50 protein-coding genes, 2 tRNA genes and 1 riboswitch (1 of these 53 running past the window's edge) are annotated in these 57,671 nt (G+C 68.3%); of the genes, 23 read left to right on the forward strand and 29 right to left on the reverse strand.

From position 1 onward, the window contains the following. Positions 1-342: 342 nt before the first annotated feature. The 6 genes from ACIN94_RS27700 to ACIN94_RS27725 all read right to left on the reverse strand — a co-directional run bounded on the left by ACIN94_RS27700 (position 343) and on the right by ACIN94_RS27725 (position 8,739). A complete protein-coding gene (locus ACIN94_RS27700) occupies positions 343-2,919 on the reverse strand; it encodes a valine--tRNA ligase (RefSeq protein WP_400712009.1) in 2,577 nt (858 codons plus the stop codon). A gap of 150 nt (positions 2,920-3,069) precedes the next feature. Further along, positions 3,070-4,350 carry an ATP-dependent Clp protease ATP-binding subunit ClpX gene (clpX, locus tag ACIN94_RS27705; protein WP_400712012.1) on the reverse strand — a complete coding sequence of 427 codons (1,281 nt, stop codon included), beginning with the start codon at positions 4,348-4,350 and terminating at the stop codon, positions 3,070-3,072. A gap of 193 nt (positions 4,351-4,543) precedes the next feature. After that, positions 4,544-5,188 carry an ATP-dependent Clp protease proteolytic subunit gene (locus tag ACIN94_RS27710; protein WP_400712015.1) on the reverse strand — a complete coding sequence of 215 codons (645 nt, stop codon included), beginning with the start codon at positions 5,186-5,188 and terminating at the stop codon, positions 4,544-4,546. A gap of 11 nt (positions 5,189-5,199) precedes the next feature. After that, complete coding sequence (locus ACIN94_RS27715) at positions 5,200-5,844, reverse strand: ClpP family protease (RefSeq protein ID WP_400712018.1); 645 nt, start codon at positions 5,842-5,844, stop codon at positions 5,200-5,202. A gap of 431 nt (positions 5,845-6,275) precedes the next feature. Next, complete coding sequence (tig, locus tag ACIN94_RS27720; RefSeq protein WP_400712021.1) at positions 6,276-7,664, reverse strand: trigger factor; 1,389 nt, start codon at positions 7,662-7,664, stop codon at positions 6,276-6,278. 208 nt (positions 7,665-7,872) lie between these two features. Continuing rightward, the gene (locus ACIN94_RS27725; protein ID WP_400712024.1) at positions 7,873-8,739 is read right to left on the reverse strand and encodes a helix-turn-helix domain-containing protein; all 867 of its coding nucleotides are present in this window, start codon (positions 8,737-8,739) and stop codon (positions 7,873-7,875) included. 242 nt (positions 8,740-8,981) lie between these two features. On the opposite strand from ACIN94_RS27725, the gene ACIN94_RS27730 reads away from it, so the two are divergent. Then, the gene (locus tag ACIN94_RS27730; RefSeq protein WP_400712027.1) at positions 8,982-9,491 is read left to right on the forward strand and encodes an ATP-binding protein; all 510 of its coding nucleotides are present in this window, start codon (positions 8,982-8,984) and stop codon (positions 9,489-9,491) included. A gap of 134 nt (positions 9,492-9,625) precedes the next feature. On the opposite strand, the gene ACIN94_RS27735 is transcribed toward ACIN94_RS27730, so the two are convergent. Next, positions 9,626-9,699 (reverse strand) — tRNA-Pro (locus tag ACIN94_RS27735). Between the two features lie 229 nt (positions 9,700-9,928). Here ACIN94_RS27735 and ACIN94_RS27740 point away from each other — a divergent pair. The 8 genes from ACIN94_RS27740 to ACIN94_RS27775 all read left to right on the forward strand — a co-directional run bounded on the left by ACIN94_RS27740 (position 9,929) and on the right by ACIN94_RS27775 (position 18,106). Further along, positions 9,929-9,999, forward strand: a tRNA-Gly gene (locus ACIN94_RS27740). Positions 10,000-10,277: 278 nt separating this feature from the next. After that, positions 10,278-11,864, forward strand: coding sequence for a phytoene desaturase family protein (locus ACIN94_RS27745; protein ID WP_400712030.1), 1,587 nt, complete (start codon positions 10,278-10,280; stop codon positions 11,862-11,864). Beyond that, complete coding sequence (locus ACIN94_RS27750) at positions 11,861-13,582, forward strand: SpoIIE family protein phosphatase (RefSeq protein ID WP_400712033.1); 1,722 nt, start codon at positions 11,861-11,863, stop codon at positions 13,580-13,582. The genes ACIN94_RS27745 and ACIN94_RS27750 overlap by 4 nt, the downstream gene beginning before the upstream one ends. A gap of 121 nt (positions 13,583-13,703) precedes the next feature. Then, entirely contained in the window at positions 13,704-14,273 is a 570-nt protein-coding gene (locus ACIN94_RS27755; RefSeq protein ID WP_400712036.1) for a TIGR03086 family metal-binding protein, read from the forward strand. Positions 14,274-14,459: 186 nt separating this feature from the next. Next, positions 14,460-15,260, forward strand: coding sequence for a DeoR/GlpR family DNA-binding transcription regulator (locus ACIN94_RS27760; RefSeq protein ID WP_400712039.1), 801 nt, complete (start codon positions 14,460-14,462; stop codon positions 15,258-15,260). After that, positions 15,257-16,336: a galactose-1-phosphate uridylyltransferase gene (gene galT / locus ACIN94_RS27765; RefSeq protein WP_400712042.1), complete on the forward strand. Its 1,080-nt coding sequence runs from the start codon at positions 15,257-15,259 to the stop codon at positions 16,334-16,336. The genes ACIN94_RS27760 and galT overlap by 4 nt, the downstream gene beginning before the upstream one ends. A gap of 71 nt (positions 16,337-16,407) precedes the next feature. Further along, positions 16,408-16,543: riboswitch (cyclic di-AMP (ydaO/yuaA leader) on the forward strand. Positions 16,544-16,545: 2 nt separating this feature from the next. Then, complete coding sequence (locus ACIN94_RS27770; RefSeq protein WP_400712045.1) at positions 16,546-17,520, forward strand: coiled-coil domain-containing protein; 975 nt, start codon at positions 16,546-16,548, stop codon at positions 17,518-17,520. Positions 17,521-17,599: 79 nt separating this feature from the next. Continuing rightward, positions 17,600-18,106, forward strand: a complete 507-nt coding sequence (locus tag ACIN94_RS27775) for a DinB family protein (RefSeq protein ID WP_400712048.1) — start codon at positions 17,600-17,602, stop codon at positions 18,104-18,106. On the opposite strand, the gene ACIN94_RS27780 is transcribed toward ACIN94_RS27775, so the two are convergent. Together ACIN94_RS27780 and ACIN94_RS27785 are read right to left on the reverse strand one after the other, a co-directional pair. Further along, positions 18,093-18,614, reverse strand: coding sequence for a MarR family winged helix-turn-helix transcriptional regulator (locus tag ACIN94_RS27780; protein WP_400712051.1), 522 nt, complete (start codon positions 18,612-18,614; stop codon positions 18,093-18,095). The two genes, ACIN94_RS27775 and ACIN94_RS27780, sit on opposite strands and share 14 nt — an antisense overlap. 56 nt (positions 18,615-18,670) lie before the next feature. Continuing rightward, on the reverse strand, positions 18,671-19,981 hold the full coding sequence (locus ACIN94_RS27785; RefSeq protein ID WP_400712054.1) for a M50 family metallopeptidase: 1,311 nt from the start codon (positions 19,979-19,981) through the stop codon (positions 18,671-18,673). A 192-nt stretch (positions 19,982-20,173) separates the two neighbouring features. On the opposite strand from ACIN94_RS27785, the gene ACIN94_RS27790 reads away from it, so the two are divergent. Beyond that, positions 20,174-20,779: a LuxR C-terminal-related transcriptional regulator gene (locus ACIN94_RS27790; RefSeq protein ID WP_400712057.1), complete on the forward strand. Its 606-nt coding sequence runs from the start codon at positions 20,174-20,176 to the stop codon at positions 20,777-20,779. 14 nt (positions 20,780-20,793) lie between these two features. On the opposite strand, the gene ACIN94_RS27795 is transcribed toward ACIN94_RS27790, so the two are convergent. Continuing rightward, positions 20,794-21,909: a PP2C family protein-serine/threonine phosphatase gene (locus ACIN94_RS27795; protein WP_400712060.1), complete on the reverse strand. Its 1,116-nt coding sequence runs from the start codon at positions 21,907-21,909 to the stop codon at positions 20,794-20,796. 118 nt (positions 21,910-22,027) lie between these two features. Here ACIN94_RS27795 and ACIN94_RS27800 point away from each other — a divergent pair, with 118 nt between their 5' ends. Beyond that, positions 22,028-23,257: a GNAT family N-acetyltransferase gene (locus ACIN94_RS27800; protein WP_400712063.1), complete on the forward strand. Its 1,230-nt coding sequence runs from the start codon at positions 22,028-22,030 to the stop codon at positions 23,255-23,257. Between the two features lie 52 nt (positions 23,258-23,309). Then, positions 23,310-23,471 (forward strand): hypothetical protein, encoded by a 162-nt coding sequence (locus ACIN94_RS27805; RefSeq protein WP_400712066.1) that lies wholly within the window; start codon positions 23,310-23,312, stop codon positions 23,469-23,471. Between the two features lie 75 nt (positions 23,472-23,546). Here the strand turns inward: ACIN94_RS27805 and ACIN94_RS27810 are convergent, their stop codons facing one another. Then, positions 23,547-24,014: a ribose-5-phosphate isomerase gene (locus tag ACIN94_RS27810; RefSeq protein WP_400712266.1), complete on the reverse strand. Its 468-nt coding sequence runs from the start codon at positions 24,012-24,014 to the stop codon at positions 23,547-23,549. Between the two features lie 97 nt (positions 24,015-24,111). Here ACIN94_RS27810 and def point away from each other — a divergent pair, with 97 nt between their 5' ends. After that, entirely contained in the window at positions 24,112-24,600 is a 489-nt protein-coding gene (gene def / locus ACIN94_RS27815; protein WP_400712069.1) for a peptide deformylase, read from the forward strand. Between the two features lie 24 nt (positions 24,601-24,624). Here the strand turns inward: def and ACIN94_RS27820 are convergent, their stop codons facing one another. From ACIN94_RS27820 to ACIN94_RS27830, 3 genes are all read right to left on the reverse strand, one after another. After that, complete coding sequence (locus ACIN94_RS27820) at positions 24,625-25,092, reverse strand: hypothetical protein (RefSeq protein ID WP_400712072.1); 468 nt, start codon at positions 25,090-25,092, stop codon at positions 24,625-24,627. Positions 25,093-25,226: 134 nt separating this feature from the next. Then, positions 25,227-26,636, reverse strand: coding sequence for an aldehyde dehydrogenase family protein (locus tag ACIN94_RS27825; protein ID WP_400712075.1), 1,410 nt, complete (start codon positions 26,634-26,636; stop codon positions 25,227-25,229). 297 nt (positions 26,637-26,933) lie between these two features. Beyond that, positions 26,934-27,554, reverse strand: coding sequence for a disulfide bond formation protein DsbA (locus tag ACIN94_RS27830; protein ID WP_400712078.1), 621 nt, complete (start codon positions 27,552-27,554; stop codon positions 26,934-26,936). A gap of 220 nt (positions 27,555-27,774) precedes the next feature. On the opposite strand from ACIN94_RS27830, the gene pepN reads away from it, so the two are divergent. Beyond that, the gene (gene pepN, locus ACIN94_RS27835; RefSeq protein WP_400712081.1) at positions 27,775-30,342 is read left to right on the forward strand and encodes an aminopeptidase N; all 2,568 of its coding nucleotides are present in this window, start codon (positions 27,775-27,777) and stop codon (positions 30,340-30,342) included. Positions 30,343-30,479: 137 nt separating this feature from the next. On the opposite strand, the gene ACIN94_RS27840 is transcribed toward pepN, so the two are convergent. From ACIN94_RS27840 to ACIN94_RS27850, 3 genes are read right to left on the reverse strand one after another with little or no spacing between them, the layout of a single operon-like run. Then, entirely contained in the window at positions 30,480-30,842 is a 363-nt protein-coding gene (locus ACIN94_RS27840; RefSeq protein WP_400712084.1) for a DUF5130 family protein, read from the reverse strand. A 5-nt stretch (positions 30,843-30,847) separates the two neighbouring features. Beyond that, complete coding sequence (locus ACIN94_RS27845) at positions 30,848-31,138, reverse strand: hypothetical protein (RefSeq protein ID WP_400712087.1); 291 nt, start codon at positions 31,136-31,138, stop codon at positions 30,848-30,850. A gap of 39 nt (positions 31,139-31,177) precedes the next feature. Next, positions 31,178-32,599 carry an amidase gene (locus tag ACIN94_RS27850; RefSeq protein ID WP_400712090.1) on the reverse strand — a complete coding sequence of 474 codons (1,422 nt, stop codon included), beginning with the start codon at positions 32,597-32,599 and terminating at the stop codon, positions 31,178-31,180. 152 nt (positions 32,600-32,751) lie between these two features. Here ACIN94_RS27850 and ACIN94_RS27855 point away from each other — a divergent pair, with 152 nt between their 5' ends. From ACIN94_RS27855 to ACIN94_RS27865, 3 genes are all read left to right on the forward strand, one after another. Further along, on the forward strand, positions 32,752-33,576 hold the full coding sequence (locus ACIN94_RS27855) for a nuclease-related domain-containing protein (RefSeq protein ID WP_400712093.1): 825 nt from the start codon (positions 32,752-32,754) through the stop codon (positions 33,574-33,576). A 176-nt stretch (positions 33,577-33,752) separates the two neighbouring features. Continuing rightward, positions 33,753-35,591, forward strand: a complete 1,839-nt coding sequence (gene ilvD / locus ACIN94_RS27860) for a dihydroxy-acid dehydratase (RefSeq protein ID WP_400712096.1) — start codon at positions 33,753-33,755, stop codon at positions 35,589-35,591. A gap of 81 nt (positions 35,592-35,672) precedes the next feature. Next, positions 35,673-36,176, forward strand: coding sequence for a WYL domain-containing protein (locus ACIN94_RS27865; protein ID WP_400712099.1), 504 nt, complete (start codon positions 35,673-35,675; stop codon positions 36,174-36,176). Here the strand turns inward: ACIN94_RS27865 and ACIN94_RS27870 are convergent. The 3 genes from ACIN94_RS27870 to ACIN94_RS27880 form a co-directional block, all read right to left on the reverse strand. Beyond that, entirely contained in the window at positions 36,173-36,391 is a 219-nt protein-coding gene (locus ACIN94_RS27870; RefSeq protein ID WP_400712102.1) for a zinc ribbon domain-containing protein, read from the reverse strand. The two genes, ACIN94_RS27865 and ACIN94_RS27870, sit on opposite strands and share 4 nt — an antisense overlap. Before the next feature lie 14 nt (positions 36,392-36,405). After that, entirely contained in the window at positions 36,406-37,218 is an 813-nt protein-coding gene (locus ACIN94_RS27875) for a GNAT family N-acetyltransferase (RefSeq protein WP_400712105.1), read from the reverse strand. Between the two features lie 61 nt (positions 37,219-37,279). Next, positions 37,280-37,789 carry an HNH endonuclease gene (locus ACIN94_RS27880; RefSeq protein ID WP_400712108.1) on the reverse strand — a complete coding sequence of 170 codons (510 nt, stop codon included), beginning with the start codon at positions 37,787-37,789 and terminating at the stop codon, positions 37,280-37,282. A gap of 333 nt (positions 37,790-38,122) precedes the next feature. On the opposite strand from ACIN94_RS27880, the gene ACIN94_RS27885 reads away from it, so the two are divergent. After that, positions 38,123-40,195 (forward strand): prolyl oligopeptidase family protein, encoded by a 2,073-nt coding sequence (locus tag ACIN94_RS27885; RefSeq protein ID WP_400712111.1) that lies wholly within the window; start codon positions 38,123-38,125, stop codon positions 40,193-40,195. 72 nt (positions 40,196-40,267) lie between these two features. Here ACIN94_RS27885 and purU read toward each other — a convergent pair whose 3' ends face one another. Both purU and ACIN94_RS27895 read right to left on the reverse strand, forming a co-directional pair. Continuing rightward, the gene (gene purU, locus ACIN94_RS27890; RefSeq protein WP_400712114.1) at positions 40,268-41,122 is read right to left on the reverse strand and encodes a formyltetrahydrofolate deformylase; all 855 of its coding nucleotides are present in this window, start codon (positions 41,120-41,122) and stop codon (positions 40,268-40,270) included. A gap of 137 nt (positions 41,123-41,259) precedes the next feature. After that, on the reverse strand, positions 41,260-42,837 hold the full coding sequence (locus ACIN94_RS27895; protein ID WP_400712117.1) for an alkaline phosphatase family protein: 1,578 nt from the start codon (positions 42,835-42,837) through the stop codon (positions 41,260-41,262). Positions 42,838-43,004: 167 nt separating this feature from the next. Here ACIN94_RS27895 and ACIN94_RS27900 point away from each other — a divergent pair, with 167 nt between their 5' ends. After that, positions 43,005-43,484, forward strand: a complete 480-nt coding sequence (locus ACIN94_RS27900; RefSeq protein ID WP_400712120.1) for an NUDIX hydrolase — start codon at positions 43,005-43,007, stop codon at positions 43,482-43,484. Between the two features lie 184 nt (positions 43,485-43,668). On the opposite strand, the gene ACIN94_RS27905 is transcribed toward ACIN94_RS27900, so the two are convergent. Both ACIN94_RS27905 and ACIN94_RS27910 read right to left on the reverse strand, forming a co-directional pair. Then, entirely contained in the window at positions 43,669-44,175 is a 507-nt protein-coding gene (locus tag ACIN94_RS27905) for a GNAT family N-acetyltransferase (protein ID WP_400712123.1), read from the reverse strand. Then, positions 44,172-45,731: an XRE family transcriptional regulator gene (locus tag ACIN94_RS27910; protein ID WP_400712126.1), complete on the reverse strand. Its 1,560-nt coding sequence runs from the start codon at positions 45,729-45,731 to the stop codon at positions 44,172-44,174. The genes ACIN94_RS27905 and ACIN94_RS27910 overlap by 4 nt, the downstream gene beginning before the upstream one ends. A gap of 447 nt (positions 45,732-46,178) precedes the next feature. Between ACIN94_RS27910 and ACIN94_RS27915 the strand changes: the two genes are divergently transcribed. The 4 genes from ACIN94_RS27915 (at position 46,179) to ACIN94_RS27930 (ending at position 49,723) form a co-directional block, all read left to right on the forward strand. After that, complete coding sequence (locus ACIN94_RS27915; RefSeq protein ID WP_400712129.1) at positions 46,179-46,355, forward strand: hypothetical protein; 177 nt, start codon at positions 46,179-46,181, stop codon at positions 46,353-46,355. 388 nt (positions 46,356-46,743) lie between these two features. Next, a complete protein-coding gene (locus ACIN94_RS27920) occupies positions 46,744-47,745 on the forward strand; it encodes a mechanosensitive ion channel family protein (RefSeq protein WP_400712132.1) in 1,002 nt (333 codons plus the stop codon). 20 nt (positions 47,746-47,765) lie between these two features. After that, positions 47,766-48,164 (forward strand): globin, encoded by a 399-nt coding sequence (locus ACIN94_RS27925; RefSeq protein WP_400712135.1) that lies wholly within the window; start codon positions 47,766-47,768, stop codon positions 48,162-48,164. Between the two features lie 23 nt (positions 48,165-48,187). After that, positions 48,188-49,723, forward strand: coding sequence for a glycoside hydrolase family 13 protein (locus tag ACIN94_RS27930; protein WP_400712138.1), 1,536 nt, complete (start codon positions 48,188-48,190; stop codon positions 49,721-49,723). A 97-nt stretch (positions 49,724-49,820) separates the two neighbouring features. Here the strand turns inward: ACIN94_RS27930 and ettA are convergent, their stop codons facing one another. From ettA to ACIN94_RS27955, 5 genes are all read right to left on the reverse strand, one after another. Continuing rightward, a complete protein-coding gene (gene ettA / locus ACIN94_RS27935) occupies positions 49,821-51,485 on the reverse strand; it encodes an energy-dependent translational throttle protein EttA (protein ID WP_400712141.1) in 1,665 nt (554 codons plus the stop codon). A gap of 26 nt (positions 51,486-51,511) precedes the next feature. Next, positions 51,512-52,810 carry a GGDEF domain-containing protein gene (locus ACIN94_RS27940; RefSeq protein ID WP_400712144.1) on the reverse strand — a complete coding sequence of 433 codons (1,299 nt, stop codon included), beginning with the start codon at positions 52,808-52,810 and terminating at the stop codon, positions 51,512-51,514. A gap of 360 nt (positions 52,811-53,170) precedes the next feature. Next, positions 53,171-53,869, reverse strand: a complete 699-nt coding sequence (locus ACIN94_RS27945) for a single-stranded DNA-binding protein (RefSeq protein WP_400712147.1) — start codon at positions 53,867-53,869, stop codon at positions 53,171-53,173. 136 nt (positions 53,870-54,005) lie between these two features. After that, on the reverse strand, positions 54,006-55,649 hold the full coding sequence (locus ACIN94_RS27950) for a GTP-binding protein (RefSeq protein ID WP_400712150.1): 1,644 nt from the start codon (positions 55,647-55,649) through the stop codon (positions 54,006-54,008). Positions 55,650-55,757: 108 nt separating this feature from the next. After that, positions 55,758-57,671, reverse strand: the 3' portion of a protein-coding gene (locus ACIN94_RS27955) for a dynamin family protein (RefSeq protein ID WP_400712153.1). The gene runs 1,002 nt beyond the window's last position; the window shows 1,914 of its 2,916 coding nt (coding positions 1,003-2,916); the start codon falls outside the window, past its right edge — the gene reads right to left on this strand; it ends in the stop codon at positions 55,758-55,760.

The raw sequence follows: 57,671 nt of genomic DNA on the forward strand, positions 1-57,671 counted from the left end.
TTTCAGGCCCGCTTTTCCGTGTCAAACCAGTCCGTTTCGAACTACTTGACTCGATCAAGCTTTCCCTACCGGAATTCCGGCCGCCCCGTTTCCGGAGCAACCCTTCTAACTTACTCCGACATCCAACCTTTGTCCAATTGCCCGGACATGATCAGATTTTCGGTGATCTTTAGAGGGGTGCAGGAGCTTGCCTGCTCGCAGAACTCTAGCAGTCCACTCGGACTGCCGTGACCCACTTCGCGGTAACAACTAGGTCTTCCCTGGGTCAGTGACCCCCAAACGCAAGGGTCCGGGGTCAACGGACCCCGGACCCTTGATCAAAGCTCTGTCCCAGATGCGTGCTCAGCCGGCAGGCAGCGCAGCCAGCTGAGCGGCCAGCCGCGTGATGTCCTGGTCGGCCTGGGCCGCGCGGGCCCGCACCTTGGTCACCACCTCATCGGGTGCCTTCGACATGAACTGCTCGTTGCCAAGCTTGGCCGCCACCTGCGCCGCCTCCTTGCGCGCCACGGCGAGATCCTTCTCCAGGCGCTTGCGTTCGGCGGCCACGTCGATCGTCCCTGCCGTGTCGATCTCCACGACGATCCCGCTCACATCGAGACGCGCGGTGGCAGAGAACGACTCCGACGGCTGGTCAAGCCTGAGCAGCGACCGGATCGCCCCCTCCTGCGAGGCAAGAGCCGTACCGGTGAGTGACAGACGAGCGGCAACACGCTGGCCGGGCTTGAGACCCTGGTCGGAACGGAACCTGCGGACTTCGGTGACCAGGCCCTGGACGGCGAGGATCTCCTCCTCGGCGGGGATGTCGCGCAACGACTCCTGCACCGTCGGCCACGGCGCGGCCACGATCGACTCGCCTCCCGTGACCGCCCGCCACAGTTCCTCGGTGACGAACGGCACCAGCGGGTGGAGCAGCCGCAGGAGCGAGTCAAAGACGTGGCCCAGCACCAACCGGGTGTGCTCCAGGCCCGAGGCGAGCTGGATCTTGGCGAGCTCCACGTACCAGTCGCAGACTTCATCCCAGGCGAAGTGGTAGAGCAGGTCGGAGATCTTGGCGAACTCGAATTCCTCGAAGGCCGCGTCCACCGACGCGACAATCCCCTGAAGCCGGGAGAGGATCCACCGGTCGGCCGCGGTCAGCTCTTCGACCGGGAGCTCACCGCTCTCGGCCCCGTTCATCAACGCGAAGCGGGTGGCGTTCCAGATCTTGTTACAGAAGTTGCGGGAACCGCCGGCCCACTCCTCACTGATCGCGACGTCCGAGCCGGGGTTGGCACCGCGCAACAGGGTGAAACGGGTGGCATCGGCGCCGAAGCGCTCGATCCAGTCGAGTGGGTCCACGACGTTGCCGAACGACTTGGACATCTTCTTGCCGTACTGATCGCGGACCATACCGTGCAGCGCCACGGTACGGAACGGGGGCTGGCCGTCCATCGCGTAGAGGCCGAACATCATCATCCGGGCCACCCAGAAGAACAGGATGTCGTAACCGGTGACCAGGACGGAGGTCGGGTAGAACTTGGCCAGTTCGGGTGTCTTCTCCGGCCAGCCCAGGGTGGAGAACGGCCACAACCCCGAGGAGAACCAGGTGTCGAGGACATCCGGATCCTGGACGTAACCGGTGGGTGGCTCCTCGTCCGGACCGACGCAGACGACCTCTCCGGCCGGCCCGTACCAGACCGGGATCCGATGGCCCCACCACAGCTGCCGCGAGATGCACCAGTCGTGCATGTCGTCGACCCAGTCGAAGTAGCGCTTGGCCAGCTCCGGCGGGTGGATCTTCGTCTGACCATCGCGGACCGCGTCACCAGCGGCCTTGGCCAGCGGGGAGACGTTGACGAACCACTGGAGCGAGAGCCGGGGCTCCACCACGGTCTTGCACCGCGAGCAGTGGCCGACCGAGTGAAGGTAGGGCCGCTTCTCCGCGACGATCCGGCCTTCCTGGCGCAGGGCGGCCACGACCGCGGGCCTGGCCTCGAAGCGGTCGAGCCCCTGGAAGGGGCCGTGAGCGGTGATCACGCCGCGCTCGTCCATGACCGTCAGGGACGGCAGCGAGTGGCGGCGGCCGATCTCGAAGTCGTTCGGGTCGTGCGCCGGGGTGACCTTGACCGCACCGGTGCCGAATGCGGGGTCGACGTGCTCGTCGGCCACGACCGGGATACGGCGCCCGGTGAGCGGGACCTCCACCTCGCGGCCGATCAGGTGCGTGTAGCGCTCATCGGAGGGGTGCACGGCCACGGCGGTGTCACCGAGCATGGTCTCGGCGCGGGTGGTCGCGACGACGATGGAGTCCTCGCCGTCGCCGTACCGGATCGAGACGAGCTCACCCTCGTCCTCGCTGTGCTCCACCTCGATGTCCGACAGCGCGGTCAGGCAACGCGGGCACCAGTTGATGATGCGCTCGGCGCGGTAGATGAGCCCGTCGTCGAAGAGCTTCTTGAAGATTGTCTGGACGGCCCGGGAGAGCCCGGGATCCATGGTGAAGCGCTCGCGCGACCAGTCGACGCCGTCGCCGAGCTTCCTCATCTGGCCGAGGATCCGGCCGCCGGACTCCTCCTTCCACTGCCACACGCGCTCGACGAAGGCCTCCCGGCCCAGGTCGTGCCGGGACAGGCCCTCCTTCCCGATCTCACGCTCCACGACGTTCTGGGTGGCGATACCGGCATGGTCCATGCCCGGCAGCCAGAGCGTCGCCTGACCGCGCATGCGGGCTCGACGGGTCAGCGCGTCCTGGATCGAGTGGTCGAGGGCGTGGCCGATGTGCAGGACACCGGTCACGTTCGGCGGTGGCAGGACGATGCTGTACGGCTCGCGTTCGCTGCCCGGGTCGGCGGTGAAATATCCCCCCGATACCCAGCGCTCGTAGCTCCGGGTCTCCACTTCGGCGGGCGTGTACTGGGTGGGCAGCTCTGGCGTCGTCACGGTGTCCAATTCTAGGGATGTCCGGATGGTCGGCGCACCGTCTTACCGTGCGAGCTGCGCCCTACCGCAGGCTCCGGCAACCGACGGGCCCCGGAAACGGCATCGCCCCCGCGGAGTCTCTCCACGGGGGCGACAGCCGTACGGGCAGGTCTATGCCGACTTCTCGCGCGGCGTGCGCTGCTGCTTGTTGAGCTGGTCACGCGGCACGAGCGTCGGGTTGACGTGCTCAAGCACCGACTCGCGGGTGATGACGACACGCGCCACGTCCTGGCGGGAGGGCACCTCGTACATCACCGAGAGGAGAACCTCCTCCAGGATGGCCCGCAGGCCACGTGCACCGGTGCCGCGCAGGATCCCCTGGTCGGCGATTGCCTCGAGGGCGTCGTCGGTGAACTCCAACTCGACGTTGTCGAGCTCGAACAGGCGGCGGTACTGCTTCACCAGGGCGTTGCGCGGCTCGGTGAGGATCTGGATGAGTGCCTCGCGGTCGAGGTTCTGCACGCTCGTGATGGCCGGAAGACGGCCGACGAACTCGGGGATCATCCCGAACTTCAGCAGGTCCTCGGGCATGACGTCGCCGAAGATGTCGGAGGTGTCGGCGTCTTCCTTCGAGTGGATGATGGCGTTGAAGCCGATGCCCTTCCTGCCGACCCGGGATTCGATGATCTTCTCAAGGCCGGCGAAGGCACCACCGCAGATGAAGAGCACATTGGTGGTGTCGATCTGGATGAACTCCTGGTGGGGGTGCTTACGTCCGCCCTGGGGTGGCACGCTCGCCGTGGTGCCCTCCAGGATCTTCAGCAGTGCCTGCTGCACGCCCTCGCCGGAGACGTCCCTGGTGATCGAGGGGTTCTCGCTCTTTCGAGCGATCTTGTCCACCTCGTCGATGTAGATGATGCCGGTCTCGGCCTTCTTGACGTCGTAGTCAGCGGCCTGGATCAGCTTGAGAAGGATGTTCTCGACATCCTCGCCCACGTAACCCGCCTCCGTCAGAGCGGTGGCATCGGCGATGGCGAACGGCACATTCAGCATCTTCGCCAGCGTCTGGGCAAGCAGTGTCTTACCGGAACCGGTCGGGCCCAGGAGCAGGATGTTGGACTTGGCCAGCTCGAGGCCGTCATCACGCCCGCGATCACCGGACTGCACCCGCTTGTAGTGGTTGTAGACCGCCACGGAGAGAGCCTTCTTCGCCTGGTCCTGACCGATGACGTAGGCGTCGAGGAACTCGTAGATCTCCCTCGGTTTGGGCAGACTGTCCCACTTGAGCTCGGAGGACTCGCTGAGCTCCTCCTCGATGATCTCGTTGCAGAGATCGATGCACTCATCGCAGATGTATACGCCGGGTCCGGCGATGAGCTTCTTGACTTGCTTCTGACTCTTTCCACAGAAAGAGCACTTCAGCAGGTCTCCCCCGTCGCCGATGCGTGCCACCCCAGATACTCCTTTGCGTGGGACCGCCCTGGCTGTCGCGGTCCGTTTCTTCCGACCGGCCCGATACCCGGTACGAAAAGTCATCCCGCTCAGGTTTCGACGTTACCGTCTTCTGAGCCCTCAGTGAGCCCCCTAGCGGCGAGTCGCACCGGAACGTGCCCAATTGGGCACCGTTCCGGTGCGATATGCCCCATTAAGAGGCTACGGCCTTGGCGAGCTTCTTCCGGGACGGGATGATGTCGTCGATCAGCCCGTACTCCTTGGCTTCCTGCGCGTCAAGGATCTTGTCCCGCTCGATGTCCTTGCGGACCGCCTCCGCGGGCCTGCCCGAATGCAGGGAGATGATCGATTCCATCTGCGCGCGCATCCTGAGGATCTCGCGCGCCTGGATCTCGATGTCACTTCCCTGCCCGCCGCCCTCGGTGGAGGGCTGGTGGATCAGCATGCGGGCGTTCGGCAGGGCGAATCGCTTGCCCGGCGTGCCGCCGGCCAGCAGCACCGCCGCGGCGGACGCCGCCTGCCCGAGGCAGACCGTCTGGATCTCCGGCCGGACGAACTGCATCGTGTCGTAGATCGCCGTCATGGCGGTGAACGAACCGCCCGGCGAGTTGATGTAGATGCTGATGTCACGGTCGGGATCGAGCGACTCCAGCGTCAGCAACTGCGCCATGACGTCGTTGGCTGAGGCGTCGTCCACCTGCACGCCGAGGAAGATGATGCGGTCCTCGAAGAGCTTGGCGTACGGGTTCATCTCCCGCATGCCGTACGACGTGCGTTCGGTGAAGGACGGAAGAACGTAGCGGCCGTTGATGTCTCCCGGCCGGATCAACTCACTCACCTTGTGCCCCTTCAGGAGACGGCGCCCGCGGAGGGCACCTGTCGAGCGCTGCGCACGACCTGGTCGATGAAACCGTAGTCCTTGGCCTCCTCGGCCGTGAACCAGCGGTCGCGGTCGGAGTCGGCCTCGATCTGGTCCAGGTTCTGACCGGTGTGGAAGGCGATGCGCTCGGCGAGGGTCTTCTTGACGTAAAGCATCTGCTCCGCCTGGATGGCGATGTCGGCGGCGGTGCCGCCGATGCCTCCGGACGGCTGGTGCATCATGATGCGGGCGTGCGGCAGGGCGTAACGCTTGCCCCGCTCGCCGGCGCAGAGCAGGAACTGGCCCATGGAGGCTGCCAGACCCATCGCGACCGTGCACACATTGTTCGGCACGTATTCCATCATGTCGTAAATCGCCATACCGGCGGTCACCGATCCACCTGGCGAGTTGATGTAGAGCCAGATGTCCCGGTCGGGATCGTCCGCGGCGAGCAGAAGCAGCTCGGCGCAGATTCGGTTGGCGATCTCGTCGTTGACCTGAGTGCCCAGCACGATGATGCGCTCACGCAGCAGCCGCTGGTAGAGCTGGTCTTCGAGCCTGAACGAGCCGTTCGGCTGGCTCATCGACTCGGGCCCGGAGCCGGTCGGCTGGTAGAAGGTCGGCGGGCTGGTCACAGCGTCACCTTCCGATGCGTCGTAATCGATTGGCTTTGCTTGTGACCTTAACGCTCGCCGCCTACCGGACATGCCCCCTCCACGTGCTGTTCGCTGACGGCGCATGCTCGTCACCTCGGCCCAAGCCCTTTTCCGCGCCCCTCCAGGCCTGTTTTCCGCCCGGATCATCCGGTGTGTCGGCGCCTGTCTCGCCTTCGCACAGACCTCGGGGCCGGACCAGATGTTTGACCGACTTTTTCCCCGCACTCTGCCGCTCCCGGACGGGAATCGCCGAGGGGCAGGGCACGCCGGTCCTCAGCTCCGCCCAGACGGCGGCCCGCCCCTCGCGGGGGAGGACGGGCGGCGCGGAGGGGAAACGGCGCCGGAAAACGACAACGACGCCCTCACCGTGCGGGCACGGTGGGGACGTCGTATGCGTTGCGGCGGAGAACCTACTTGGCGGCCTCGTCGCTCTCCTCGACGGTCTCCTCGGTCGACTCCTCGGCCGCCTCCTCACCGTTGATCTCGGTGTAGATGGCCTTGAGGTCAACCTCGTTGCCGGCCTCGTCGATCACCTTGGCGGCGTCACCGACGACGCCCTTGGCCTTGTCACGGACGATCTCGACCATGGCCAGCGTGAGCTGGTCGTTGTCGGCGAGGTGCTGGGCGAGAGTGTTCGGGGCGACGTTCATCTGCATGGCGCGGCGCACCACGAAGTTCGTCAGTTCCTGCTCACTGACGCCGAGCTCCTCGGCCTTGACGATCTTGTCGAGGACGAAGCCCGTCTTGAGCGCCTTGGCCGCGTTCTCGTCGAACTCGGCGTAGCGCTCTTCCTCGGTGGTCTGGTAGAGGCGGAAGTACGCCTCCTTGCTCAGCCCACTCTCGGCGATCTGGTGCTCAAGGTTGTGCTTGCGGTTGTCGACCTCGGCCTTGAGCGCGCTGTCCGGCAGCGGAATGTCGATCTTGGCGAGAAGGGCGTCCAGGGCGTTCTCCCGAGCCTGGACGACCTGGTCGATCAGCTTGTTGCGACGGGCCTGCTCCCGGACGCTGTCCTTGAGCTCGTCAAGGCTGTCGAACTCGCTAGCCAGCTGGGCGAACTCGTCGTCGAGCTCGGGGAGGACCTTCTCCTTGACGCTCTTGATGGTGATGGTCACCACGGCCTCCTCGCCGGCGTTCTCGCCGCCGACCAGGTTGGTGGTGAACTCCTTGGTGTCATCGGCGGACATGCCGACCAGCGCGTCGTCCAGGCCCTGCAGCACCGAGCCGGCGCCGACCTCGTAGGAGACGTCGTTGGCCTGCTGCTCCTCGATGTTCACACCGTCGATCGCGGCGGCGAGGTCCATGACGACGTAGTCACCGTTGGCCGCGGCGCGCTCGACGCCGGTCAGCGTCGCGAAACGCTGGCGCAGGCCGTCCAGCTGGGCGTCGACGTCCTCATCGGACACCTCGGCGACCGGGACGGTGACCTCAAGGCCCTGGTAGTCGGGGACGTCGAAGTTCGGACGAATGTCCACCTCTGCGGTGAACTCGACCTGCTCGCCGTCCTCGATCTTGGTGACCTCGATCTCCGGCTGGCTGACCGGGAAGATGTCGCTTGCGTCGACGGCCTGGCCGTAGAGCTTGGGCACGGCGTCGTTGAGGGTCTCCTCCAGCACCACCGCGCGGCCGAAGCGCTGCTCGATGATCCGGGCCGGAACCTTGCCCGGGCGGAAGCCGGGGACGCGCACCTGCTGCGCGACCTTCTTGTACGCCGCCTGCAGGCTCTCGCCGAGCTCCTCGAACGGCACCTCGACAGTGAGCTTGACCCGAGTCGGGCTGAGCTCCTCCACAGCGGTCTTCACGGGGTGGTCTCCTTGATCAAGCTTCGAGTGATCGCGGGCGCGTCAAGTCGTACGGCTACCGCGGCAAGCTCGCGCGCCGCGCCCACATGAGCGGCACCGGGCACAGCCGTTGAGCCATGCGAGTTTAGGGCACGCTCCGCTGTGGCGGGTGTCCAGCGCCGCTGGCCAGTCTAGGGCAGACCTGCACCTCGGAGCGACCGCTGCCCGTTCAGTTCTCCTTGATGATGCGCCGCAGGATGTCGGTCGTCTCATCAGGAGTGGTGCTCACCGCGCACAGCCGTTCCATGACCTCGCTGTAGCGGTCGACCTCCTCGCGTTTGTCCAGGTAGAGCGCGCTGGCCAGCTGCTCGACGTAGACCACGTCGGGCAGCTCCTGGTCGTGGAAGCGCAACACGCTGAAGGCACCGCCCTCGGCGTTGTGACCGCCGAAGCTGAACGGCATCACCTGGATCGTGACATTGGGCCGGCGCATGAGGTCCAGCAGATACTCCAGCTGGGCCCGCATGACCTCGACGCCGCCGATGGGTCGCCGCAGCGCCGCCTCGTCGATGACGGCCCAGAAGAACGGCCCGTCTGCCCGGTTGAGCAACTGCTGGCGCCGCATCCGCAGGTCGACGCGGCGGGCGATCTCCTCGGGAGCGATTCCGGCACTCCCCGCGGTGATGACCGCCCTGGCGTACTCCTCCGTCTGGAGCAGGCCGGGCACGAACTGCACCTCGTAGGTGCGGATCCGGGACGCCGCCTCCTCCAGGCCGACATAGGTCTGGAACCACGAGGGCAGCAGGTCGTTGAAGCGGTGCCACCAGCCGGGTTCGTTCGCCCTGAGCAGGAGGTCCATCATCGCCGACCGTGCCGACTCGTCCTCCACCCCGTAGAACGTCAGCAGGTCCGCGACATCGCGCTCTCTCAGGCCGACCCGGCCGAGTTCCATCCTGCTGATCTTGGATTCGGAGCCTCGGATCAGATGACCGGCCTCCTCCCGGGACAGCCCCCTGGCCTCGCGTAGCCGGCGCAGTTGGGAACCCAAAAGGATACGCAGAGCTGTGGGACCCGCTCCCGGTTGAACCTGCGTCACTTCGGCTCCCTCTTCACTTGGGCCAGCGCACACAGTGTCACCACTTCCGGCCTCGATGACAAGGTCTCAACACGGTGTCCGATTCGCCAACCTGTCGTCGTAGCCGCCATGCGACTGCACGTTGCACCTGCACGTGCATTTGGGCCTTGCAGCGGACGTCCCAGTGACCCATGATGGCCTAGTTCATATTGGGCTTATAGTGCATAGGCTCTGAAAGCTCGCAATTGGTACGGAGACTCACAATGGCAGCGGGAGGTACCGGCAGGATGGTGGATGAGCCACAATCGGCTGTCGACTACCTGCAGGTGACCCGCGAGGTGGGCTTCGACGACCTCCTCGTGGCCAACCGCTCCGACGCCACGGCGTGCCCCCTCCCCCGGCAGGCCGATTCCGTGAAGACCGCCCGGGATGTGACCAGATCGACACTGAGCGGCTGGGGCCTGGCCGAACTGAGCGATGACGCAGCGCTAGTGGTTTCGGAACTGGTCACGAACGCCGTCCGTTACGCGCTGTGCCCGCCCAGCCAGGTCGAGACCACTCCGATCACTCTGATGCTGCTGCACCGGTCCCCTCATGTGCTCCTCGCCGTGGCCGACCCCAGCAACGAGGTCCCCACCCCCAAGGAGCCGGATTTCACCTCCGAGAACGGCCGGGGCCTCTACATCGTGGAGACCTACAGCCAGTGCTGGGGCTGGGACCGCCTCAGCCGCGGGGGCAAGGCCGTCTGGGCCCTCTTCAGCGGCACCGTCTGAGTCGCTCACCGTACGGCCTGCTCCGCGTACGGCCTGATCCGCGCCAGGCTCGAACAGAACGTCAGGATGGTCAACGGCGAGGGCTGGACAGCCTTCGACGTCCGTTGCGTTATTCGGCTTTGACGCCTTTTCTGTCGGGCTGACAGGATTTGAACCTGCGACTTCTTGCTCCCAAAGCAAGCGCGCTACCAAACTGCGCCACAGCCCGTTACATGTCTTACCTGGAGTGATCGTAGCTTACATGTCGACGACACTCCCACCTGGGAACTCTCGGCCCGGATCCAGGCGGGGTTCGAGCCCGCGGTCCATGCTCCCAGAGAGTCCGCTACCGAACCACGCCACACCCCGGTCCGTCTGGTGCACGCTCGCTCCGGAACTCCGGTACGATTACGCCCTGACGACCGGATGAAGTCTAGACCAGACCGACACCGGCTCGCGCGGACGTAGCTCAATGGTAGAGCCCCAGTCTTCCAAACTGGCTACGCGGGTTCGATTCCCGTCGTCCGCTCAGATGGCGAAAGGCCAGGTCAACCGATACCGGGAGACCTGGCCTTCTGCTTTTCCCATAAACTTTACGGTCTCCCTGCTCTGACGGCTGGATCCGGTCCGACGTCCGTCACCTCCTCGGCGGCGTGTTGAACGACGGCTCCGGCGCCGACTCCACCTATCCGGACGAGATGGACGAGATCAACAAATGTTGATAAATCTCTGTCAAATGGGGACTCAGACGTAGATCGTTCTTTACGATTCTCCAAAGACGATGATCAGGATGCTCTGGAGGAGATCGTGACTGAGTTCGACGGCGTCATCATCGGTGGCGGTCACAACGGGCTCACCTGCGCCGCCTATCTCGCCAGGGCGGGCCTGTCAGTCGCAGTCGTCGAGCGCAACGACGAGGCGGGCGGCGGCTGCAGCACTCAGGAGTTGACTCTCCCCGGATTCCGGCACAACACCCACAGCAGCTACCACTTCCTGGAGGAGGGGCCTGTCCCGGCCGATCTCGAACTCCAGCGGTACGGCCTGCGCTACGTCTATCCCGAGACCCAGCACTCCACGATCTTCAGGGACGGCAGGGCGATCACGGTCTACACCGACCCCAAGCGCACCGCCGAGTCCTTCGCCCGGTTCTCCCGCGCCGACGCGGACCGGTGGCTGGAGCTGCACGAGCGCTATGCCGAGGCGGCAAGAGGCCTGATGAACGGCTTCCTGTACTCCAAGCCGCTGCCACCTCCCGTTCTCGCCGAACGGCTCCAGGGCGACCTGGGCCGGGATCTGCTGAGCTACATGCCCCTGTCGCTCTACGAGGCGGTGGACAGGAACTTCGAGAGCGAGCAGGTCAGGGTGCTGTTCAAGTCCTTCCTGCACGCCATCTCGATCGAGAACGTGCCCGGGACCGGCGGCTTCTTCCCCCGCCTGCTCTCCCGCATCGCCAGGCTCGGCGTGCCCGTGGGGGGCGCCGTGAACGTCGCGAACGCGCTGCGTGCCGTCATCGAGGAGCACGGCGGCACAGTGATCACCGGTGCGCACGTGGAGCGGATCCTGGTCGACGACGGCCGGGCCGTCGGGGTCAAGCTGGCCACGGGCGATGTTCTCAAGGCGCGCCGGTTCGTGGCCAGCGCGGTGGACGCCCCCCAGACGGTACGGCTGGCGGGCCCGGAGAACTTCGGCGCCGAAATCGCGGCCAAGGTAGAGAACTACAGGTGGGCCGGCCACAGTCTCGTCACCCTGCACCTCGCGCTGGAGGAGGCGCCACGCTACCGGGCTGCCGAGTTCGAGCCCGACGTGGACCGCGCCTTCCTCGTCGTCCTCGGTGCCGACGACAGCGAGCAGCTCGGCCGTACCTTCGACCAGATCCACCAGGGGCGGCTGCCCGACCGGCTGGCCGGCAACGGTGCTTGCCCCTCGCTGTTCGACCCCTCCTACGCCCCGGACGGCAAGCATGTGGCCTTCTGGTGGCCGTGGGCCCCCTACGACCTTGGCGGCGACCCGGAGAACTGGGACCGGCAGCGCGAGGAGGTGGGCGAGCGGCTGCTGTCCGAGTGGGCCGAATACGCCCCCAACCTCGCCGGGGGCACGGTGCTCGGCAGACGGGTCTTCTCCCCGCTCGACATCGAGCGGCACTGTGTCAACATGGTCCGCGGCAGTCACCACGTCGGCGCCTACGAGCCCATCCAGCTGGGCGGCAACCGGCCGGTTCCCGAGCTCGGGCAGTATCGCACTCCGGTCGCGGGCCTCTACCTCTGCGGGGCGAGCAGCCACCCCGGTGGCTCGGTCTCCGCGGCCCCCGGTTACAACGGCGCCAACGCCATCGCTGAGGACCTCGGACTCGCCACCTGGTGGACCCCCGTTCCCGCCCCCCGGTGGAGCGAGTGAACCGCCAGTTCGTCGCCAAGGATCCGGCAGCGGCGGCACCGCGGATGAGCAGTCCCGCCACCATGCACGAGCAGCTGTCGCTGCTCAACGCGGCGAGCAAGCGGATCGGCAGCACCCTGGACATGTTCGAGACCGGAAGGGAGCTGATGGACGTCGCCGTGCCGCGCTTCGCCGACGCGGCCGGCGTCCTGGTGCAGGACCGGCTCATGACCGACGGGGAGTTCCCCCAGCGCAGCACCGACGGCTCGGCGCTGGTGCGGCGGATCGCGGTCGGTGTCTCCGACCCCGCGCCCGGCGAGTACGCCCGCGCGTTCCCGGTGGACGAGGTCGCCGCCTACGAGGCGTGGACCCCCTATGCCAGGTGCATGTCCACCGGCAATCCGATCCTCTACCCTCGCCTGGGCCGCCGGACCTCCGAGGAGATCGGGCGGTTCTGGAAGCGCGACTCGGTCTCCAGGGTGCTGGAGGACAGCTCGTTCCTGGTGGTCCCGCTGAAGGCACGCGGCCGGGTACTGGGTTTCGTCATCTTCACCCGCAGGCCCGACAGCGAGCCCTTCGAGGAGCAGGACATCGGTCTCGCCGAGGAGCTGGCGGCCAGGACCGCGGTCTGCCTGGACAATGCCCGGCTCTACAACCGCGAGCGCCGTACCGCGCTGACCCTGCAGAGCAGCCTGCTCCCGGCCGACCTCTACCAGCCGCTGGGCCTGACGATCGCCTCCCGCTACCTGCCCGCGAGCGACCTGGTGGGGGTGGGCGGCGACTGGTACGACGTGATCCCGCTGCCCGGCTGCCGGGTTGCCCTCGTGGTCGGCGACGTCATGGGGCACGGCATCAGAGCGGCCGCCACGATGGGCCAGCTCCGCACAGCCGCCCGTACGCTGGCGAGCCTCGACCTCAGCCCGGCCGAGGTGCTGTTCCGGCTCAACCGGATGAGCCAGGACCTGGACGCCACCCAGATCGCGACGTGCGTCTACGCCACCTACGACCCGGTCACGAAGATATGCGCGATCGCCTCCGCGGGGCACATGCCGCCGATTCTGGTACGGCCGGGTGGCAGGCCCGAGCGGCTGGAGCTGCCGCCTGGGCTCCCCCTCGGCATCGGCAACGAGCCGGTCGAGATGCGCGAGCTCGTCCTCCCGCACGACGCTGTCCTGGCCCTGTACACCGACGGCCTGGTGGAGAGCCGGGACCGCGACATCGACGAGGGCATCGGCATGGTGTGCGAACTGCTCTCCGGCCGGAACCAGGATCTGGAAGAGGTCTGCGACCTCACGATCGACGCGCAGCGTCCGGGGCACGAACGCGACGACATCGCGCTCCTGCTGGCCCGGGTACGCGAGCTGGATGACGGCGACCTCGTCGAGACCACGCTCGTCTCGGATCCCCGCTCCGCCTCGACGGCCCGCCACTTCGTCCGCACCACGCTGGCCGAGTGGCAGCTGGGCCCGATCGCCGACGCCACCGAGCTCATGATCAGCGAGCTGGTCACCAACGCGATCAAGCACGGTTCGGGCACGGTCGGGGTGCGTCTGCTCCGCGGTCCCACGCTCGTGTGCGAGGTGAGCGACCATTCTTTCGTGATGCCGGTCATGCGCGAAGCCGGCAGCGACGACGACACCGGCCGCGGGCTCCATCTCATCAACTGGCTCGCTCACCGCTGGGGCTCCCGCCTGACACCCAGGGGCAAGGTCGTCTGGGTGGAGCAGAGCCTGCCGTGAGACACCGTGCCGGTCGTCCGGGACGCGAGGCGAGGACGCCGGCGGACGGCCGTGCCCCACGGGCACGATGACGATGTCCCTCCCAGGAGTTACGGTCGAAATGACGACTCGGGAGGACATGATGACTGTCGACACACGTGAGGCGTACCGACGCGCGCTGGACTACTTCGGCACCCTTGTGCACCAGATCAAGCCCGAGCAGTGGGACAACGAGACACCCTGTGTGGACTGGGATGTACGCACTCTGGTCAACCACGTGGTCGGGGAGAACCGGTGGGCCTCGCAACTGCTTGCCGGACGGACCGTCGCGGACGTCGGCGACGCCCTCGACGGCGACCTCCTCGGTGACGATCCCCTGAAGGCGTTCGACATCTCGGCGATGGCCGCCACCCAGGCGGCGAGCGAGGAACAGTCTCTGACACGTGTCGTCCACCTGTCCTTCGCCGACGTACCCGGCGAGGAGTACATCAGCGAGCTGTTCGCCGACGCCCTCATCCACACCTGGGACCTCGCCCGCGCCATCGGTGCCGGCGAGCGGCTCGATCCCGAGCTGGTCGATGCCTGCCTGGCCCGGTTCGCCGGCGCGAAGGAGGGCTATCGCCAGGCCGGAGTCATAGAGGGGTACCCGCCGGCACCCTCGGACGTCGATCCCCAGACCAGGTTGCTCGCCTCGTGGGGACGCCGCGGCTAGCGATCGGGATTCCGGGTTTCCCGCATGAGCGCGAACCTGATGGACCGCCGGAGGTCTCCGGCCGGCCAGGGCGAGCATCCATGCCGAGCTTGACCAGCTGTGAACATCTACTCACCATAATCCAACACCTATCACCGGAAATATCTGTGGTAATTTGGTGGAATCTGGTTGATTAGGGAGTGGTCAATGCTCGCCCGACAGCGACAGCAGGCGATTCTGGATCGGGTGCGCGGCAGTGGCGGGGTCAGGGTCGCCGACCTCGTCCGCGAGTTCGGCGTGTCCGACATGACGATCCGCAGGGATCTCGAAGTGCTGGCCGAACGCGGGCAGGTGGAGAAAGTACACGGCGGAGCCACCGCCGCCGGATCCGGCTCCACCGAGGAGCCGGGGTTCGCCGTCAAGTCGATGCGCCTGCAACGGGAGAAGGAGGCGATCGCCCAGCACGCCGCCCAATTCGTCCGGCCCGGCACGGCGATCGCGCTGTCCGCGGGGACGACGACCTGGACGCTGGCCCATTTCCTGGTCGACGTCTCCGACCTGACCGTGATCACCAACTCGATCCGGATCGCCGACGTCTTCCACCGCTCACCCCGCGCCGACCGCACCGTCGTGCTGACCGGCGGCGTCCGCACCCCCTCCGACGCGCTGGTCGGACCGGTGGCCGTGGCGGCGATCCGCGGGCTCCACGTGGACACCCTGTTTCTCGGTGTGCACGGGATGACCACCCGGGCCGGGTTCACCACACCCAATCTGCTGGAGGCGGAGACCGACCGCGAGCTGATCGCCTCCGCGCACCGTCTCGTGGTGCCCGCCGATCACACCAAGTGGGGGACGGTCGGGATCAGCACGATCGCCGAGCTGTCCCAGGCCCACGTGGTGATCACCGACTCCGGCCTGCCTGACGAGGCACGCGAGGAGCTCGCCGCCCAGGTGGGCGAACTGGTCATCACCGAGCCCCAGCCGGAGAGCGAGGCCCGCACCCGATGAAGCGGACGGCCACCCACCTGGCGGACGGCCGGGAACTGTTCTACTTCGACCGGCACGACGACGCCGATCGCGGTGCGATCGACGAGCGCGACCTTTCTCCCCGCCCTCCCGCCTCCGAGCTGCGGTACGACCCGCTCACCGAGGAGTGGATCGCGGTGGCTGGCCACCGCCAGGGCCGCACCTTCCTCCCGCCGGCGAGCGAGTGCCCGCTCTGCCCGTCCACCCCCGGCCACTCGACCGAGATCCCCTCGAAGACCTACGACGTGGTCGTCTTCGAGAACCGCTTCCCCTCCTTCTCCTCCCAGGCGGGTGAGTACAGCCAGGTCGGAGGGTTGAGCGAGGTCCGCTCCGGGGACGGCCGGTGCGAGGTGGTCTGCTTCACCTCCGACCACGACTCCTCCTTCTCCCAGCTCTCCACCGACCAGGTCGAGCTGGTCATGGAGGCCTGGATCGACCGCACGGCGGAGCTGTCCGCGCTCCCAGGCGTGGAGCAGGTGTTCTGCTTCGAGAACCGGGGGGCGGAGATCGGCATCACTCTGACCCACCCCCACGGTCAGATCTACGCCTATCCCTACGTGACCCCGCGCACCAGATTGTCCCTTGGCGCGGCCGAGCGGCACCGGGAGCGGACGGGTGGCAACCTGTACGCCGACGTGCTGGCCGCCGAACGCGAGGCGGGGATCCGCGTGGTGGCGTCGAACGAGCACTGGACGGCCTTCGTCCCCGCGGCGGCACGCTGGCCCGTGGAGGTTCACGTCTACCCGCACCGTCAGGTCCCCGACCTGTGCGCGCTGGAGGCCGCCGAACGGGTGGCGTTCGGCCCGCTCTACACGGATCTGCTCCGGCGGCTGGACGGACTGTTCGGCATGGCCATGCCGTACGTCGCGGCCTGGCATCAGGCACCGGTGAACGTCGGCCGCGGCCTTTCCTACGCGCGCCTGGAGCTGTTCAGCATCCGCCGGGCGCCGGACAAGCTGAAGTATCTCGCCGGATCGGAGGCGGCCATGGGAGCCTTCGTGAACGATGTCCCGCCCGAGGAAACGGCGAGACTTTTACGATCTTTTATCACAAATTGATCACTACTTTGTCTCAGATTGGGTTCGCATTACCCGGGCTTTACCACTACTATCCTCACACATCGAACCTTATGTCCGATATGCCTAATTCCGGGTGCGTCGCCCGGGAGCCGGGGAACCACCGCACCTGGGGTGAACCACTCCGGTGGAAGGGCCTCCTCCAGCCCGAACCCGTCAGCTAACCCGGCAGGCGCGAGGAGAGGAGAGTCGTGACGGCTCCATCCCCCATGTTCCGTCGCCATGCGGCTCTGGCCGTTTCCGTGATTTCGGCCCTCACGTTCGCCCTCGGCACCGCGGCCCCGGGTAACGCGGATCCCCAACCGGATGAGTCCCGGCTCCGCGCCGAACTGACAACGCTGAACAAGAAGGTCGACAAGCTCATCGAGGTCTACGCGGCCAGACGCGAATCCCTGAAGAAGGCCCAGGCCGCCGAGGGAGCAGCCAGGGCGGACCTGCGCAAGGCCGAGGAGGCCTACGCCGGAGCCGAGCGGCAGCTCGGCTCCATCGCCCAGCTCTACTACCAGAGCAGCGCGGGTGAGTTGCCCTCCCTGCTGTTCTCCGCCGACATGAGCGGTGTCGCGATCATGGAGCAGCTCGCCGCCGAGCAGAGCACCTCCCTGCGGGACTTCGCCCGGAGCCGGGACCTCAGGGAACAGGCGGCGGAGAAGGCGGCCCAGCTCACCCGGGAGATCGGCGAGGAGACCAAGGCGGTGGAGGTCCAGCGCGAGGAGGCCGAGAAGGTGATCGCCGAGATCGAGAAGAAGCTCGACGCGCTTGTCCCCACGGGCTCCGGCCGTCGCGCCGACGGCAGCTGGGCCCCCCAGCTCCCGACGGGCCCCGACAACATCACCGACCGCACTCTGATCATGCGCGAGGCTGTCAAGAAGCGTTTCGACCTGCCCTACGAGGTCGGCTGTTACCGGGCCGAGAACGATGGCGGCGAGCATCCGCTCGGCCGCGCCTGCGACTTCATGATGAGCACCGGTGGCTCGATGCCCTCGGCGGCCAACGTCAAGCTCGGCGACGAGATCGCCGCCTGGGCCGTCGAGAACAGGGCCGGCCTCGGCGTCAAATACGTGATCTGGCGTCAGCGCATCAACTCCGGCTCCGGTTGGAGCGCCATGTCCGACCGCGGCGGCACCACCGCCAACCACTTCGACCACGTCCACATCTCGATGTTCTGAGCCTCGCAGCGCCTCAGGAGGATCTCGGATCCCGGAAAACGACATGACACCGGTCGCTCGCACCATGAAGATTGATCTCATGACCGACAACCGCGTTGATCCCCCCTTCATCGCCGATGAGACTCCCATGCTGCACACGTGGCTGGACTGGCACCGGGAGACCCTGGCCGTCAAATGCGCCGGCCTGTCGGAGGAGCAGCTCCGTCTGCGATCGGCCGCGCCGTCCACGCTCTCCCTGCTGGGCCTGGTCCGTCACATGGCCGATGTCGAGCGCCACTGGTTCCGCAACGTCCTCAACGGCGAGAACACTCCGGGGATCTTCTGGTCCGACCAGCATCCCGACGGTGAGTTCGACCTGGTGGACACCGCCTCGGCCGAGGAGGCGTTCGCCCGCTGGCGGGCCGAGATCGACCACGCCCGAGACGTCTCCGCGGGACTGTCCCCGGACACGGTGGGCAAGCAGCAGCGCAGGGGGGCGGATGTCTCGCTGCGCTGGATCCTCGTCCACATGATCGAGGAGTACGCCCGGCACAACGGCCATGCCGACCTCCTCCGTGAGCAGATCGACGGCGTCACCGGGGAGTAGGGGGCTCCTCGATCGCCCCGGCGATCAGCTGGTCGAGGTTGACCAGGTCCACCGGGCGGACCAGGGCCGCTTCGGCGAAGCGGGTGAGCAACCGGGCGAAGACCTCACGGTCGGCCTCGTCCCAGTCGGCGATCAGACCGTCCAGGTAGATCCGCCGGTGGTGGATGACCACCTCCAGCACCCGGTGACCCCGCTCGCTCAGCACCAGCCGGGCGCGCCGGGCGTCCACTTCGGACTCCTCGCGTTCCACGAACCCCGCGCCGATCGCGTCGTTGACCAGTCTGCTGGCCGTGGAGGGATCCACGTCCAACTGCTCGGCGACGGCGCCGACGGTCACCTCGGGCACGTCCAGGCTCAGCTTGTGCACGGCGTGGACGACCATCACGTTCGACAGCTGCACCGGCCTGTGCGGGTCGCCGGGCCTGCGGGCGCGCAGAGGCCTCGCCCAGATCCGGCGCAGCCGGAACAGCGCCACGTCGATCGCCGCTCCCGGCGTCCCGTCCCTCACGGGAACAACCCTATCGGCGGGGAGGGGCGGCCCCGCGCCCGTCGTGGTCCGGCGGATCAGCCGGTCAGGCGGATCGGGTTCACCAGGTCGGCGTACAGGAGCAGACCAAACAGGATCATCATCGTGAAGGCCAGCGCGTAGGTCAGCGGGAGCACCTTGGCGATGTCCACGTGCGCCGGCTCCGGCCTGCGAGTGACACGGGCGAAGGCCCGCTTGATCCCCTCCCAGAGCCCACCCGCGATGTGACCGCCGTCGAGCGGCAGCAGCGGGATCAGGTTGAACATGCCGATGGCCAGATTGAACCCGGCGAGAAGGCTCAGCAGCGCGACGAACTTGTTCTCCGTGGGGGCGGCGGACGCGGCGATCTCGCCACCGATCCGGCCCGCGCCGACCACACCGACCGGACCGTTGGGATCGCGGTCGTGGCCGGAGAAGGCGGCGTTCCAGACGCCGACCATCTTCTGCGGCAGGTTGACCATCGACTCGGCGACCCTGCCGGTGAGATCCACCATGTGGCCGACCACGTAGCCGAAGTTCTGCTTCTCCATGACCTGTGTGGGTGCCACGCCGAGGAAACCGACGTTCTTCTCGATCTTCTTCGGATCGTCGACCGCCGGACGGTCCTGAGAGATCAGAGTGACGTTCAGCGTCTGCGGTTTCCCGTCGCGCACGATGCCGAGCGTGACGGGTCCGGCCCCGTTGGCCCTGATCTTCTTGGTGACCTCCTCCCAGGAGGAGACCGGCACCCCGTCGAACGCGACGATCCTGTCACCGGGCTTGATCCCCGCCTGCACCGCGGGCGTCGGCGGATCGGCCGGGGTGCACGTGCGGCCCGGCTTCAGCGCCTCACTGTAGGGAATGACGCACTTGGTCATCTCCGACACGACCGGCTTCAGCACCGAGACGCCGAAGCCCATGATGACGACGGCGAAGAGGATGAACGCCAGCACGAAGTTCATCGCCGGGCCACCGCTCATGATGATGACCTTCTGCCACCAGGGCTTGCGGTAGAAGACCCGATCCTCGTCCCCCGGCCGGACCTCCTCCAGCGCGATCTCGCGGGCGTTCTCGATCAGACCCTGCCACGGTCCGGTGGCGGCTGAGCGAACTTTGCCGGGGTCGTCGGTGGGCCGGGGCGGCAGCATGCCGATCATGCGGATGTAACCGCCGAACGGGATCCACTTCACGCCGTACTCGGTCTCGCCCCTGCGCCGCGACCACATGGTCGGGCCAAAGCCGATCATGTACTGCGTGACCTTGACGCCGAACCGCTTCGCGGGCACCAGGTGGCCGATCTCGTGGAGCCCGATCGACACCACCAGTCCCAGGACGAAGACGATGACCCCGATCAGGAAGAGCCAGCTCACAGGTTCATACCCCCGGTCACGGATTATCGACAGCGCCCCGTACGAGATTAGCCGAAGTATCCGAGGCCGGAATCCCTCAGAAGTAAGGGTTCTCGATCGAGCTACTTGCGCGAGCTTTGTCAAACAGAGACACTTTGCTGACGTTAAGCAATCGTATGATCACCCACAGATAGTAGGGGCGAGAGGAGAATTTTGATCGGGATCCTGGTGGCCGAGCACTTTCCACTGGTCAGGCGGGGCCTGGTGGCATCGCTGGAGAGTGAGGCCGACCTGAAAGTCGTCGCCGACGTGGGCAGCGGAGAAGAGGTCATCCCCTCCGCCCTGGAGCACGGACCCGACACGGCGGTCATCAACCTGGATCTCCCGGACGTCGACGGGTTCACCGCGGCGCTCCGGCTGCACGAGAACGCCCCCGGCTGCCGGGTCCTGCTGTTGTCGCGGGACCCCAACCCGGGTCAGGTCCGCCGGGCGTTCGCCGTCCACGCGCTCGGTTTCATGAGCCTGGACGTGGGGCCCGAACAGCTGGCCGAAGGCGTCCGCCAGGTCGCGGCCGGCCGGCGGACGGTGGACTCAGAACTCGCGGTGGCCGCCCTGGAGGCGGCCGAGAACCCGCTGACCCGCCGGGAGCTGGACGTACTGCGGCTGGCCGCCCGGGGGGCGCGCTCCAACGAGATCGCCGACCAGCTGTTCCTGTCGGTGGGAACGGTCCGGAACCACCTGTCGCGGATCATGTGCAAGACCCACGCCCGCAACCGCCTGGACGCCGTGCGGATCGCCAGTGACTCCGGTTGGCTGTGATACCGCGGCCACGGTCAGGGACGCCAGATGAGGATCAGGGCGCAGTCGTCGTTGTGCCCCGCCGACATCGAGGTGACCAGGTCACGGGCACCGTTGCGGAAACCGGAGGGCAGCATCCGTTCGGCCTCGCCCAGCAGCCGGTCGAGGCCCGCGTCGATGTCGCGGCCGGGCTGCTCGATCAGCCCGTCGGTGTAGAGCATGAGCGCTTCGCCCTTGCGGAGCGTGCCGCGGTCCGGCTCGCAGTGCAGATCGGGGACGATGCCCAGGACCACGCCCTTGGCCGGGGAGACCCGCCAGGTGCCGGTGCCCGACTCGAACTTGACCACCGGCGGATGACCGGCCGAGGTGATCACATATTCGCCTGTGACGAGGTTGAGCCGTACGTGGACGGCCGTGACGAAGCCCTCGGCCTCGCGCAGGCGGTGCAGGTAGGTGTTGCAGGCGGGCAGGAAGTCGGTGACCGAGCCGAGCAGGCCGCCGAAGGTTCCCGACAGCATCAGGGCTCTGGTGCCCGCGTCGACTCCCTTTCCGGACACGTCGACCAGGGCGAGTTCCACCGTGTCGCCCTCGCGCATGGAGACCAGGAAGTCGCCCCCGAAGGAGGATCCGCCGGCCTGTTCGAGCACCACCCGCGAGTCCCAGTCCTTGGGCAGCGAGGGCAGCTCGCTCTGGCTCTTGAGCCGGTCGCGCAGCTCCAGCAGCATGACGTCACCGCGTAGCCCCTGCATGCCGAGCTTGCCCCGGGTGCGGGCCATCAGCGCCGCCAGCACGGTGGTGAAGCAGAAGGTGGCCAGCAGACCCGGGCCGATGTATCCCACCCCGCGCACGATGCCCACGTAGAACAGGGCGACCGCGACCGCGCACAGCAGCTTGGCCAGGCTGCGCAGCCGGAGCTGGAGACCACCGACGAGAGTGATCGGGATCATGAGCGCCGGGGAGAACCACTCCGTGGAGACCCGGGCGGCCAGGGCGCCGAGCACCATGGTCAGCACGATCAGCGTGATGAGCAGGTTACGGTCGCGCGCCAGCGGCCCATGGCGCAGGAAACGCACGATGGGCACCAGAAAGGGGACCCGCACCAGGAATGCGCGGAGCCCCGGAGGGATCAGCGGCACGGGACGGGAACTCATAATGGGTCTGACTGTATCGGGCCGTCCCCTGTTTGGGCAGCCCACTTGACCAATGCCTTGATCATTAAGGGCGGATATTGAATAGCCGGAACGGTTTGCCCCGTCTACCGTAGGAAAAATGAGTCTTAGCCTGCGCCCGATGACCGAGAACGAGTGGTCCGACTGGATGGCGCTCGACGAGGAGGCGTTCGGTAACGCCCTGCCTCCGCACCGGTTGGAGCTGTTCAGAGGTACGACCGAGTTCGACCGCTCGCTGGGCGCGTTCGAGGACGACCTGCTCGTGGGCACGACCATGGTGAACAGCTTCACCATGACGGTGCCCGGCGGCCCGATCCCTGTCGGCGGCGTCACCGCGGTCGGTGTGCTGCCCTCGCACCGCCGCAGGGGAGTTCTGTCCGCGCTGATGACCCGTCAGCTCGCCGACCTTCACGGACGGGGTGAGGCGGTCGCCGCGCTCTACGCCTCCGAGGCGGCGATCTACGGACGTTTCGGCTACGGCAGGGCCGCTGACAATCTCTTCTTCGAAATCCCCACGCGGGGCGCGGCCTTCGCCGGACACGCCCCGGTCGATCCGTCGCTGCGGCTGCGCGTCGTCAGGGCCGCCGAGACCAGGGCCGTCTTCGAGAAGGTCTTCGAGTCCGTGCTCGACAGCCGCCCGGGACTCTACGCCCGCACACCCGGACGCTGGGACGTGGTGCTGTCGGACCACGAGGCCGACCAGAGGGGCGCCGGACCGCTGCGTGCCGTGGTCGTCGAGGACGACGGGGGTCCCCGCGGCTACGCGCTGTTCCGGATCAAGCCGGGCGTCACCGAACACGACGTGCCGGACGGTGAGCTGCGTCTCAAGGAGCTGTACGGCCTGGACCCGGCCGCCTACGCGCTGCTCTGGCGGCACCTGCTGGACCGCGACCTGGTGGCGCGCGTCCGGGCCGCGCAGCGACCGGTCGACGACCCGCTGATCCATCTGCTGGCCGAGCCGCGCCGGCTCAACGCGGGATGGCTGGACGACCTGTGGATCCGCGTCGTGGACGTCGAGCGGGCGCTGCCCGCACGCCGCTACTCGGCGCCCGTGGACGTGGTGATCGAGGTCGAGGACGCGCTCTGCCCGTGGAACGCCCGCCGCTGGCGGCTGTCGGCCGACGTCTCCGGAGCCCGGTGCGTGCCCGCCGACGAGCCCGCGGACCTGACGCTTCCGGTCGCCGTGCTGGGCGCCGCCTACCTGGGGGGCCGTCCGCTCGCGGCGCTGCAGGCCGCGGGTGTGGTGCGCGAGTCGCGGGCCGGGGCCGTACAGGAGCTGTCGGTCGCGATGTCGTGGGAGCCCGCCCCCTGGGCCGGTCTGGTCTTCTGACCGGTCCCGGCGAGGACCGCGGCGCGGCGGCCGGACGGGTTATGTTGGCGACATGGCACTGCAGAGCTTGCAGATAGGCACGGTCATCGCGATGCGGGCCCGGGACGTCTCCCGGCCCACCCAGGAGCAGCAGGAGGCCGCGGACCGGCGTCCGCTCCGCGACGAGACGCCGCGCAGGGAGCCTGCGCGCCGGGAGCCGCCGCGCCACAGATGAGACGCCCGCTCGCCCACGACGGGCGAACGGGCGCGTGGCCGGTTTACCGTGGAACAGGCTGGGACGCCCTCGGACCTACGGCAGCGAAGGGAGCTGGCCGATGGTCTCGTATGAGGTGAGCTGCGCGATCCGGCGGTTGTGCCGCTCGGCGCCCGAGTAGGCCGTGTTCAGGAAGAGCTCGATGAACCGGGTCGCCTCCTCCTGCGTGTGCATCCGTGAGCCGACGCTGACGACGTTGGCGTTGTTGTGCTCGCGGGCGAGCGTGGCGGTCTCCTCGCTCCACGCCAGGGCGGCGCGGATGCCGCGCACCTTGTTGGCCGCGATCTGCTCTCCGTTGCCCGAACCGCCGATGACGACTCCCAGACTGCCGGGGTCCTCCGCGACGCCCTCGGCCGCACGCAGCACGAACGGCGGGTAGTCGTCCTCAGGGTCGTACACGGACGGACCGCAGTCCGTCACCTCGTGGCCGTGCTCCTTCAGCCAGGAGGCGATGTGGTTCTTGAGTTCATAGCCGGCATGGTCGGCACCGATGTAGACGCGCACCCGCCCAGTTTCGCAGGTGTGCGTGGACGGCTCGACCCCCACCCCCACTAGAGTAACAACCGGTTTGCTATCCCAACCCTTACAAGAGAGAGTCCCCATGCGTGACATCCGAGTGATCGGGGATCCGGTCCTGCGCACGTCCGCCGAGCCGATCGTCGACTTCGACCGTGACCTGCGCCGCCTGATCGACGAGATGTTCGCCGCCATGTACGCCGCGGAGGGCGTCGGCCTGGCCGGTCCGCAGATCGGCGTGTCGAAGCGGGTCTTCGTCTACGACTGCAGCAACCGCAAGGGCCACCTGATCAACCCCGTGCTGACGGTCGACGACGACACGGAGATCGTCGACGAGGAGGGCTGCCTGTCGGTCCCCGGCCGCGACACCGGCACACCGATCTATGCCAGGACCCCCCGGGCCGCCGGAGTCACCGTCAGCGGTTTCGACCGCCTGGGCCGGCCGGTCCGGCTCAAGGCTCGCGGCCTGCTGGCGCGCTGTTTCCAGCATGAGACCGATCATCTCGAGGGGCTGCTCTACGTCGACCGCCTCGCCAAGGACGCCGCCCGGCAGGTCCTCCTCCAAGCTCCGTGACCCGGGGGCCCGGGGTCCGCTCCCTCAGCCGGCCTCGTCTCCGGCTGTCATGTCTCCGGCGGCCGCGTCTCCGGCGGCACTCGGGCTCCGGCGCAGCAGAGGCCAGGCCACCAGGCCGAGACCGGCCGCAAGGAGCAGCGCGACCATGATCCACTCATTCGAGCCGCCGGGGCCGTAGACGTGGTCTCGGCGGCCGGTGTCGAAGGCGCTGATCGTCTGTCCGGGAACGAACGTCTCCCGGCCGGCACCGTAGAGCGCGATCTCCGGGCGCACCTGCCCGCCGCTCCGGAACTCCCCCAGCCAGCTGCACTGCTCATGACCTGGGTGCTGGACGCACTCGACGCGATGGGCGGTGAAGGTGCCCCAGGTGCCCTCACCGCGGAGCGCCGCCAGAGCCGGCCCAAGGTTCTGTACGGCGAGCAGCACCAGCAGCAGCCCTCCCGCGATGATCACTAGGTCGAACGCGCCCAGACGTGTGGTGCCCGGTTTCATTCGGCGCCCTTCGAAGAGGCAGAACTTCCCTTAGGGCTGGTTTACCCGGAACGCTCCTCGGTGGCCACCGGCCCGGCACCGGTCGGCGATCTCGGAGAGGACAGCCGTGGAACGGGGCGCCGGTCTTCCGAGGGTCACAGCTGGATCGACTTGATCTCCAGATACTCCTCAAGACCGAACTCGCCCATCTCGCGTCCCACGCCCGACTGCTTGTAACCCCCGAAGGGGGCCAGCGGGTTGAACCGGCCGCCGTTGACGGCCACCTGACCGGTGCGCAGCCGCCGCGCGACGGAGACCGCGTGTTCCTCGCTGCCTGCCCACACCGCACCGGCCAGGCCGTAGGGGGTGCCGTTGGCGATGGCGACGGCCTCGTCCTCGCCGTGGATGTAGGGAATGACCGTCAGGACCGGGCCGAAGATCTCCTCCTGCTCGATCACCATCCCCGGCTCCACTCCGGCGAACACCGTGGGCTCCACGTAGAAACCCCGGTCCAGCGGCCGGTCGGTGCCGCCGGCGACCAGCCGGGCACCTTCCTCCTGTCCCCGGTTGATGTAGCGGACGACCCGGTCGCGCTGCGCCGCGGAGACCACCGGGCCGAGGCGGGTGAGCTCGTCGAAGGGGTCGCCGACGGTGTATTTACCGGCGGCCTCGACGGCGAGCCCGACGGCGTCGTCGTACTGGTCCCGATGGACGATCATGCGGGTCCAGGCCGAGCAGGTCTGGCCCGAGTTGAGGAAGGCGTTGGCCACGGTCACCTTGGCGGCGACAGCCAGATCGGCGTCCGGCAGGACCACGCTGGCCGACTTGCCGCCGAGTTCCAGGGCCACCCGTTTGACCGTCTCGGCCGCGAGCGAGGCGACCCGCCGACCCGCCCTGGTGGAGCCGGTGAACGACACCATGTCCACGTCGGAGTGGGTGACCAGCGCTTCCCCCACCACTGCACCGTAACCGCTCACCATGTTGAACACCCCGGCGGGCAGTCCTACCTCGTCGAAGATCCCGGCCAGCGCGAAGGCCGCCAGCGGAGCCACCTCGCTGGGCTTGAGCACGACCGTGCAGCCCGCGGCGAGGGCCGGCCCCACCTTGCACACGATCTGGTGGAGCGGGTAGTTCCACGGCGTGATGGCGGCGACCACGCCGGCCGGTTCCCGGAGGATACGGGAATTGCCGACCCGGCCGCCCTCGAAGTCGTAGGTCTCGGCCAGCTGGCCGTAGGAGGCCAGCACCCCGGCCGGCATCAGCGTCTGCACCTTCATCGCCACGCTGTACGGCGCGCCCATGTCCGTGGTGATGATCCTGGCTATCTGGTCGGAGCGTTCTCGTATCAGATCGGCAGCCGCGGTGAGGAGCTTGCCTCGCTCGGCGGGGGGCGTACTCGACCAGGAGGGCAGGGCCGCGCGGGCGGCGGCCACGGCGGCCTCGACATCGGCGGGCGAGCCTGCGGGCACCCTGTCGATCGTCTCCTCGGTCGCGGGGTTGACGATGTCGATGCTCTCGCCCGACACCGACGCCCGCCAGGCTCCGTTCAGATAAAGATGACGCATGACTCTCATCCTTGCGTGCGGACTGTCATAAGGCGAGAGCCCAGCAGGTCACGGGATCGCAGCTCAACCGCATGAAGATCGCAATCCAGCCGGACATGGCTTTCCCGTACCGAGCGCTCGGCCGCCCTCCGCGAGGAGGGTACGGCGGAGCGCGCCCGTAAGCTACGGACTGTCGAGATCCTTAAAAACTCGTAATATCCGGATAAGAGCTGAGGTGTCGCCCGGCGCCGCGCCCGTCCTGCCCCGCGTGGCCGAACGCGCCGGAGCCGAGCACGCCGGACAGGACGGGTCCGCGGGTCAGTCGAAGATCGGCCCCCGGGTACGGGAGCGCTTGAGCTCGAAGAAGCCGTCAATGCCGGCCACCAGGCGGACACCGTCCCAGAGCTTGCCCGCCTCCTCACCCTTGGGCGCGGGCGAGACGACCGGACCGAAGAACGCGACGCCCTCGACAGAGATCACCGGGGTGCCGACCTCCTGGCCGACCCGGTCGATGCCGTCGCTGTGCGAGGCGCGCAGAGCCTCGTCGAACTCCTCGGAGTCCATCGCGTCGGCGAACACGCGGTCGAGCCCGGCGGCCTCCAGCGCCTCCTCAACGGTCTCGCGGAGTGTGTCGAGTTCCTTGACCCTGCCCTGGTTGTGGAAGCGGGTGCCGAGCTCGGTGTAGAGCCGGCCGACGGTCTCGGAGTCGTACTTCTGCTGCACGGCGGTGACCACGCGGACCGGCCCGAGGGTCCTGCCGATCATCTCCCGGTAGCTCTCGGGTATGTCCTTGCCCTCGTTGAGCACGTAGAGGCTCATGATGTGCCAGCGCGGCTCGATCGGCCGTATCTTCTCCACTTCCAGCAGCCAGCGGGAGGTTATCCACGCGTACGGGCAGAAGGGGTCGAACCAGAGGTCGACCGGGGTGCGCTCAGTCATCTCTCAGCTTTCTGATCGTGAAGCTTCTTCACGTACTGACAACCCATGGCGCCGAGTTTCCTATTCCAGGTATCGATTATGGCGCCGGCCCCCCGCTTTATCCTCCGATGAAGCGATCCGCCCGCCACCAGGCCTTCAGAGCGGCGATCTTCCGTCTCACGTGGCAGGATTCAGGAACCCCTTCGCAACGGAGCGGGGGAGTTGTGACGAGGGAGCGGTAGTGGCAGGCAATCTGACCCGTGACGAGGCTCGTACGCGCGCGCGTCTGCTCAGCGTGGAGTCCTATGCGGTGGAGCTCGACCTGACCGAGGGTGAGGAGCGTTTCGAAAGCGTCACCACGGTCCGGTTCACCAGTGCCCGGGCGGGTGCGGAGACGTTCATCGATCTGGCCGACGCCAAGGTGCGCAAGGCCGTGCTGAACGGCGTCGAGCTGGACGTGAGCGGCTATGACGTGGAGACGGGGCGGCTGCCGCTGCCGGGACTGGCCGAGACCAACGAGCTGCGCATCGACGCCGACTGCTCCTACACGCGCACCGGCGAGGGTCTGCACCGCTTCGTCGACCCGGTCGACAAGAGCGTCTACCTGCACAGCCAGTTCGAGACGGCCGACGCCCACCGGATGTACGCCTGCTTCGACCAGCCCGATCTGAAGGCCACCTTCGAGCTGACCGTGCTCGCCCCCTCCTACTGGGAGGTCATCTCCAACGCGGCACCCGACTCCGCCGAGGAGCTGCAGGAGCACCGCGGCCGTCACGGCGCGCTCCAGGCCGCCAAGCGCTGGCACTTCCCGGCCACCCCGGTGATGTCCACCTACATCACCGCCCTGTGCGCCGGGCCGTACCACAAGGTGACCTCCGAGCACGACGGCATCCCGCTGGGTCTTTACTGCCGGGCCTCGCTCGCCGAGCACCTCGACGCCGACAACCTCTTCGAGATCACCCGGCAGGGCTTCGACTTCTTCCACAAGATCTTCGGTATCCGCTACCCGTTCGGGAAGTACGACCAGCTCTTCGTGCCCGAGTTCAACGCGGGAGCGATGGAGAACGCCGGCTGCGTGACCTTCCTGGAGGACTACGTCTTCCGCTCCCGCGTCACCGACGCGATCATCGAGCGCCGTGCCGAGACGATCCTGCACGAGATGGCGCACATGTGGTTCGGCGACCTGGTCACCATGCGCTGGTGGGACGACCTGTGGCTGAACGAGTCGTTCGCCACCTACGCGTCGGTGCTCTGCCAGGCCGAGGCCACCCGCTGGGGCCAGGGCGCGTGGACGACCTTCGCCAATGTGGAGAAGTCCTGGGCCTACCGCCAGGACCAGCTGCCCTCGACCCATCCGATCGCCGCCGACATCGTCGACATGCACGCGGTCGAGGTCAACTTCGACGGCATCACCTACGCCAAGGGCGCCTCGGTGCTCAAGCAGCTCGTCGCCTACGTGGGACTGGACAACTTCCTGGCCGGTGTCCGCGACTACTTCACCGAGCACGCCTGGGGCAACACCACGCTCGCGGACCTGCTCGCCGCGCTGGAGCGCACGTCGGGCCGCGACCTGTCCTCCTGGTCCAAGGAGTGGCTGGAGACCTCCTGGGTCAACACGCTGCGCCCGTCGTTCACCACCGATTCCGAGGGCCGCTTCCTATCGTTCGACGTGCTGCAGGAGGCCCCGGCCGACTATCCGACGCTGCGCTCGCACCGCATCGCCATCGGCCTGTACTCCATGCAGGGTGACGCCCTGGTCCGCACCAGGCGGGTCGAACTCGACGTGGTCGGCGCGCGTACGGCGGTGACCGAGCTGATCGGCGAGGTCCAGCCGGACCTGGTCCTGCTCAACGACGACGACCTCACCTACGCCAAGATCCGGCTCGACGAGCGGTCGCTGCGGACGCTGGTGGACGGTGGCATCGCCAGGTTCACCGCGTCGTTGCCGCGTGCCCTGTGCTGGTCGGCCGCCTGGGACATGACCCGTGACGCCGAGATGTCCACCCGCGACTACGTCGCCCTGGCCGTCTCCGGCATCGCGTCGGTCAAGGACATCGCCGTCGCGCAGACGGTGCTCCGCCAGGCCCGTCTGGCCGTCCAGCAGTACGCCGACCCCGCCTGGCGCGCCGAGGGCCTGGCCCTGCTGGCCTCCTCCCTGCGCTCTCTGATCGCCGGGGCCGAGCCCGGCTCCGACCACCAGCTCGCCTACGTCAACGCCCTGTCCGCCGCGGCGATCTCCGCCGAGGACCTGGCGTTCCTCAAGGGCCTGCTGGACGGCTCGACCGTGGTCGACGGCCTGACCGTGGACACCGACCTGCGCTGGACCCTGATCCAGTCGCTGGTCTCCGGTGGCGTGCTCGGTGAGGGCGACATCGCCGAGGAGCTCCTGCGCGACGCCACGGCCACCGGTGAGCGCTCCGCCGCGCTGTCCCGCGCGGCGATCCCGACGGCCGAGGGCAAGGCGAAGGCCTGGGCCGCGATGACCGGGGGCAAGCTGAGCGGCGCCCTGCTCCGCTCGACCATCGTCGGGTTCATGGACCCGCACCACCCGGACCTGCTGGAGCCGTACGTCACGGAGTACTTCGAGGAGATCGACCGGATCTGGAAGTCCTGGACCTTCGACAGCGCCCAGAACTTCGCCACCGGCTGCTACCCGGCCCTGGCCATCTCCCCGGAGACCGTCGCCAGGACCCAGGACTTCATCTCCGCCGACCAGCCCCCGCACGCCCTCAAGCGTCTCCTGCTGGAGGGCGCCGACGGCATCAGCCGCGCCCTGCGTGCGCAGGCCAAGGACACCTCCGCGGCCTGACCCCGTATGAGGACGCCCCTGCCGTCATGGCGGGGGCGTCCACGGCTGAGAACGGGCCGTCACAGGCGCCGGACGGAGCACAGGACTCCGCGGCGGGCACCGGCTGGACGGCCGGAGCCATGGGCCTTGCGAGAAGCTCACCTGGAGCGGGAAGCCAGCTCGGCGAGCAGCCCCACGCCGACGACGAGCCCGGCCGCCAGGTCTCCCACGTCGAGGACGTGCGCCATCCTCATGGCGGCCAGGCGGCATTCCCCGTCCGGGAGCCTCCATCTGGCCTGGGGGCCCGTGACGATCTCCAGGGCCCTTTCCACCGGATCGACGAAGACGAGCACGGCCCGGGCGGCCTCCTCGCCCAGCGCGGCGTGCAGCCGTTCGGAGAAGTGGCGGCGCGGGCCGACGGCCGGCCCGAGATAGGCGGCGAAACGCAGTCCACTGCGGCGCTCGGCGCTGCGGAGCGCCTCCCGGATGTCATCGGCCTGCGTGGGACCGAGCGCCCGCATCGCCCTCACCACCCCGCCGACGCGCCGCCGACGCGCCGGCCCGGCTCGGAGAGCTCGGCCAGCGAGACCCAGTCCACCTGCGACGCCCGTGTCCGGGAAACGGGCCCGTCCACCGGCGCCGGACCGTCTCCGCCCCGCTCACTGCGGAACGGGCCGCCGAACCACATCGCACTTGCCGAGCTGGTCCGGGGCGCGTTCCGGCGTACCCTGCCGGGAAGGGTCACCAGCAGCGCGATGATCAGGAACAGGCCTGTGGAGGCCCCGATGAGAAATCCGAGGACCTGGATCGCGTCCACACCAACAACGGTAGACCTGTGGTGAGAGCCCGTCGAGGGCTACCAGACAGCCGGCCTGCGTTCCCCCCAGAAACCGCCGCGGGCGGCCTCGATCTGCGCCGATACCGAGATCAGCGTGCCCTCGTCGCCGAACCGCCCCGCCAGCATGACGCCGATCGGCAGGCCATCCGCCGTCCAGTACAGCGGAAGGTTGACCGCGGGCTGGCCACTGACGTTGTAGAGGGCGGGGAAGGCGGCGAACCGCTTCATCCGCTCGAACGTCTCCTCCGGATCCGCCACATCCTCGAACCAGCCCACCGGCCGGGGTGTATCGGTGACGGTCGGGGTGAGCACCGCGTCGTACTGATCGGTGACCGTCAGCCCGAACCGGGTGGCGAGCTGCAACGCCGACTGGGCCTGCAGGAAGTCGGGGGCCGGAGTCGCGTAGCCGCGCTCGCGCAGCCAGGCGGTCAGCGGCCGGAGCCGGTCCTGCCTGTCCGGGTCGACCGGGTGCATGCAGGCGAAGGCATACCAGAGCGTCACGAACTGCGGCACCAGGTCCTGGTTGAACGGCGGCGCGATGTCCACCACCTCGTGCCCCAGCGCCGCCAGCTCCGCCGAGGCGTGCTCGTAGGCCGCGAGCACCTCGGGGGCCGCCTCGGCGCCGGGAACGAGCGGTTCGGCGTAGCGGGCGATCCGCAGGGGGCCCGGATCCCGGCCCACATAGGCCGCGAATGAGCCGAGCTCCGGCAGCGGGGCGTGGTAGAGATCTCCGGGGTTGTGGTGCGCCATCACGTCGAGCAGCGCCGCGGCGTCGGCTACGGTCCGGGTGATCGGGCCGTTGGTCGACAGGCCGGCGAGATCGGGGACGATCGGCGCGGAGCTGATCCGGCCCCGGGTCGGCTTGAGGCCGTACAGCCCGCAGACCGAGGCCGGGATGCGGATGGAGCCCGCGCCGTCGCTCCCCTGCGCCGCGGGGGCCAGTCCGGCGGCGACCGCGGCGGCCGCGCCGCCGCTGGAACCTCCTGCGGAACGAGAGAGGTCCCACGGGGTGCGGCTGGGCGGAGAGAGAGCGGTCTCGGTGTAGCAGGGCAGCCCGAACTCGGGCGTCGCGGTCTTGCCGAGCATGATCGTTCCGGCGTCCCTCAGCCGCTCGACCACGCTGTCGTCCACCGGGGCGACGAAGTCCTCGTAGGTGGCCGAGCCGAAGTGGATCGGCACGCCCTTGACCAGGTTGAGGTCCTTGATCGGGACCGGCACCCCGAGCAGGGGTAAGGGGTTCTCCCCCGCGAGCACCCTGGCCTCGGCCTTGTGCGCCTGTTCCAGGGCCATTTCGGGGGTGACGGTCACATAGGCGCCGACCTCCGGGTCCAGCCGCGCGATGCGGTCGAGGTAGTGCTCGGTGATCTCGACGGGCGAGATCTCCCGGCGTTGCACGGCTGCCGCCTGCTCCAGGGCGCTAAGGTCATGTACGTGAGTCACGCCCCGCACAGTAGGCGCAGACGGCCCGGTTATCTAGAGAGGAAATGCATAGATACCCGGATCAGGACGGCGCCAAGCAAGTGATGGTGGTCACAAAAGTATGAGATACCCAATACTAGGCACTCCCGGGGACGTCAGCTACCGTGAGTGACGTGGATTCCGGTCAGGTACCAGAAGACGGTAACAGTACGTCACCTATTTGGGTCAATGACCGACCGGCCGAGGACAGGCCGACGTCTCGACCCACCGCGCCCGCGTCTACTTACGCGCCTGTCGAGCGCGCCTCCCTGCGCAGCCTGCTCGACGATCCCCGATACCTCCACCTGCGCCGTCGCGTTCTGATCGCGGTCGGGGTGGGGGTGGTCGCGGGCATCCTGCTGTCCAGCTGGCGGCTGGGCGTCACCGCCGCCGTCCTGGCCGCGATCGCCGACACCATACTGCGCGCCCGCGCCACCTCGACGGTGCCGGCCTGGCGGCGCGCCTCGATCGCGGAGCGGCGGACGGAGGCCCAGCTCAAAAGGCTTGAGCGGAACGGCTACCGCACCCTGCACGCTCGCGAGATCCCCAACAGCGAGGCCCAGATCGACCACCTGGTCGTGGGCCCCACCGGCGTGTACGCCGTGGACTCGGAGAAATGGGACAAGCGCCTGCCGGTCCGCGTCCAGTCGCACCGCAAACTGTTCCACGGGCCGTTCAACCAGAAGCCCCGTCTCGACGAGGCGCGCTGGGAGGCGTCCCAGGCGGCCGAGCTGATCGGCGCGGAGCTCGGCCACGAGGTCGCGATCGTCCCGTCCCTGGCGATCTACGGGCCGGCGATCCCGTGGAAGATCCTCAACGTCCGCGAGGTCGACGTCTTCGACGGCAGCCGCGTCCGTAAATGGATTACCAAGCGGGAACGGTCACTCACCGCCGCCGAGATCCAGAAGATCTACGAGGCGGCCGAGAAGGTCCTGCCCGCCCGCTACCCCGAGCCCTGATCTCGGCGCCATCTCCGTACCCGGCGGGAGATACCCGCGGGATGCCCTGGGCACTCCGCGGGTGTCTCCCGTCCCGCGTTCACGCCCCGGACGTCTCGCCGGGTGGACAGGCGTCTCACGCGCCAGGCGGTGGCCGTACCATTTGAAGACCCGGTTTCAATGATGGGAGAAGCCTCATGCCCGCCCTCAGATCTCGTACGGTCACTCACGGCAGGAACATGGCCGGGGCCCGGGCGCTGCTCCGGGCGACGGGCGTAGCCGGCGGTGACTTCGGCAAGCCCATCATCGCGGTGGCCAACAGCTTCACCCAGTTCGTCCCCGGCCACGTCCACCTCCGCGAGGTGGGCGACGTGGTCGCCGGGGCGATCCGCGAGGCGGGCGCGATCCCGCGCGAGTTCAACACGATCGCGGTCGACGACGGCATCGCGATGGGCCACGGCGGCATGCTCTACTCGCTGCCCAGCCGCGAGCTGATCGCCGACGCGGTCGAATACATGGTGAACGCGCACTGCGCCGACGCGCTCATCTGCGTCTCCAACTGCGACAAGATCACCCCGGGCATGCTGCTGGCCGCCTTCCGGCTCAACATCCCCACGGTCTTCGTCTCCGGTGGCCCGATGGAGGCCGGCAAGACGGCAGGCCGGAAGCTCGACCTGATCGACCCGATGATCGCCTCGGCCGACGACAACGTCTCCGACGCCGAGCTGCTGGAGATGGAGGAGAACGCCTGCCCGACCTGCGGTTCGTGCAGCGGGATGTTCACCGCCAACTCGATGAACTGCCTCGCCGAGGCCATCGGCCTGGCGCTGCCGGGCAACGGCACGATCCTGGCCACGCACAAGGCGCGCAAGAAGCTGTTCCAGGACGCCGGGCGCCGGCTCGTGGAGATCACCCGCCGCTACTACGAGCAGGACGACGAGACGGTCCTGCCGCGGAGCATCGCCACCAAGGACGCGTTCGAGAACGCCATGGCGCTGGACGTGGCCATGGGCGGCTCGACCAACACGATCCTGCACATCCTCGCCGCGGCCCGCGAGGCCGAGGTGGACTTCGGGCTCAAGGAGATCAACGAGATCTCGCTGCGGGTGCCCTGCCTGTGCAAGGTCGCCCCGGCCACCGCGAAGTACCACGTCGAGGACGTCCACCGGGCCGGCGGCATCCCCGCCATCCTCGGCGAGCTGGACCGGGCCGGGCTGCTCCACCGTGACACGTACACCGTCAACGGCGGCACGATGGGCGACTACCTCGCCGGCTGGGACCCGCGGTCGGCCACCGCGCTGCCCGAGGCGCTGGACCTGTGGCACGCCGCCCCCGGCAACGTCCGCACCGTCAAGCCCTACTCGCAGGAGGCCCGCTGGGAGTCGCTCGACCTCGACCGGTCCGAGGGCTGCGTGCGCGACGCCGAGCACGCCTACACCCGCGACGGCGGCTTGGCCGTCCTCTACGGCAACATCGCCACGGAGGGTTGCATCGTCAAGACCGCCGGGGTCGACGAGTCGATCTGGAGGTTCTCCGGACCCGCCGTGGTCTTCGAGTCCCAGGACGACGCGGTCGAGGGCATCCTCAACAACAGGGTCACGGCCGGTGACGTCGTGGTGATCCGCTACGAGGGGCCCAAGGGCGGGCCGGGCATGCAGGAGATGCTGTACCCGACCTCCTTCCTGAAGGGCAAGGGGCTGGGCAAGGCCTGCGCGCTGGTCACCGACGGGCGCTTCTCCGGCGGCACGAGCGGGCTGTCCATCGGCCACGCCTCCCCCGAGGCCGCCGAGGGCGGCACCATCGCCCTGGTCGAGGACGGCGACATCATCGAGATCGACATTCCGGGCCGTTCGATCGAGCTGAAGGTCTCCGAGGAGGAACTGGCCGTCCGCCGCGAGCGGCTCGTGGCCGACCTGGGAGGTTACCGGCCGCGCGACCGCCACCGCCCGGTGAGCGCCGCGCTGCAGGCCTACGCCGCGCTGACCACCTCGGCCTCCACCGGCGCCTCCCGGGACCTGTCCCAGCTCTCCCGCTGACGTCGCCCTCCTGTCGGGTACGGCATGCCGTACCCGACAGGATTTTCGAAAAATGTCGGTGCTCGGCCGTACTATCGGGGTATGGCTAACGTCATGAAGCCCCCCGCCAGCCCGCTGACAACCGCCGAGATCGCCGCCCTCGCCCTGTCCCTGGCGCACCTGGGTTCGGGCCCGCAGGCCGCCGCCGCCCGGAGCGGCCTGCGCCACGCGTTCGAGCACCTGGAGCTCGACGACGACGTCATCATCTCCACCCTCTCGACCCTCACCGCCCCGATGTCCGGCCCGATCGCCGACCGGGCCCGGACCCTCGCCGGTGCCATCACCTCACAGCTCGTGATCCGCCTGCACTACCGGGACGTGTCCGGCCGGATCACCGTCCGCGACGTCGACCCGGTGACGTGCATGGTCCACCGTGACCACTGGTATCTCGTGGGGATGTGCCGCATGCGCGGCGCCATCCGGGCCTTCCGGTTCGACCGGATCGTCGCCACCGAGCCCACCTTCCTACCGGCCCAGCCGCACCTGGCCGACCACTTCCTGCCCTTCCAGGGCAAACGTGCCGTCCAGGGCAGGCGCGCGGCTTAGGAGCAGCAGCCGCCACCGCAGCAACCGCCACCGCCGCCACCGGCCGGCCGGGGAGCCGGGGCACCGGACCCGCCGGTGACGGCGACCGTGGACAGCAGCTTGACGGTGTCGTCGTGGCCCTGCGGGCAGAGCGCCGGGTCACCGGACCTGGCCATCGGACGGGAGATCTCGAAGGTGGACCCGCAGGCGCGGCAGCGGAAGTCATAGCGCGGCATGACACACAGGTTACTCAGGTGAAGCCGATGAAGGCATAGTCGGCCACCGGCCGGTAGCCGATCGCCTGGTAGATCGAGTTGGAGGTGGGGTTGGACAGGTCGGTGAAGAGCAGGATCTCAGTGGCGCCCGCCGCCCGCGCCCTGGCCGTCACGGCATGGGCGACCGCCGCGCCGTACCCTCTCCTGCGGAACCTCGGGGGCGTGTAGACCGGGCCGACCCGGGACATGCCCGCGATGGGCGAGGAGACCCCGGCGAACGCGACGGGCCGGCCGCCCACCTCCCACAGGACCAGTTCCTCGCGGCTGATCCTGCTGGCCACCAGCGGGGTCAGGTCCGCGGAAGCGACCTCGCCGGCCTCGACCTGGAACTCGGCGGCCCACCTGACCACGTGTTCGAGGTCGTCGGCGACGGCCGTCCGCGCGGCTCCCCCGGACAGCGAGGGGGGCGGGACGAGCGTGTCGAGCCGGTAGAGGCGCTCGGAGCGGCGCTCCGCCTCGGGTCGCCACCAGGCGTCGGCGAACGCCTCGGCCTGCGCGAGCGGTCCCGAGACACCCGGGATCGTCCGTTCGGACTCGATCAGCCAGGTGGCGAGCTCGCGGACGGCCTCGGCGGGGATGTCGGCGAGCAGTAGGGGATGGGGCGGGGTCTGAATCACCGCGGCGACGGTCTCGCCGTCCCGCTCCAGCCAGGCCAGCAGCACGTCGTCACCCCACAGGCCGTTGCGGATCCCCCGCAGGACCGTGAGCGGAACGGTGTTGCGGACCGGGTCCCGGAGCAGCCACGGCTCCGCCGCCCCGGCATACACCTCGACATTGGAAGTGAACATCCATCCCATACGTCGATTGTGCCGAACCGGATGGGCCGGGGCGAACGGATTCCCGCCGCGGTCAGGCCGCGCTCTCCACCAGGTAGGGCGCCCATAGGGGGTCACCGACGCCGTGCGCGCCGATGAGCCGCCAGTGGACGCCGCGTGGCACCACCGGGATGACGCTCAGCGTCCATCCCAGCTCCTCCAGCATCCGGTCCGCCTTGCGGTGGTTGCACGAGGTGCATGAGGCCACGCAGTTCTCCCACGTGTGGGGGCCACCCCGTGAGCGCGGGATCACGTGGTCGATGGTCTCGGCCCGCTGGCCGCAGTAGGCGCACCGGTAGTCGTCCCGGCGCATCAACGCGTTACGGGTGAGCGGGATCCGCGACCGGTAGGGGATACGGACATATCGACGAAGCCTGATCACCGACGGCACGTCGAGCGTGCGGCTCGCCGAGCGGAACACGGCGCCCCGCCCGTCGCGATGCACGACGTCCGCCTTCTCCCTCAGCACGAGGATGACCGCGCGATGCAGGGAGAGGGTGGTCAGGGGTTCGTAGGTGGCGTTCAACAGCAGGACCTGGCGCATCAGCGGACCTCTCCCGCTGCGCTGCGCGTCAGTTGAGGGGGCACGCCATCGCGTGCCCCGGTTGGCGGCCCCTCCTGGGGCCCGGATGCTTCCGTCACGAGGACCTCCGCCGGACGGCCCAGCGGATGGTCACCACGGCACCGTCCTCAACCAATTTTGGCTTCTACATCGCCGTTCCCGCCACTCATAAATGAGCCACCCATACATGACTGAAGGGACGCCTGGTACGTTTTATGCCCGCATTACGGGTTTTTAACTCCTCCGATGACGGATCAGATACGTCCCCGTGCGGACGGTCCCGTGGTACCTGCCGGAGGTCGTAGGGTTCCTGCCATGACCCGACAGCCATACCCTCCTGCCAGCCGTGATGAACTCGTCGAGGACCTGCACGGCACCCCGGTCCCCGACCCCTACCGATGGCTGGAGGATCCCGGCGACCCGGCGGCCAAGACATGGCTGGCGGATGAGGAACAACTGTTCGCAACGGAGATGGGAGCGCTTCCGGGGCGGGAGGCGTTCAAGGCGCGGATCGCCGAGCTCCTCAGGTCCGGCTCGGTCGGCGCACCGGTCTGGCGCGGAGAGCGGCAGTTCTTCATGCGCCGCACCCCGGAGCAGGAGCACGCGGTGCTCTACACCGTCGATCCCAACGGCACCGAGCGGGCGCTGCTGGACCCCATGGCGCTCGACCCGACCGGCCTCACCACGCTCGACTCCTGGCAGCCCGACAAGGAAGGCCGCCTGCTCGCCTACCAGGTCTCGGTGGGCGGCGACGAGGAGTCGAGCCTCTACCTGATGGACGTCGCGCTCGGCCACCGCATCGAGGGGCCGATCGACCGGTGCCGCTACTCCCCCGTGGCCTGGCTCCCCGGCGGGGAGGCCTTCTACTACGTGCGCAGGCTGCCCTCCACCGAGGTCCCCGAGGGGGAGGACCAGTTCCACCGCCGGGTCTACCTGCACAAGGTCGGCACCTCCACCGAGAACGACGTCCTGATCTTCGGCGACCACATGGAGAAGACCAACTACTACGGCGTCGCGGTCTCCCGTGACGGCCGTTGGCTGCAGATCTCCGCCTCCCGCGGCACGGCACCGCGCAACGACCTGTGGGTGGCCGACATCTCGGCCTCCTCCCTCGAATCGCCGGAGCTCGTCGTCGTCCAGGAGGACGTGGACGCCCAGACCGCCCTGCACTTCGGCCGTGATGGCAGGCTCTACGTGTTCACCGACCGCGACACCCCCCGTGGGCGGGTCTGCGTGACCGACCCCTCCACCCCCCAGTTCGAGCACTGGCGCGACCTGATCCCGCAGGACCCGGAGGCCGTGCTGTCGGACTTCGCGATCCTCGACGACCTGGACCGGCCGGTCATGCTGGTCGGCTGGACCCGCCACGCGATCAGCGAGATCTCCATCCACGACCTGGGTACCGGCGAGCGTACCGGGGAGGTGCCGACGCCCGGCCTGGGCACGATCGGCGGCATCAGCGAGCGTCCCGAAGGCGGTCACGAGGCCTGGTTCGGTTACACCGACAACACCACCCCGCCCACCATCCAGCGCTACGACGCCCGCACCGGTGAGACCACCCTGTGGGCCGCCTCCCCCGGCGCCGTCGAGGTGCCCGCCGTCGACACCGAGCAGGTGATCTACCGCTCGGCCGACGGCAGCGAGGTCCACATGCTGGTGATCTCCAAGCCCGGCGTCGAAGGGCCGCGGCCGACCATCCTGTACGGCTACGGCGGCTTCGGCATCTCGATGACCCCCGGCTACTCGGCGTCGATCCTGACCTGGGTCGAGTCGGGCGGCGTCTACGCCATCGCGCAGCTGCGAGGCGGCGGCGAACAGGGCGAGGAGTGGCACCGGGCCGGGATGCTCGCCAACAAGCAGAACGTCTACGACGACCTGCACGCGGCGGCCGAGCATCTGATCGCCACCGGCGTCACCACCCCCTCCCAGCTGGCCATCTCCGGCGGCTCCAACGGCGGCCTGCTGGTCGGCGCGGCCCTGACCCAGCGCCCCGAGCTGTACGCGGCGGTCGTCTGCTCGGCCCCGCTGCTCGACATGGTCCGTTACGAGCTGTTCGGCCTCGGCGCGACCTGGAACGTCGAGTACGGCTCCGCCGAGAAGCCAGAAGAGTTCGCGTGGCTGTACGCCTACTCGCCCTACCACCGGGTCCGCGAGGGCGTCTCCTACCCGGCGACGCTCTTCACCGTCTTCCAGTCCGACACCCGGGTCCACCCGCTACACGCCTGGAAGATGTGCGCCGCCCTCCAGCACGCCCAGGCCGGGGACAGGCCGATCCTGCTGCGCAACGAGACCGAGGTGGGCCACGGCGCCCGCGCGGTGAGCAAGAGCGTCGAGCTCGCCGCCGACCAGCTCACCTTCCTCGCCCACCACACGGGCCTGAACTCGTAGCCGGAAAGGAGCGCGCTCCCGGGGTCTCCGGCCCCCGGGAGCGCGTCCGCCGGACCCGGCCAACACGTGTGATCAGCGCGGGAAGACGATGGTCTTGTGACCATCGAGGAGGACGCGCTGCTCGGTGTGCCACCGTACGGCGCGAGCCAGCGCCTGGCACTCGACGTCACGGCCGATGGCGGCCAGATCCTCGGCGGAGTGGGTGTGGTTGACCCGGGCGACCTCCTGCTCGATGATCGGGCCCTCGTCGAGGTCGGCGGTCACGTAGTGAGCGGTCGCGCCGATCAGCTTCACCCCGCGGGAGTGGGCCTGGTGGTACGGCTTGGCCCCCTTGAACGACGGCAGGAACGAGTGGTGAATGTTGATCACATTGCCGGCCAGCTTGACGCAGAGATCCTCCGACAGCACCTGCATGTAGCGCGCGAGCACCACCAGATCGGCCTGGTAGTGCTCGACCAGGGCGAGGACCTCCGCCTCCTGCCGCGGCTTGGTCTCGGCGGTGACCGGCAGGTGGTGGTAGTCGATGCCGTACGACTGGGTCAGCGGACGCATGTCAGGGTGGTTGGAGGCCACCGCGACGATCTCGATGTCGAGCAGGCCGGAGCGCATCCGGTAGAGCAGGTCGTTGAGGCAGTGGCCGAACTTGCTGACCATCACCAGCACGCGCGGCTTGACGGCCACGTCCCTCAGCTTGACTTCCATGCCGAAGTCGGGGGCGAGCGCGGCGAAGGCCACGCGGAGTTCGGCCTCGGAGATCGGGGAGGAGAACTGCACCCGCATGAAGAACCGCTCGGCGACGGGGTCTCCGAACTGCTGGCTCTCGACGATGTTGCAACCCTGCGTGGCCAGGAGACCGGAGACCGCGGCCACCACGCCGGGCCGGTCCGGGCAGGACAGCGTCAACACATACTGGGCGACGGAGCTCAACGGGCCTCCCCGATCACTCGCTCATTCATGCCTTCCCCTTTTTGGCAAGGTCGGATCGTACGGTACCTACAAGCTGATCTGGGCAGGGTAACAGCGCGCCGCCTGACTCTGCCCGGGTAGGGCCCGGACGCGGCCGGTCAGGAGACACGGAGGTCGTCGATGGCCCAGTACCAGTTGTTGTCGGCGTTGGAGTAGCGGAAACGGACGGTCATCCGGGTGGCGCCCGCCGGGACGGTGACGGGGATGGACTCGACCTTGGAGATGGCGTCGGCGGTGTAGGCCTTGACGGTCCTGGGGCGTCCACGGTCGAAGGAGACCAGGACCTGGGCCTTCTGGTCACCGCTCTGCCGGTAGTGGGTGACGTAGCCGATCCTCACCGAGTGCCGGCCCCCGACGGGAAAGGGCGCGCTGGCAAGGGTGGAGTTGAAGGTGCCGGCGCCGTGGGAGCGGTCGTCCCACTCGTCGGAGTCGGCCACGGCGAACACGCCGCGGCTGCGGACGAACAGCTCACGCCACTGGTCCCGCTGGGCTCGCGACCAGAACTCGTCCGTCGTGAACGACCAGCCGCGCCACTCCTCGACACCGCCGGAGGGCATCCCCCTGTTGTCCACCGACCAACCGGGGGGCGCGGTGTGGGTGAACCCCATGACGTCGGCCGGGATGCCGGTCTCGTGGACCCGCCCGCCGAGGGGGAGGCGGTCGAACGGGTCGGCGGAGCGCACCGCGATGGACCTGCCGTCCAGATCCGCCGGACACGGAAGGCCCAGCTGCCCGAAGACCGTGGCGGCCACATCCACCGGGCGGGTGTCGGAGGGGGTGGCCCCGGCGGCGATGCCGGGACCGGCGGCAAGCACGAAGGTGCGGCGCTCCTCGATGGTGGAGCCGCCGTGGCCGCCGGCGTCGGTGTGGCCGTGGTCGGTGGCGACGATCACGGTCCATCGCTCGCTGGGGTAGGTGAAGCGGTTCCGGACCGCGGCGAGGAGGCGGCCGACGTAGGTGTCGACGGTCGCGATCGCGTTCAGGTAGGCCTGGCTGGCGGCACCGCTTCCGTGTCCGGTGACGTCGACGTTGCCCAGGTAGACGAAGGCGACATCCGGATTACGGTCCCGCAGCACCTTCTCGGAGACCGCGACGACCCGCGCGTCCTCGGCGGGATATCCGGCGGAATCGCCGTTGAGGACGATCCGCGCGTCGATGCCGGTGCCGAAGGTGCCCTGGTCGCCGAGGGATGGCCAGTCCATGGCGGCGTAGGTGGAGTAGGCCGGGTTGACCTTCTCCAGCCTGGTGAGGAAGTCGGGGTAGAGGTCGTAGCGCTTCCCCGCGAAGGTGTTGTTCCTGACCTTGTGCTTGTCCGGCCATACACCGGTGGCGATGGTGGACCAGCCGGGGCCGCTGGAGGTGACGGCCATCGGGGCGGTGTAGAGCAGGCTGGTGCCGAAGGTGCCGCGGGCCATCAGCGCGTTGAGGTTCGGCGCGTCGGCCGCGGCGATGCGGTCGTGGCGCAGACCGTCCAGCCCGATCACCAGGACCTTGCTGGTGCTGATGCCGTCCGGGACGGCCGGCATCGGGACGGGATCGGCCTGGACGGCCGCGGTGTTCGGGGCCTTCTCGGGGATGGCGGGCGTGGGAGTGCCGGGTCCGGCCAGGGCGGTCGTCGCCGGGATCAGGATCGTGACCGCGACCGCCGTCGCCACCACCGCGTTGCGTAAGCGCATGAACGTCCTTCCTCACTGGCCGGAGCACTCCGGCTCTGCGCGAGGACCTCCGGCACGGTTGACCGCGTAAAGGTTGCCAGGATGAGGACGTCTTCGCAGGTCATCTGGCTTTTCGGCAGTTGTTATGGACGCGTTGGACCGATAGATGGTGATAGCGTCCGGGGCCTATGAGCGACTCTCAGGCGAGCGCGGGCGGCTCTCAGCCGAGCAACCGGGCAGCGGCACGGGTGGTCTGCGTGGACGGCGACGGCCGGGTGCTGCTGATGCACTGGCACGACACGGTCAGTGGCACGACCCTGTGGGAACCGCCGGGTGGGGGGATCGACCCGGGTGAGACACCCTTCGAGGCCGCGCGGCGGGAGCTGGCCGAGGAGACCGGTCTGCCGGGTGAGGCTGTGCTGAACCGGTGGGTGCCGGTGCGCCGGGAGTCCGACTGGCTCGGCACCCACTACGTGAAGACCGAACGGTTCTACCTGGCCAGGTTCGACGATGCTCCCGAGGTGGTCCCCGCCGCGTTCACCGCCGAGGAGAACGACACCTGGCTGGGGTCCGGCTGGTTCTCCCCGGCGGAGATGGCCGGGCTCCCCGGCCGGCTGGAGCCGCCGGACCTGGTGGAGGTCGTCTCCCGGATCAGCCGGCTGGGTTGACCACGCCCGGTCAGCCGGAGATGCCTCCTCATCCCTTGTGGATGACGCTGGAGGCACCCCTCAGCCTGGTGGTGCCGGGTTTATGAACAATGATCTTCTTCATCGTACCCCCACGGGGAAATGGCTACAGGTACGAAGAATAAATACTCCGACATTTCACTAGATTGCAATATCTAACGATAAATCAGTCTTGAGTCAACTCAAATCGAGCATGGTGGGACATAACTGCAACGAGATCTTTTTCTCCATAAAGCACGACACACCCACCGCGCTCTTCCCTACTGATCTCACGCCAGCCGTACTTGCGGTAGAGCTCGATCGCGGCCGGTTGGTTCAGCGTGGTGTCCCCGCAGAGCCGCACATAACCCAGCTCGATCGCCCGCGCCTCCAGCGCACCGATCATCTGAGCGCCGAGCCCCCGCCGCTGGAACTCCGGATGGACCCGCATACGGCACATCTCGGCGGTCTGGTCGTCGACGTGGCGGAGACCGCCCATCGCGACGACACGCCCACCGGAAATCTCCCCGACGAGGAAATCCCCCCGGTCGGCGATGTAGATCTCGTTGATCCGCGGGAAGTCGTCCTCGTAGTAGACGCCGTCTCCCGGAGCGAGGCCGACCTGGGCGAGGCAGATCTGATGCAGCGCCCAGACGGACTCCAGGTCCGACCAGCGATAGCGCCGTATCCTCATAGATCGATCCCGGACGGATCCGCCACCGGTACGGCGCGCAGCGCCTCCAGGTAGGCCTTGAGCTCGGGATGGTTGGGGTCCTTGGCCTCCACCGCCTTGGCCACCTCGTGGGCGCGCTGCATGAGGATGTCGGGCCGGCAGCCGTCGCCCAGACCGGCGAGCGTGACCTTGGCTATGGACAGCGCCTCATCGAGATCGCCCTCCAGGAGCTTGCACGTTGCCCGGTCGAACTTGATGAAGGTCGGGTCGAGCCAGTCCGACGGGCCGTATTTGGTGAGGGCCTGCTCCAGGATGAGGTCGGCCTCCATCGCCTGTCCCAGCTTCACCAGCGCGTCACCCTGGTGGAAGTAGAGCTGGCGCTCGGTGTAGCCGAAGGTCGAGTCATCCTGTTCGGCCGCGGTCATCTGGGAGAACGCCGCCCTGGCCCGGGACAGCGCCCGCTTGGCCTGGTCGACCACTTCCTTCTTGCCCGAAGTCGAAAGCATCGCCAGCGCGCGGGCCTCGACGACCGGGGCCATGGCCTGGGCCGCGCACGGCGTCTGGCCGGCCAGGTCACGGCTCTTCCTGGCGAGGTTGAGCGCCTCCCGCGGATCTCCGTAGTAGAGCGGGACGAGGGCCTCCCTGGCGATGACCCAGGCCCGGAGCGCGCGGTCACCGGTGTCGTCGGCGGCCGTCCGGCCGGTTCTGAAGAAGGACCTGGCCATCCTGTGGTCACCGAGGTTCACCATGATCATGCCACTGAGGCCGGCGAGCTGGGCCGCCATGCGGCACAACCGTTCCTGCAGGTCCACCGGCTGGCGTCGTTCCATGGCCTTGCGCACGGCGCTGAACTCCAGCAACACGTCGCACAGCAGCCGCAGGGGTGGCGTGTTCATGTACTGCCGGCCAAAGCCGATGGTGGCTTCCTCCCACTGGTCGAGCATCGCGGGGGAAACCGTGGCCGACACCAGGGTCTCGTCCATCCTTCTGCGGATGTTCTCCACAGATCCGAGCACCTGTCCGTCCAGCGCGATGCCGGTACCGGCCAGGAACTGCAAAAGCGTCCTCCGTAGCACGTTCTCGTCCTCCTCACCCCTGTCCTCAGAGGGGTCGCCGCTGATCTGCCGGGCCAACAGTCCGCGTGAACCAGGGGAAGTGTCAGGTCTTTCATCCTGGAGATCGCCTCGGACGACACCGGGCATCCTGTGGCCGTGACCGCAGATGCATGGCCCGTCGTATCCGAGGGAGTCGGGCTCGACCCGGTAGGCGGTACACAGGTAGTGGAGGTATTCGGGACCCGGTCTCTTCAACCCGCTCTCGTAAGCGGACAGGAGCGTCTCCCCGATACCGGGTGCCGCTTTGCCGTCGCGCTCGAACAACGCCCTTATCTGTTCGATCACGTCGGCGAGAGCGACACCGTGCGCAAGGCGGTGACCCTTGATGCGCGTGGTCCCGAACTGTGGACCGCACTTGTCGTAGATCTCCTCGGCGATCTGAGCCGAGCCACGCCCCGCAGCCAGGCCTCTGGCCCGGATCTGCCGCGCTAACTCCGTCTCCCTGTGCTGCCTGCCGGACATACCGGCCCCTCTCTCGTGGCCAGCTGGGCTGGCTGGCACACTGTCCCTGACCGGTCCTGTCCCGCTGACTCAGTGTGACCTAGATGTCGCACTGTGCCTACCGGCAATGATGGACCAACTTTGGATTATCCGGAACGCATGAATAGTGCTATCGGCTAAGGATCGTCCACCACCGGACTGTTTCTTTCAACCCACTTGGGGGAAGGCATACCCTGATCTTGTTTTTCCCTCCGTTGACCCACCGGGCCAGGGTGAGTCATCTTTGGCCAACCACACTGATTCACGTAATCCAAGCGAACGTGATTCGGCGCGGGACAGGCGACTAAGAGGAGGGACGAGGTGGGGGAAGACGACTTCGGGCACCTGGAGCAACTGGTGTCGGAACTTGACTCTCATGGGCTGCACGCCCGAGTGGTGCGGACTCAGTCTGGCCGCGCCTTCGTGCGCGTGATAAATCCGAATGCGACCAGCCTGGCGGAGAACGTCACCTGCCGAGCGCAGACCACACCCAGCCACCGCGACTGGTACTACTGGTGGTCCTGGGGAGAGCGGATGCACACGGCCGAAGACCCTGCCGGTGCCGCGACCAAGGTCGCACGCGTACTCGCCGCGGTGGGGGAGTGAGGTAGCGGTGGCCCGGAGGGGGTCACAGCCCTCCGGGCACACCGCACTCGCTGCGGCTCAACGGATCGGCGGGGTGTCCGGTGCGGAGCGTCCTCGGACGCTGGGCACCCCGCCGACTCCGCAACAGGTCAACACAGGCCACCGTCCGGACCCGTCCGGACGGTGATCGGAGGGATCCCCCTCGGAAACGGCACGGGACAGGCTTCCGGGTGCGTGCCCCGTCCGAGCCGTCCGTCACCGGAGCATCCGAATCCACCCCCGCGGCCCGGGTCCGGATGTCCCCGTCTTCCCCGGCGTGATGTGACGACGGCCGGTTCGGTCGGCAATATGAGTAGGCAACGTGACTTACCCATCTGCCGGCCGACCCGATCCGAGAGGGATCCACTCCGTGTTCTTGCTCGCCCCCGCACCTGCCCCCACCCCCACCGACAGTCCCGCAGTCGAGGACCTCATCAACAAGGGCGCGAGCTTGTTCAAGGGATGCGAGAACGGGGGTGGAGTACTATGCGGCCTCGTGCAGTCCTTCCTGCCCGCCGCCTGGGCACCCGTGGTCGCCGGCGCGCTCGCCATCGTGCTCGTCGTGCTCATCGCCCTGGTGCTGCGCAACGTGGCCAACAGGATGATCACCCGGGTGGTGCGGCGCGCCTCCTCCTCCAGCGGAGGCTCGATCGCCGGACGGCTGCGCGGCAAGCAGACGGTGACGCTGGAGGGGCTCGACGCGGTTGCCGCCGAACGGCGCAGGCAACGCGCGGAGACCATCGGCTCGGTGCTGCGGCCCGTCGCCTCGATCGTCATTCTCGGCACGGCGGCCCTGACAGTCCTGGAGCGGCTCTCCGTCCCCATCGCCCCCCTGCTGACCAGCGTCGGCATCGTCGGCGTGGCCATCGGCTTCGGCGCCCAGGAGCTGGTGAAGGACTTCATCGCCGGAATGTTCATGCTTCTGGAGGATCAGTACGGCGTGGGTGACGTGATCGACGTGGGCACCGCGGTCGGCACCGTCGAGGCGGTCACCCTGCGTATCACCCGCCTGCGCGACAGCGACGGCCGGGTCTGGTACGTCCGCAACGGCACCATCAGCCGCGTCGGCAACGAGTCCCAGGGCTGGTCCCGGGCCACCGTGGACGTCCCCGTGGCCTACGCCTCCGACATCCCCGCGGTCCGCGACCTGCTCAAGAACGTGGTCGAGGACATGTGGAACGAGGACACCTATCGCGACAGCGTCATGGTGGAGGAGCCCCAGGTCTGGGGGATCGAGCAGATCTCCAACACGGCCATCGTCTTCCGGATCAGCGCCAAGACGATCCCCGCCCGGCAGGCCGAAGTCGCCCGCGAGCTGCGCGTCCGGATCAAGTCCGCCCTTGATCAGGCTTCGATCCCGATCGCCGGCTGACGTCGCTTAGGCTTGGAGACGTGTCCGCTATCCCCGAGGAATCCCAGTCCTTCTATGACGCTGTCGGTGGCGAGGTCGCCTTCCAGCGTCTCGTCCACCGTTTCTACGAAGGTGTCGCGGATGACCCGCTGCTGCGACCGCTCTACCCCGAGGAGGACCTCGCCGGGGCGGAGGAACGGTTCCGTCTCTTCCTGATCCAGTACTGGGGTGGCCCGAACACCTACAGCGCGCAACGCGGGCACCCGCGCCTGCGGATGCGACACAACCCCTTCGTCATCGGCACGGCCGAGCGCGACGCCTGGCTGAGGCACATGCACGACGCGGTGATCTCGCTGGAGCTCCCCGACGACCTGGAGAAGCGCCTGTGGGACTACCTCGTCTACGCGGCGCACAGCATGGTCAACGCACCTGACGCATAAACCCCACCAAGCGGGGGCAATCCATGCACATGGAAATCCCCTGGTGGCGTAATGCCGTCGTCTACGAGATCTATGTTCGCAGCTTCGCCGACGCCTCAGGAGACGGCGTCGGCGATCTGGCCGGCATCCGGCAACGCCTTCCCTACCTCGCCGAACTGGGCGTGGACGCGATCTGGCTGACCCCTTTCTACCGCTCCCCCATGGCCGACGGCGGCTACGACGTGGCCGACTACCGCGACGTCGATCCGCTGTTCGGCACATTGACCGACTTCGACGCACTCGTCGCCGACGCCCACAGCCACGGGCTGCGGGTGATCGTGGACATCGTGCCCAACCACAGCTCCTCCGAGCACGAGTGGTTCAGGGCGGCACTGCGGGGCGAGAGGCGCGACCGCTACCTCTTCCGCGACGGCGGAGACCTGCCGCCCAACAACTGGCAGTCCACCTTCAGCGGCCCCGCCTGGACCAGGACGGCCGACGGACAGTGGTATCTGCACCTGTTCGCTTCCGAGCAGCCCGACTTCAACTGGCGTAATCCCGAGGTGCGCGACGAGTTCCTCGACGTGCTGAAGTTCTGGCTGGACCGGGGGGTGGACGGGTTCAGGATCGACGTGGCGATGGGCCTCTACAAGGCCGAGGGCCTGCCCGACACTCCTCCGGAGGATCAGGCGTTCAAGGCCGAGTCTCCGATCTGGGGGCGGCCGGAGGTGCACGAGGTCTACCGGGAATGGCGCAAGATGCTCGACTCCTACCCGGACGAGCGGATGGCCATCGGCGAGGTGTGGACCGACTCCGCCGAGGACCTCGCCCGCTACGTCCGCCCCGACGAACTGCACCAGAGCTTCAACTTCGCGTGGCTGGAGGCGCCCTGGACGGCGGCGGCGTTCCGGAAGGTCATCGATGACACCCTGGCCGCCGTGACCGCTCCCACCTGGGTGCTCTCCAATCACGACGTGGTCCGCCATGTCACCCGGTACGGCGAGGGCCTGGTCAACTCCGCCATGGGCCTCTCCCGTGCCCGGGCGGCCCTGCTGGCCATGCTCGCCCTGCCGGGATCGGCGTACCTCTACCAGGGGGAGGAACTCGGCCTTCCCGAGGTGACGGACCTTCCCCCGGAGTCGCGTCAGGACCCCATCTTCGCGCGCTCCGCAGGGAGTCTGCCCGGCCGGGACGGCTGCCGGGTCCCCATTCCGTGGTCGGGGATCGCCGCGCCCTACGGTTTCTCGCCCAACGGCGCCCGGCCCTGGCTACCCCAGCCGGTCGAGTGGGCCGCGCTGACCGCCGAACACCAGGCGAGCGACCCGGGATCGACGCTGAGCTTCTACCAGGAGGCCCTGCGCGCCCGCCGGGAGCTGCGCGACTCGCTCGCCGACGGGATCACCTGGATCGACTCCCCCGAGGGCACGATCTTCTTCAACCGCGGACCGCTGACCTGCGTCCTCAACTGCGGTTCGGACGCGGTACAGCTGCCGCCGCACGACCGGATCCTGCTCGGCAGTGCCCCCATGGACGGCTACCGGCTCCCTCCGGACACAACCGCCTGGCTTCACACCCGGTAAGGCCGCTCCCCGGACACGCACAGCGAGCGGCCGTCCGCTGATCCGACGTCCCCGCAGGGGACAGGTCAGCGGGCGACCACTCGCCGCAGGGCGTGCGTCAGTCGCGGGTGAGCTTGCGGTAGGTGACGCGGTGCGGACGGGCCGCGTCGGCACCCAGCCGCTCGATCTTGTTCTTCTCGTAGTCGGCGAAGTTGCCCTCGAACCAGAACCAGTTCGAGCCTTCCTCCCACGCGAGGATGTGGGTGGCGATGCGGTCGAGGAACCACCGGTCGTGCGAGGTGATGACCGCGCAGCCCGGGAAGTCCAGCAGCGCGTTCTCCAGGCTGGAGAGTGTCTCGGTGTCGAGGTCGTTGGTGGGCTCGTCGAGCAGCAGCACGTTGCCGCCCTGCTTGAGGGTCAGCGCCAGGTTGAGCCGGTTGCGCTCGCCGCCGGACAGGATGCCCGACTTCTTCTGCTGGTCCGGACCCTTGAACCCGAACGCGGCGATGTAGGCGCGGGACGGCATCTCGACCTGGCCGACCTTGATGTAGTCGAGGCCGTCGGAGACGACCTCCCAGACGTTCTTGGCCGGGTCGATGCCGCCGCGGCTCTGGTCGGCGTAGGAGATCTTGACGGTGTCACCGACGACGATCTCACCGTTGTCCGGCGTCTCACTGCCGGTGATCATCCGGAACATCGTGGTCTTGCCGACGCCGTTGGGGCCGATGACGCCGACGATGCCGTTACGCGGCAGGTCGAACGAGAGGCTGTCCATGAGGACGCGGTCCTCGAAGCCCTTGGTGAGCTTCTCCGCACGGATGACCGTGGTACCCAGGCGCGGGCCCGGCGGGATCTGGATCTCCTCGAAGTCGAGCTTGCGGTGCTTGTCGGCCTCGGCGGCCATCTCCTCGTAGCGCTGGAGACGGGCCCGGCTCTTGGTCTGGCGGGCGCGGGCGTTGGAGCGGACCCACTCCAGCTCCTCCTCCAGGCGCTTCTTGCGCTTGGCGTCCTTCTGACCTTCAAGCTTGAGCCGCGCCGCCTTGGCCTCCAGGTAGGTGGAGTAGTTGCCCTCGTAGGGGTGGCAACGGCCGCGGTCGAGCTCCAGGATCCAGTTGGCGACGTTGTCCAGGAAGTAACGGTCGTGGGTGACGGCCAGGACGGTGCCGGGGTATTTCTCCAGGTGCGACTCCAGCCACTGGACACTCTCGGCGTCCAGGTGGTTGGTGGGCTCGTCGAGCAGGAGGAGATCGGGCTGCTCAAGCAGCAGCTTGCACAGCGCGACCCGACGCCGCTCACCACCGGAGAGCTGGGTGACCTCGGCATCCGGCGGCGGGCAGCGGAGCGCGTCCATCGCCTGCTCAAGCTGGCTGTCGAGATCCCACCCGTTGCGGTGGTCCAGCGCGTCCTGCAGCTTGCCCATCTCGTTGAGCAGGTCGTCGCTGTAGTCGGTGGCCATCAGTTCGGCGATCTCGTTGAACCGATCGAGCATGGCCTTGGTCTCGGCGACGCCCTCTTCGACGTTGCCGAGCACGGTCTTGGATTCGTTGAGCGGGGGCTCCTGCTGAAGCATGCCGACGGTGAAGCCGGGCATGAGCCGGGCGTCGCCGTTGGACGGCTGCTCCAGACCCGCCATCATCTTCAGCAGCGTCGACTTTCCGGTGCCATTGGGGCCCAGGACACCGATCTTGGCACCCGGCAGGAACGACAGCGTCACGTCGTCGAGGACGACCTTGTCGCCGTGCGCCTTGCGCACGCGCTGCAATGTGTAGATGTACTCCGGCATACCGTCTAGCTTAGGGCCTGTCGGGCTTAGCTAGGGGCGGCCTCGGAACCGGGCCGGCGGGCCGGGGGAACAACGGTGGCCGGCAGGCAGATCCGGTCGCGGCCGAGCTCCTTGGCCCGGTAAAGGGCCAGGTCCGCCGCGGCGAGTAGCTCGATCAGGTCGTCGCCGTGCATGCTCATGACCGCGACTCCGACCGAGATGGTCACAGTGATCAGGTTGTCGTCGGCCGGAACCGCCATCCGCCCGATACGGGACCGTAGCCGCTCGGCGACCCTGCGGGCCTCGGTCACGTCGGCCCGGGGCAGCAGGACGACGAACTCCTCCCCGCCGAACCGGCCCACCACGTCGTAGTCACGGAGCTGGCTGCGGATCGTGGCGGCCACCCCGACCAGGACCTGGTCTCCGATCAGGTGACCGTAGGTGTCGTTGACCCGCTTGAAGTGGTCGATGTCAACGATGAGCAGGGCCAGCGTCTCGCCGGTGCGGCGCGCCCTGACGATCTCGGTGTCCGCCTCACGCTGCCAGGCCGCGGCATTGAGCAGACCGGTCTTGGAGTCGGTGCGGGCCGCCGCCTGGAGCTGGGCGTGGAGCAGACTGCGCTGGAGCAGGACCACCGGTGGCAGCGCCAGCACCAGCAGGACCGGATTCAGCACGCAGGTGATGGCGACGATGACTCCGAGGCAGAGCTCGACCACGTCAAGCAGCAGGCTCTCCCGGTTCCACCACACCTCCCGCCAGCGGCTGTCGGGGGCGGCGGTATGTGCGGCGACGGCGATCAACGCGGTGTTGAGCACGGTGAACAGGACGGCGGAGCCGACGGCGATGACGATCGTCCCGCCGTCACCCGCGGTCAGGGCGGCCAGATCGCCGGGGACCGCGTGGAACAGCACCGACGCCGCGCATCCGGCCAGCCCGATCGCGGCCGAGCTGAACACCCTCCGGTGGAGGACCGTCTCCCGCACCCGTTTCTGCAGGAGGATCTGGAGCGGGATGGGGGCGAGAAGCGCGTAGATGGGAGGCAGGAGCAGCGCGGCGGGCAGCCACCAGGCGGAGAGCAGGTCACGGGAGACACCGGCGGGCATGCCCAGCCTGCGGGTCGCCTCGATGCAGACGGCGCCGCATGCCATCAGTGCGGTGAAGGTCAGCAGGTCATGCCAGCGGAAATCAGTCGATAAGGCGAAAAGACCGATCGCAACCAGATCCAGCGCCACAATCCCGCAAAGGTAGACGACCAGTGCACGACGCTGCCCAAGCAAGGGCCACCGATCAACCAAGACGGTCACACCGCTGCGTGGTTGGGCCGAGGTGTGAATGGGTGCCGCCATGTCGCCCCCTTCTCCGACTAACGATGTGTAACACGATAGTTGCGGAGTGTGCGGCGCGCGACGGTAACCGCTACCTTTGGCGGAGGGGTCTCCTCATCAGGGGGCTCACGACTGGGAATCGCTCACTCCGCGAGCGGACCGTGAGGGAAGGAGCAGCCATGCTGCGGGGCGTGACCTGGACCTGACAGGTGCTTCGGACATCTGACACGGGTAGGACGACCATCGGCCTGTTTTCTCGGCGTCACCGCCTTCTCTGCGGGGCACCGACCGCGCTCGGCCGGTGCCCCCTCCCCGCTCCTTTTCGGACTTCTCAGGGGAGCCGCACGGCCCGTACCCGGCGCCCTGCCATCGGCGGCCTTCTCAGGCCGCCAGGGGCGCCTCCACCGGCCACGGCGTCTCGTCCCCGGACTCTCCGTCTCTCATCGTCGCCTTCCCGCCGATCATCTTCTCCTGTTCCGCGTCCATCTCCCCGTCGGACACGCCGTGATCTTCTGTGTTGGCTCCGTTCCCGGTGATGCCCCTGTGCGCCGGGTCGCTCCCCACCTCGGCCGTCTCCTCGTCGCCCGTCCCGGCTCTCACCGGGCTCAGGACACCGGAACCGCTCGCTCCGGCGGGGGCCGCGCCGCCCATGGCCCAGTCGTGGGTCTCGCGGTCAAGCTCGGTCCGCTCCTTGCGGCCCAGTGACGGGACCGCGCCCCCTCGCTGCGATTTGCTGAAGCTTCCCAGACCCCAGCGCAGGTCATGTCCGAGCGAGTTGGCCTCCACCTCGGGCATGAAGCGACGCTCCCCCTCATGGGTGAACTCGCGGATCCGCAGGCGGCCCTGGACAACGATCGGCTGGCCCACGTGGACCGACTGGGCCACGTTGTCAGCGAGCCCGCGGAAGCAGCGGACTCCGAAGTAGGTCGTCTCGCCGTTGCGCCACTGCTGGTTCTCCCTGTCGAAGTAACGGCTCGTGGAGGCGACCTTGATCGAGGTCACCCGCGACCCGTCGGGGAAGGTGTGCTGGCGCGGCGGAGCCGCGACGTTGCCGGTCAGCGTGACGTGGATGTCGTTCATCGTGTCTCCTTTGAGAGCGGGCGGACTGCCCGTGGCGTGGAAGACACGATGGCCCGCGCCGTCTCCGGCACGGGCCACCGAACCGCACTCTGTGGATTACCTCACGCGGGTGCCGCGGAGCTGTGGACGGCAGGGCCTAACCCCGCACGCCCCGCACGGCGGAGGAGAACTCGTTGTATCTGGCCAGTTCGCGCTCCACCGGCTCAATGACCATGGTCGCGGCGGCCCCGGCGACCCTGCGACGCATCTCCCGTTCGAGCCGGTCACGCTCGTTTCCCGCACCCAGCGCGACGAAGTTACGGCTGGCCACAGCGGTGAGCAGGCCCAGCCCGAGGACCGACAGCACCATCAACCCGACCCATGGCAGCGAGGACGCCTCACCGAACACCGTCAGACCCTCCGGCAGCGTCCCCGCGCCGAACCCGCCGTAGACGAGAGCCGTACCGAACCAGGCGAGCCCCGCGACGGACAGCAGGACCAGCAGGTACTGCCAGACGAGGAGCAACCGCCACCAGCCGGGGACCCGGTCCAGGCGCGGCGCGACCTCCGACAGCTCCTCGGAGAGCACCTGGGGCAGCTGGAGCGAGCGAGAACGGGCGGCTTCCTTGATCCCGTTGCGCCAGGCCTCGTGCATGCCGGAGGTCAGCCCGTCGGTGAAGGCCTGTACCGCGTTGTCCACCTCGGCCGGCTGCGCGCTGACAGAGCCTCCGGTGAAGCCTCGGATCTCGTCCCGGAGGTCGCCCAGACGCAGGCTGTTGAGCGGGTCGGGCCGGAGCTTGGCGGCCCAGCGGGTGTACGGCCAGCCGACCCACTCCATGGATCGCACGCCGTACACGTTCTCCATCGCCTCACCGACCGCCGGCACACCGACCGCGTCGCAGAGCGCGTCGGTGAGACCGATCCGGCGGGCGTCGTCGATCGAGGCGGAGGGGACAGGGGCGCCGTCCGCGGGCATGGTCTTCGCCAGACGGAGCGTGAGCCGGTCGAGGTCCGCCTCCAGGCGCTGTACGGCCGCTCTGCGCCTGACCACGGTCTCGGCGAGGACGGCCTTGAGGCCGTCCACCCCCTTGCCCGTGATCGCGGAGGTGGTGACGATGATGGGCTTCTCGACGCCCTCGCGGCGGAGCAGGTCCTCCAGGTCCGCGACGCATTCGAGCAGTTCCTCCGGCTCCAGCCGGTCCGCCTGGTTGAGCACGAAGATGGTCACCGCGTCCTGCCCGGCCAGCTCGGTCACGTAGCGGCGGTGCGTGGAGGCGTCGGCGTACTTCTGCGGGTCAAGCACCCACACGACCAGGTCGGCGACCTGGATCAGCCGGTCGGCCTCGGTGTCGGTGAGCGCCCGGATGGAGTCGTGGTCGGGCAGGTCGAGCAGGATCAGCCCGTGGAGCTGGCTCTCTCCCCGGTCCAGAGCACTGGCTCTGGCGAAGCGGTGCCGCCATTGGATCTGCAGCCAGTCGAGCAGCGGACCCGCCCCGTCCAGGCCCCAGACGCAGGCGTGCGTGCGCGCCGTGGTGGGGCGGCGGACCCCGGTCGGCGACAGCTCCAGCCCGGAGACCGAGTTGAACAGGGTCGACTTGCCGCTTCCGGTGCCGCCGGCGAGCGCGACCACGGTGTGGTCGGAGGAGAGCTTGAGCCTGTCACCGGCACGGAGCAGCAGCTGTCCTGACTCGGCCAGGAGCTTGGGCTCGACTCTGCCCGGCCCCAGTTCCACGATCCGTGCCAGCGCGGCGAGGCGGCTGCCGAGACCTTGGCGTGTCTGGATGGTGCCAACAGTGGTCATCGCTCGCTTACCGTTCCTCTTTCACTGCACGGACCGCTCGTCCCTCACCGGCCGCGGTGCCGGGGGCACACCCGGCGAACACCGTGCTCGCCACGTCGGATCCGCTTCTCATCGGGCGACCTCAAGCGTGTACGTCGCCTGGTGGAGGCGGGTGGCGGCGGACTCGTCAGGGATACCCGCGCCGTCGAGAACCTGGACGTAACGCGACATCTCATCATCGAACAGCATGCTGATCCGGGCACGCAGATCGCTGCGGGCCTTGGCGCCGATGGTGCGCAGCGACTCGGCGCCGAGAAGCGCGTGCACCAACCGCTTCGGCAGCGCACCGGTGACGACGCCCTCGGTCTCGGCGGAGCCGTCACCGAGAAGCCCGATCGCGAAGATCAGCGACAGGGACTCGACGTCGAACGACACCAGCCTGGCGACCGCCCGCTTGGTGACGCCCTCGGTGCGGATCAACTCGATGATGTGCTCCTGCCAGGCCGCGACGGTCCGGCCGGTCCTGCGCAGGAGCTCGTCGGAGGCATGGCCGAGGCCCGGCGCGGCGGCCAGGGTCTCCCCGGCGCCGGAACGGTGCAGCCAGCGTGAGACGACCTCCTCGGCGGCCCGCTGCGCCGCCGAGATGATGACGGACTCCACCGCGGCCCGGAGGGCGGCCTTCAGCGCGCTGAGCCGCTCGGGGGCCTGATGGCCCGCCTTCCCCGCGAACCGGCCAGGCTTACGCAGGTGCAGAGTCCGCATGAGGTCACCGGAGCCGGCGAAGTCCTGCCACCGGGCGAGCACCTCACCCCGTAGCAGCGAGCCGTTCCCGGTCGCCTCCTCGATCTCGGCCAGCGCGCCAGCGTAGGCGGCGTCCACGTCGCCGCGGAGCTCGCTCCTGAAGACCACCTGAGCCTCCAGCTGCCGGGCCAGGGCCGGGATCCGGGTACGGAAGCTGTCCAGCACTCCGGACAGGGTGGCGCGTACGGCCTGCGCCCGGCGCTGGTCGTCGACCGACAGCTCGGTCAGCCACAGCCGGAGCTCGGTGACCTCGTGGTCGGGGAGCATGCCGTCGGTGACCTTGCTCTCATCGATGACGAAGCGGGCGACATCACCGAGGCCGTACTCGGTGAGCATCCTGAAGAAGTGCTTGGTGACCACCTCCCGGGACTTGGGTGCCACCCGGGAGAGCACGATGACCAACCGGACCCCGCGCTCCTTGGCCAGGCGGAGAAGACGCCAGGCGGGAGCGTCGGCGTAGCGGGCGGCGGTGGTGACGAAGATCCACAGATCGGCCGTGTCGAGCATCCGGTGGGCGATCTCGTGGTGCTCCTCGACGACCGAGTCGATGTCGGGGGTGTCGAGCAGGGCCACACCTGGAGGGAGACGTTCGGTGGAGACGAGCACGAGGCTGCCGGGAGTCGCCTTGGGATCGGGGGCGTCCTGCCGCCGCAGGCTGCCGAGCGTGTCCCCCTCGGCGAACCACTCATAGTCGTCGGGGTGGCAGGCGAGGACCGGGGTGCCGGTGGTCGGGCGGCGCACGCCGGTGGCGCTGACCTTGGCGTTGGCCAGGGTGTTGAGAAGCGTGGACTTGCCCGCCCCGGTGGACCCCGCGACGACGACGAGCGCCGGCGCGGTGCTGGTGCGGACCCGCGGGAGCACGTAGTCGTCGAGCTGGGTCAGGATCTCACTCTGGGTCCGTCTGGCCTCCTCGGCTCCGGGGAGGTCCAGGCCGAAGCGGAGATCGGTGACACTGGCGCGGAGGATGGTGAGCGCACTGGTCAGGGCCTCGGAGACGGCATCCGGCAGTGGCGCCTCCCGCACCCGGTCATGCCGCGTCCACTCGGCTTCCTCGCCCGCGTAAGCGTCGTCTCCGTCGATGTCGAGGTCACCGGACCTGGTCACGTCGTCGATGTCGACGCCGCCGGACCCGGTCACGTCGTCGATGTCGACGCCGCCGGACCCGGTCACGTCGTCGCCGAGAACGTCACCGCCCAGACCCGCGTTCACTCCGGCTCCGAGTGCGGCTCCGGCTCCGGCGAA

The sequence above is a fragment of the Streptosporangium sp. NPDC087985 genome, assembly GCF_044741965.1.
In the GTDB taxonomy this organism is placed as follows: Bacteria; Actinomycetota; Actinomycetes; order Streptosporangiales; family Streptosporangiaceae; genus Streptosporangium.

What these genes read in the sequence shown, in the direction of transcription:
- ACIN94_RS27940 (WP_400712144.1), bottom strand. Translation starts at nt 52,810, where the DNA reads ATGGCGGCACCCATTCACACCTCGGCCCAACCACGCAGCGGTGTGACC.
- ACIN94_RS27775 (WP_400712048.1), top strand. Translation starts at nt 17,600, where the DNA reads ATGACCGACAACCGCGTTGATCCCCCCTTCATCGCCGATGAGACTCCC.
- def (WP_400712069.1), top strand. Translation starts at nt 24,112, where the DNA reads ATGCGTGACATCCGAGTGATCGGGGATCCGGTCCTGCGCACGTCCGCC.
- ACIN94_RS27880 (WP_400712108.1), bottom strand. Translation starts at nt 37,789, where the DNA reads ATGCGCCAGGTCCTGCTGTTGAACGCCACCTACGAACCCCTGACCACC.
- ACIN94_RS27950 (WP_400712150.1), bottom strand. Translation starts at nt 55,649, where the DNA reads ATGACCACTGTTGGCACCATCCAGACACGCCAAGGTCTCGGCAGCCGC.
- ACIN94_RS27930 (WP_400712138.1), top strand. Translation starts at nt 48,188, where the DNA reads ATGCACATGGAAATCCCCTGGTGGCGTAATGCCGTCGTCTACGAGATC.
- ACIN94_RS27945 (WP_400712147.1), bottom strand. Translation starts at nt 53,869, where the DNA reads ATGAACGACATCCACGTCACGCTGACCGGCAACGTCGCGGCTCCGCCG.
- ACIN94_RS27840 (WP_400712084.1), bottom strand. Translation starts at nt 30,842, where the DNA reads ATGCGGGCGCTCGGTCCCACGCAGGCCGATGACATCCGGGAGGCGCTC.
- ACIN94_RS27910 (WP_400712126.1), bottom strand. Translation starts at nt 45,731, where the DNA reads ATGTCCGGCAGGCAGCACAGGGAGACGGAGTTAGCGCGGCAGATCCGG.
- ACIN94_RS27870 (WP_400712102.1), bottom strand. Translation starts at nt 36,391, where the DNA reads ATGCCGCGCTATGACTTCCGCTGCCGCGCCTGCGGGTCCACCTTCGAG.
- ACIN94_RS27795 (WP_400712060.1), bottom strand. Translation starts at nt 21,909, where the DNA reads ATGAGTTCCCGTCCCGTGCCGCTGATCCCTCCGGGGCTCCGCGCATTC.
- ACIN94_RS27895 (WP_400712117.1), bottom strand. Translation starts at nt 42,837, where the DNA reads ATGCGCTTACGCAACGCGGTGGTGGCGACGGCGGTCGCGGTCACGATC.
- ACIN94_RS27900 (WP_400712120.1), top strand. Translation starts at nt 43,005, where the DNA reads ATGAGCGACTCTCAGGCGAGCGCGGGCGGCTCTCAGCCGAGCAACCGG.
- ettA (WP_400712141.1), bottom strand. Translation starts at nt 51,485, where the DNA reads ATGCCGGAGTACATCTACACATTGCAGCGCGTGCGCAAGGCGCACGGC.
- ACIN94_RS27885 (WP_400712111.1), top strand. Translation starts at nt 38,123, where the DNA reads ATGACCCGACAGCCATACCCTCCTGCCAGCCGTGATGAACTCGTCGAG.
- ilvD (WP_400712096.1), top strand. Translation starts at nt 33,753, where the DNA reads ATGCCCGCCCTCAGATCTCGTACGGTCACTCACGGCAGGAACATGGCC.
- ACIN94_RS27865 (WP_400712099.1), top strand. Translation starts at nt 35,673, where the DNA reads ATGGCTAACGTCATGAAGCCCCCCGCCAGCCCGCTGACAACCGCCGAG.
- ACIN94_RS27820 (WP_400712072.1), bottom strand. Translation starts at nt 25,092, where the DNA reads ATGAAACCGGGCACCACACGTCTGGGCGCGTTCGACCTAGTGATCATC.
- ACIN94_RS27800 (WP_400712063.1), top strand. Translation starts at nt 22,028, where the DNA reads ATGAGTCTTAGCCTGCGCCCGATGACCGAGAACGAGTGGTCCGACTGG.
- ACIN94_RS27830 (WP_400712078.1), bottom strand. Translation starts at nt 27,554, where the DNA reads ATGACTGAGCGCACCCCGGTCGACCTCTGGTTCGACCCCTTCTGCCCG.
- ACIN94_RS27760 (WP_400712039.1), top strand. Translation starts at nt 14,460, where the DNA reads ATGCTCGCCCGACAGCGACAGCAGGCGATTCTGGATCGGGTGCGCGGC.
- ACIN94_RS27825 (WP_400712075.1), bottom strand. Translation starts at nt 26,636, where the DNA reads ATGCGTCATCTTTATCTGAACGGAGCCTGGCGGGCGTCGGTGTCGGGC.
- galT (WP_400712042.1), top strand. Translation starts at nt 15,257, where the DNA reads ATGAAGCGGACGGCCACCCACCTGGCGGACGGCCGGGAACTGTTCTAC.
- ACIN94_RS27730 (WP_400712027.1), top strand. Translation starts at nt 8,982, where the DNA reads ATGGCAGCGGGAGGTACCGGCAGGATGGTGGATGAGCCACAATCGGCT.
- ACIN94_RS27905 (WP_400712123.1), bottom strand. Translation starts at nt 44,175, where the DNA reads ATGAGGATACGGCGCTATCGCTGGTCGGACCTGGAGTCCGTCTGGGCG.
- ACIN94_RS27875 (WP_400712105.1), bottom strand. Translation starts at nt 37,218, where the DNA reads ATGTTCACTTCCAATGTCGAGGTGTATGCCGGGGCGGCGGAGCCGTGG.
- ACIN94_RS27805 (WP_400712066.1), top strand. Translation starts at nt 23,310, where the DNA reads ATGGCACTGCAGAGCTTGCAGATAGGCACGGTCATCGCGATGCGGGCC.
- ACIN94_RS27755 (WP_400712036.1), top strand. Translation starts at nt 13,704, where the DNA reads ATGACTGTCGACACACGTGAGGCGTACCGACGCGCGCTGGACTACTTC.